Genomic DNA, 57,671 nt, shown 5'->3' with positions numbered 1-57,671 from the left:
CGTACCAGTCGCCGCCGACCTCCAGACCGGCCGTGGTGGGCAGGTAGCGGGCGACGGCGACCGCACCGGGCAGCCGGGGCAGCCTGCGGGGCAGCAGGGTGCGCTGGAGCATGCCGACGAGTTCGTGCTCGGCGTCGAAGGCGTGGGCGCGCAGCAGGGCCTGGCCGGTCAGGCCGGCGCAGGCGGTGAGCAGGGCGCGTTCGTCGGGAGCGAAGTCGTGCGGGCGGTCCCAGCCGACCAGGCAGGCGCCGGCCATGCGGCTGCCGGCGGGCAGCGGCAGCACGGCGAGGCCGCCCGGACCGACCTCGGCGAGGGCGGGCTCCAGCGCCGAGCCGGCGGGCCAGATCTTGGCGCGGCCCTCGCGCAGCGCGGCGGCCAGGGTGGGCATGGCGCGCACCGGCGCGTCGGGCCATTCGGTGCGCCACTCGCTGCGCCACACCTCGGGCCAGGCCTCGGGCTCGGGCGGGTCGAGGACGGTGACGACCAGCCGGTCGTTCTCCAGTTCGGCCAGGGCGATCCGGTCGGCCCGCAGCGGCTTGCGCAGGGCGGCCACGACCGCCTGCCCCACGTCCTTGACGGTGCCTGCGGTGGCGAGGGCGGCGGCCAGGCGCTGCACGCGGGCGACGTCGGTGACGTCGGTGCGCAGGCTGGAGGCGTCGGCGACGGTGCCGACGAGCCGGGCGGAGCGGCCCTCGCCGCCGGGCAGCAGCCGGCCGCGCAGCCGCAGCCACTGGGGCGGGCCGGCGGACTGGAGGATGCGGAACTCCAGCTCCCGGTCGCCGATGGACATGTGGTCGGCCTCGACCACCGACATCAGCGCGGGCAGATCCTCCGGCACCGCGCGGCCGAGCAGGGTCTCCACGCGACCGTCGAAACTCTCCCGGTCGATCCCGAACAGCCGCAGGATCGCCTCGCCGACCTCCACCCGGCCGGTCTCCATGGTCAGGCTGAAGGCGTCCTCGGGCAGCTCGCCGGTGTCCCCGGCGACGACCGGGGCGGGTACGGCCACGGCGCGGGCGATCAGCTCCAGACTGGTCCGGTCGTCGGTACCGAAACCGCCCGGGTGCTCGCCCACGGCCAGCAGACAGCCGCCGCCCGCGGGGCCGAGCGGCAGGACGGCCACGGAGAAGTCCGGGGACGGGGTGCGGCGGGAGTCCGGGCCGGCGGCCAGTTCGGCGGGGCCGAGCCAGCGCGGGCGTCCGGTGCGGTGCGTCTCGGCGACCGGGGAGGCGCCGGCGGCCGGATAGCAGTCCCGGAGGCCGTACAGGGTGCGGGGCAGACCGGCCGACTCGGCGAGGCAGAGCTCCGTGGCGTCGTGGCCGGGCGTGTACACCCCGGCGAAGGACGCACCGGCGAACACGAGCGCCTGTTCGAGCACCCGGCGGAGCCGGTCGGGGGTGGCCGGGGACACCATCAGCGACGCGAGGGCGGCTTCGGCACGCTCCGGCGCCGTTCTCGTCCCGCTGATCGCAGCGCCCTCACTCACCACGTCGCCATTACAGCGCGTATCAGCCGCCTGCGCAGCCCCTGTGAAGCGCGCTGAGCGGACGCCGTCCGGATGCCCTGGCCGAGGGTGACCACGGGTGAGCGGAGTTGAGCGGGAACGGCGACGCGCGGGTGAGGCAGGCGTCGCGAGGGGGCGGGGGGGGGCGGACGCGACGACAGGTGGGACGGGCGACGCGAGGGGCGGGGCAGACACCGGGACGCGCGCGGGGACACCGCGACGCGCCCGGGGGACACTCGCGACGGGCGGGCAGGCACGCGACGGGCGGGGCCGGCTGCGGCCGGCTCGCTGGGGGACACCGCCGGCCCCCACCGAACCTGCCGAACAGGCACCGGCTGCACCATGCCCCAGCGGGAACGCCCCGCCGGGCCCGCCGGACAGGGTGTCGGCTACGGCAGGCGGCCAGGCGGGGCCGCCTACCGCCGCCGGCCCTGTCGAACGGGCGCCGGCCGCGGTGGACGGCCGCGCGGGGCCGCCTCCCGGCTGCGGTCCGTTGGAAGCAGCGTCGGCCGTGTCAGGTGGCCCCGGGGATCACACGGGATCCCCGACCGCCGGCGCCGCGCCCGCGCCCTCGGGGACCGTCGGTTCCCCGGGCTTCCCGGGCTTCCCGGTGGAGATGACCACCAGCTTGGTCACCGAGCCGTCGTCCGCGACGACGTCCCGGACGTGGCGGAAGCCCAGGCGGCGGCACATGGCCAGGCTGGCGGTGTTGTCGGCGCCGACCATGCCGTACGCCTCGGTGAGTCCGAGATCGTCGGCGGCGTGGCGGAGGAGGCCGCGCACCGCCTCGCCGCCCAGTCCGCGCCCCCAGTGTCCGGGGGCGAGCGCGGTGACGAGTTCGTGGCCGTCGACGTTGCCGGTCGGCTTCACCTCCGCGTGGCCGACGTAGACGCCCTCGTGCCACAGGCCCCACACGTCGAAGCGGCGCTGGGGATAGACGTGGGTGAGGATGGCGCGGAACAGCTCGCGGATCTGCGGTTCGGGCACGCGTTCCTGGCCCATCCAGCGGCACACCTCCTCGTCGCGCAGCAGGGCGACGAAGGCGTCCTCGTGTTCGGGACGGTAGGGGAGGAACTCCAGGCGCTCGGTGCGCAGGACGGGGGTCGTGACGGACGTCAAGGCGGACTCCTCGGGAGTGATGCGGTGCGGCGGGTGCCGGGTGAACGGCGACGCGTGGGGGGGGAGGAGTGGGGGGAGGCGCCGGGCCGGCCCGGTACGGGCGGCCCGGCGTGTCGGTCGTGGTGGACGCGCGGGGCGTCAGGCGCCGGCGTTCTCCATGCGCTCGCGGAGGCTCTTGGGCCGCATGTCGGTCCAGACCTCGTCGACGTACGCGGAGCACTCGGCCTCGGTGCCCTCCTTGCCGACGGGCTGCCAGCCGGCGGGCACCTCGATGTCGACGGGCCAGAGGGAGTACTGCTCCTCGTCGTTGCGCAGCACCTGGTAGCGGGTGTTCTCGTCCATGCCGGTCTCCTCGGGGGTTCGGTTCGGGTGAGCTGGGGTGGGGCGGGAGCGGGCGGTCGGGGCGCGGGGTGCGCGCGGCCCGTACCGGGTGGCACGCCGGCACGGGGCCTCGCGGGGCCGGAAGTTCGTCACCGGCCTCCCCTGGCGTGCCGGGCCAGCTGGCGCAGGGCCTCGGCGAACTCCTCGGCCACCCGGCGCACGGTCGCGGTGTCGTGGACGCCGGGCCGGTGGTGCCAGGTGAAGGCGAGCCGGCCGTGCTGCACCGCGCCCACCACCTCCAGCAGGTGCGAGCCGGGGTCCCGGGGGTCGTGGTCCTGCCCGAGGGAGCCGTGTTCGGTCCGGACCAGGCCGCCCGACGCGGTCTCGGGGCGGGCGTCCCACTGGCCGAGGTAGTTGAACACCACCTGGCTGTGCGCGCTGCCGCCGAGGCGTTCGCGGACCTCGGACGGGCCGAAGGTGCGCAGCGCGCCGAAGCCGATGCCGTTGCCGGGTACGGCGCGCAGTTGGCGGCGCACCGACTTCACCAGGGACCGCCAGTCGCGGTCGGGACCGAGGTCGCCGGGGTCGGGCACCTGGACGGCGATCGGGTAGACGGTGGTGAACCAGCCGACGGTGCGGGACAGGTCGACCCCGTCGAGCAGGTCCTCGCGGCCGTGGCCCTCCAGGTCCAGGCGGACCCGGTCGTGTCCGGTCCAGCGGGCCAGCGCCAGGGTGAGGGCGGCGAGCAGCACGTCGTTGACCCGGGTGCGGTAGGCGGTGGGTGCCGAGCGCAGCAGGGCCGTGGTGTCCTCCTCACCGAGTTCCACGCTCACCGTGGCGGCCGGTCCGGCGGCGGTGGGCGCGGGTGGCGCGGGGTCGGTGTCCACCGCCTGTTCCCAGTACGGCAGTTCGTGATCGAGGCCGCCCTCGGCGACGTACCCGGCGAGTCCCCGCGACCACGCGCGGAAGCTGGTGCCGCGCTCCCCCAGCGTGACCGGTCGGCCCTCAAGGGCCTGCTGGTAGGCGGTTTCCAGGTCGTCTCGCAGGATGCGCCAGGAGACGGCGTCCACGACCAGGTGGTGGGCGACGAGGAGGAGGAACGCGGGCCGCTCCGGCTCCCCGGTGAACAGGGCCGCGCGCAGGTGCGGGCCCCGGGCCAGGTCGAAGCTCGCGTGCAGTTCGTCGGCGGCCTTGGCCATGGCCGCGTCGGCCTCCTCGGCGGACAGCCCGGTCAGGTCGTGCCGGACGAGGATGCCAGGGCCGGCGGCGGGCGGCGGGTTGAACTGGTGCCAGCCGTCCGCGTCCCGGGTGAACCGCATGCGCAGCGCGTCGTGGTGCTCCAGCAGCGCGTCCAGGGCGGCGCGCAGCGCCCGCGGGTCGGGGGTGCCGTGGAGTTCCAGCAGCGCCGACTGGTTGAAGTGGTGGTGGGCGGCGCGCGGGGTGGTCAGGAACCAGTCCTGGATCGGGGTGAGCGGCACGTCGCCGGTGACCGGGCCGTCCCCGGACCGCCGGGGCGCGGCGCGGACCACGGTGGCGAGTTCGGCCACGGTCTGGTGCGTGAACAGGTCGCGCGTGGCCATGTGCAGGCCGTCGCGGCGCAGCCGGGAGACGACCTGCATGCTCAGGATGGAGTCGCCGCCGAGTGCGAAGAAGTTGTCGTCGGCACCCACCTCCTCGATGCCCAGCACATCGGCCCAGATCCGGGCGATCCGGCGTTCGGTGTCGGTGCGCGGCGCCGTCTTCGGGCCGTCCGCGTACTGCGCGGGCCCGGGTGCGGGCAGGGCCCGCCGGTCCGTCTTGCCGTTCGGGGAGAGCGGCAGCCGGTCGAGCGGTACGAAGACGGACGGCACCATGTGCGGGGGCAGCAGCCCGGCCAGGTGCAGCCGCACCTCCCCGACGGGCAGCCGCACCTCACCACCGGTACGCCCGGCGCTGGAAGGAGCAGCGGCGGACGGACCGACAGCGGACCGATCGGCTGCCGACGAATCGGGGGCGGACGGATCAGCGGCCGGCGCGTCGGCAGCGGGCTGCCCCTCCGCCGGAACCACGTAGGCGACCAGCCGGGCCGGCGCGTCCGGCGTTTCCCCCGCGCGTACGACGACGACCGCGTCCCGCACCAGCGGGCTGCGCCGCAGCGCGCTCTCGATCTCGCCGGGCTCGATGCGGAAGCCGCGTAGCTTGACCTGGTCGTCGGCGCGTCCGGCGAACCGGAGCCGGCCGTCGGCGGTCCAGCGGACCAGGTCCCCGGTGCGGTACATCCGCTCCCCCGGCGCGCCGAACGGGTCGGCGACGAACCGCCGGGCGGTGAGTCCCGGCCGGCCCAGGTAGCCCCGGGCGAGTCCGGGCCCGGTGAGGTACAGCTCCCCGGTCACGCCGGGCGGTACGGGACGCAGGGCGGCGTCGAGCACGCGGACGCGGATGCCGCCGGCGGGGCGGCCGATGGGCGGGGCGCCGGTGCCGGGGGTGAGCGGGCCGGTCCAGGTGGCGACGACGGTGGCCTCGGTCGGCCCGTAGGAGTTGATCATCCGGCGGCCGGGGGCCCAGGTGTCGACCAGGTCGGCCGGGCATGCCTCGGCGCCCACGATGAGCGTGCGCAGGTGGGGCAGGGCGGCGGCGGTCTCCGACGGGACGGTGGCCAGCGCGGCCGGGGGGATCAGGGTGTGGCTGACGCGCCGTTCGGCGAGCACCTCCGCCAGTCGCTCGCCGACCAGCGGCCCCTCCTCGCCGGTGACCAGCGCGGCCCCGCTGAGCAGGGAGACGCACAGCTCCAGCACGGAGGCGTCGAAGCTGGGCGAGGCGAACTGGAGGACCCGGTCGCCGGGGCCCGCCGCGTACTGTTCGGTGGCCGCCGCGGCGAAGGAGGCGAGGCCGCGGTGGGTGACCACCACGCCCTTGGGGGTGCCGGTGGAGCCGGAGGTGTAGATGACGTAGGCGGGGTGGGCGGGGGTGAGCGGCGCGGTGCGGTCGGTGTCCGTGGGTGCCGTGTCCGGCCCGTCGGCGGCCCACACCTCGGCCGGGTCGCCGAGGACCAGGTGGGCGCCGGCGTCCCGGATCATGAACTCCCTGCGCTGCGGCGGGTAGTCGGGGTCCACGGGCAGGAAGGCGCCCCCGGCCTTGGTGACGGCGAGCTGGGCCACGACCGTCGCCGCCGAGCGGGGCAGCGCCAGGGCGACCACGCGCTCCGGTCCGACGCCGTCCCGCACGAGCCGGTGGGCCAGCCGGTTGGCCGCCCGGTCCACCTCCGCGTAGGTCAGCTCCCGCTCGCCGTCGACCAGCGCCACCGCGTCCGGGGTACGGGCCGCCTGTCGCTCGAACAGGGCGGGCAGGGTCGTCTCGGGTACCGGGCGGAAGCTGCCGAGGCCCTGGTCCAGCAGGGTCTTCAGCTCGTCGTCGGAGGTGAGCGGCAGGGTGCCGAGCGGACGGTCGGGGTCCTCGGCGACGGCGTGCAGCAGGGTGCCGAGCTGTCCGGCCATCCGGTCGGCGGTGGCCGGGTCGAACAGGTCGGTGTTGTAGGTGAGCAGGCCGTGCAGGGCTCCGTCGTCGGTCTCGGCGAACTCCAGGGTCAGGTCGAACGCGGCCTGCTCCGACTCCGGTTCGACGTCGGTGACGTCCAGGCCGGGCAGGTCGAGACCGGCGGCCGGGGTGTTCTGGAGGACGACCATGACCTGGAAGAGGGGGCTGCGGCTGGTGTCGCGGACCGGGTCCACCTCGTCCACGATCCGTTCGAACGGCACGTCCTGGTGGGCGAAGGCGTCGAGGACGGTCTGCCGTACGGCGGTGAGGAACCCGCTGAAGGGCTCCTCGGCCCCGGCCCGGGAGCGCAGCACGAGGGTGTTGACGAAGAACCCGACGAGTCCTTGCGTCTCGGGCCGGTCGCGGCCGGAGGTGACGGTGCCGACGGCGATGTCCTCGGCGCCGGAGAGCCGGGCTAGGTATGCCTGGGCGGCGGCGACGAGCGTGGTGAACAGGGTGGTGCCGTGGTCGCGGGCGAGCCGGGTCAGCCGCCGGACGGTCCGGGCGGGCACCATCAGCCGGGTGGTGGCGCCGGCGCTGGTCCGCACTGGCGGCCGGGGCCGGTCGGTGGGCAGTTCCAGCGGTGCCGTGTCGGCCAACTGCCGCTTCCAGTAGGCGAGGTGCTCGCCGGAGTCGGTGTCCCCGGTGCCGCGCTGCCAGCGCGCGTAGTCCGCGTACTGCACGGGCAGCGACGGCAACTCCGCTTGTACGCAGCCGAGTTCGGCGCGGTAGAGATGGGCGAGGTCGCCGAGCATGACGGAGGTGGACCAGCCGTCGGTGACGATGTGGTGCAGGGTGACCGTGAGGACGTGGTCGTCCCCGGCCAGCCGGATCAGGCCGGTGCGCAGCAGCGGGCCCTCACGCAGGTCGAAGGGGCGGGACCGCTCCTCGGCGAGCAGCCCGCGCAGGGCGGAGACGGGGTCGGCGGTCTGTGCCAGGTCGCGCACGGGCAGCGGCACGGCGTGGGGCGGGTGGACGCGCTGTACGCCGTGCCCGTCGACGCTGTCGAAGGTGGTGCGCAGCGACTCGTGCCGGGCCACCAGGGCGGTCAGGGCCGCGCGGAGAGCGCCGGTGTCCACGGTGCCGCGCAGCCGGAGGGCGAGCGCGGTCACGTACTCGGCACCGCCGGGCGCGAACTCCTCCAGGAACCAGAGGCGTTGCTGGGCGTACGACATCGGCGCGGCCCCGTCCCGGCCGGCCGGGGCGATCGCCGACCGGCCGGTGCCCCGCCGGGCGTCGAGCAGCCGGGCCAGTCCCGCCGGGGTGGGGTGGGTGAACACCGCGCGCGGGGTGACGTCGGTGTCGAAGGTCTCGGCGAGGCGGGAGGCGAGCCGGATGCTGAGGATCGAGTCGCCGCCGAGCTGGAAGAAGTCGTCCTCCGCACCGGGCGGTTCGCTGCCCAGCACCTCGCCGAAGACGGCCGCCGTGCGGCGCTCGGCCTCGGTGCGGGGCTCGACGCGGGCGCGCCCCGGCAGGGCTTCCGGCGCGGGCAGGGCCGCGCGGTCGACCTTGCCGTTGCGGCTGAGCGGGAGGGCGGTGAGCGGGACGACGGCACCGGGGACGAGGTAGTCGGGCAGGGTGCGGGCGGCGAAGTCGCGCAGCTCCTCGCCGTCCTGTCCGGCCGGTCCGACGACGTAGGCGACGAGCCGTTTGGCGCCGGGCCGGTCCTCGCGGGCCAGCACGGCCACGTCCACGACGCCCGGGTGGGCGGCGAGGGCGGCCTCGACCTCGCCGGGCTCCACCCGGAAGCCCCGGATCTTCACCTGGTCGTCGGCGCGGCCCAGGAACTCGACGGTGCCGTCCGGCCGCCGCCGGGCCAGGTCGCCGGTGCGGTACATCCTGGCGCCGGGCGGGCCGTAGGGGTCGGCGAGGAAGCGGGCCGCGGTGTCGCCGGGGCGGCCCAGATAGCCGCGGGCGACGCCCTCGCCGGCGACGTACAGCTCACCGGGGCAGCCCGGCGGTACGGGGCGCAGCCGGGCGTCGAGGACGTGCACCCGCATGTCGTCGAGCGGGCGGCCGATGGGGACGGTGCCGGGCACGGCCGCCGGGTCGGTGAGGGCGCAGGAGGTCGCGAAGGTGGTGGTCTCGGTGGGGCCGTAGCCGTCCACGACGGTCAGGCCGGGGCAGGCGGCCAGCACCCGGCGCACGGCCTGGGCGGGGACGACGTCACCGCCGGTCCACACCTGCGCGAGGCCCCGGAAGCAGTCGGGGGCGTCCTGGGCCAGCAGCCGGAACAGTCCGGCGGTCAGCCACAGCGCCGTCAGCTCGCCGTCGGCGGCCAGCCGGCGCACCAGGGCCGCGTCCACGCCGCCGGCCGGGGCCACGACCACGCAGCCGCCGTTCACCAGCGGTGCCCACACCTCGAAGGTGGACGCGTCGAACGCCACCGGGGAGTGCAGCAGCACCCGCGCGCACACCCCGTCGGCGAACCGGCTGTCGGTGGCGAGCGCCGCCACGTCCCGGTGCCGTACGGCGACCGCCTTGGGCAGGCCGGTGGAGCCGGAGGTGAACATCACGTACGCCAGCCGGTCGGGGTCGGCGGCCGGTGTGCGCCCGTGCTCGGCGCCGACGCCGGTGCGGGCGGCGGCCACCTCGGCCGGGGTGAGCCGGACGGTCGCACCCGCCTGGGCGAGGAGGGTGCGGCGGCGCTCCTCGGGCGCCCGGGTGTCGACGGGGACGTAGGCGCCGCCGGCCATGAGCACCGCGAGCTGGGCGACGACGAGTTCGGCGGAGCGGTCCACCAGCAGCGCCACCCGGTCCTCGGCCGCCAGCCCGCCGGCCACCAGCCGAGCCGCCAACCCCTCGGCCCAGCCGGCCAGTTGTCGGTACGTCAGCTGGCGCTCGCCGTCGCGGACCGCGATCGCGTCCGGGGTGCGGCGGGCCTGCTCGGCGAACAGGTCCACGGGGCTGCGCGGCGCGGCCGGGCGGGCGGGGGTGTTCCAGGCGGCCAGCAGGTCGCGGTCGGCCCGGGTGAGCAGGTCCAGGCCGGCCAGGTCGGTGTCGAACCCGTCGGCGAGGGAGGTGAGCAGGGCGGCCAGCCGGTCGGCGGCGCGCTCGGCGGTCGCGGGGTCGAACAAGGCGGGGTCGTAGGCCAGGTCGAAGGCGAGCCGTTCGGCCAGGTGGGCGCGGAGGCACCAGGGGAAGGTGGTGGCGTCGTCGGCGCGCACCTCCTCGACGCGGACGCCGGTGCGGGCCGTGGCCGACTCGTCCACGGGGTAGTTCTCGAACACCACCATGCTGTCGAACAGCGGCTCGCCGGAGGGGACTTCACCGGCTGCCTGGATGCGGGGCAGGGCGAGGAAGTCGAAACGGCGGGCGTCGCTCTGCCGTTCCTGGAGCGCGCGCAGCCACGGCAGGACCGGCCCGGCCGGGACGCGGACGCGGGTCGGCACGGTGTTGATGAACATGCCGATCATGCCTTCGACGCCGGGCAGTTCGGCCGGACGGCCGGACACCGTGGTGCCGAACACCACGTCGTCCCGTCCGCCGGAGCGGGCCAGCAGCAGCGCCCAGGCGCCCTCCACGACGGTGTTGACGGTGAGCCCGGCGCGGGCGGCGCCCTCCCGCAGCCGGTGCGAGACCCGCGCGTCCAGTTCGTGATGGACGGCGGCGGCGGAGCGGGCGCGGTGGGCCTCGGCGGGCGTGCGGTCGTACGGCAGCGGGGTGCGGGCGGTGAACCCGGCCAGGGCGTCGGCCCAGTACCGTTCGGCGGCCTGCTCGTCCTGCTCGCGCAGCCAGTGCAGGAAGTCCGCGAAGGGCCGCCGTACCGGGGGTGCCGGGTCCGGGCCGCCGGTGAGGGCGGCGTAGCGTTCGCACACCTCGGTGAGCAGCTGCCCGGTGCTCCAGCCGTCGAGGACGATGTGGTGGGTCGACCAGAGCAGCAGCACCTCGTCGCCGGGCAGGGCGGCCAGGGTGAGGCGGGTCAGTGGCGCGGTGGTGAGGTCCATGCCCGCCGCGCGGTCCTCGGCGAGCAGCCGCTCGGTGGCCCGCGCGCGCCGCTGCGGTGTCAGCGCGCGCCAGTCGAGGTGGGTGACCGGCAGCTCGGCGCGCCGGTGGACCACCTGGACCGGGTGGGGCAGCCCCTGCCAGTGCACGCTGCTGCGCAGTGCCGGGGTGCGGTCGGCGACCTGCTGCCAGGCGGCGGCGAACGCGTGCGGGTCCGCCACGCCGGACAGGCGTACGGCCGTACGGTCGAAGTAGGCGTGCTCGGTGTCCACCAGGCCGTGGAAGAGCATGCCGGACTGGAGCGGGGAGAGCGGCAGGACGTCCTCGACCTGTCGGCCGGTGCCGACGAGCCGGTCCAGCCGGTCCTGACGGAGACCGGCGAGCGGGAAGTCGGAGGGGGTACGGCCGCCCGCTCCGGGACGGGCGCAGTGCGCCACGATGTCCCGCAGGGCTCCGAGCGTCTCGTCGGCGAGCCGGCGGACGGTGGCCTCGTCGTAGACCGCCGGCGGGTAGGTCCAGCCGAGTTCGAGGCGGCCCCGCTGGACCACTCCGGTGACGTCCAGCAGGTAGGGGCGGGGTTCGTCCGGGTCGGTGTCCCGGCCGGCCGGGGGCAGGGAGCCGCGCAGCAGCCCGTCCGTGCCGTCCGCGTCCCACTGGCCGTGGTAGTTGAAGCCGATGCGCGGGGTGGGGGCGCCGGTGAGGGGGCTGTCGGGCAGGAGGTGGCGCAGGGCGCCGTGGCTCAGGCCGCGCAGCGGCACCGCGCGCAGCTGTTCCTTGACCGAGCGGAGGGTGTCGTGCCAGCCGGCGTCCGGGTCGACGCGCAGGGCGAGCGGGAACTCGGCGGTGAACCAGCCGACGGTCCGCGCCAGGTCGAGGTCCGCGAACAGGTCCTCCCGGCCGTGTCCCTCCACGCCGAGCAGGACGGTGTCGCGCCCGCACCAGCGGGCCAGGGTGCGGCCGAGGGCGCTGAGCAGGACGTCGTTGACCTGGGTGCGGTAGACCTCCGGGACCTGCCGCAGCAGGGCGTCGGTCGTCGCCGCGTCCAGCGTGACGGTGAGGGTGGCGGCGGTGCCGTGGGTGTGGGGGCCGGGCCGTCCGGCGGGCAGCCCGGCCGGGGCCGTGCCGGTGCGCGTCCAGTACGGCAGGTCCGCGTCCAGGGCGCCGGAGCGGGTGTGCCGGTCGAGCCGGGCGGCCCAGGTGCCGTAGGAGGTGCCCGTGGCGGGCAGCTCGACGGGCCGGCCGGCCGCCGCCGCCCCGTGGGCGGTCTCCAGGTCGGCGAGCAGGATGCGCCATGACACACCGTCGATCACCAAGTGGTGCGCGGTGATCACGAGTTGGCCGTCCCGCCGTGGGCCCCGGTCGAAGAACAGGACGCGGACGACCCGGCCCGCGACGGGGTCGAGCGCGGCCTGCGCCTCCTCCGTGATCCGCTGGACCTCGCCCTCCAGCGCGGCGTCGTCCAGCCCGGCGACGTCGTGCCGGGTGAAGACGGCGTCCGGGGCCTCGGGCAGCACCTCCTGGCGCCAGCCGTCGGCGGTGCGGCGGAAGCGGGTGCGCAGGGCGGCGTGGTGGTGGACGAGGGCGTCGACGGCGGCCCGCAGCGCCGGCCCGTCCGTGCCGGCGGCGAGTTCCAGCCGCTGGGTCATGGTGAACCGGAGCCGCTGTCCGGGGTCGCGGCCGTCCAGGTACCAGTGCTGGATCGGCGTCAGCGGCGCCTCGCCGGTCTCCTCCGTGGGGGCGGGGCTCGGAGCGGACTCCCTTACACGCAAGGCGAGTTCGGCGACCGTCTGGTGGCGGAAGACGTCCTTGGTGGTGAGGGCGAGTCCGGCCTGCCGGGCGCGGGAGACGATCTGGATGCTCAGGATGGAGTCGCCGCCGAGCGCGAAGAAGTTGTCGCGGGCGCCGACCCGTTCGACGCCGAGCACGTCCGCCCAGATCGCGGCCAGGCACTCCTCCGTGCCGGGCCGGGGGGTGACGTACGGGGTGGTGCTGTCGGGCTGCGCGGGCGGGGCGGGCAGTGCGCGCCGGTCGGTCTTGCCGCTGGTGGTGCGGGGGATGCGGGCCAGCGGGACGAACGCGGCGGGCACCATGTGGTCGGGCAGGGTACGGCGCAGGGCGAGCCGCAGGTCGTCGGCGGATGGCGTCCGGCCGGCGGTCGGCACCACATAGCCGACGAGCATGGGGCGGCCGGCGTGTTCGCGTGCGGCGACCGCGGCGTCGGCGACGTCCGGGTGGTCCAGGAGGGCGGCCTCCACCTCGCCGGGCTCTATGCGGAACCCGCGGATCTTGACCTGTTCGTCCACCCGGCCCAGGAACTCCAGCAGCCCGTCCCGGTCCCAGCGGACCCGGTCCCCGGTGCGGTACATCCGCTCCCCCGGCGCCCCGAACGGGTCGGCGAGGAAGCGGGCGGCGGTGAGGCCGGGCCGGTTCAGATACCCGCGGGCCACCTGGGCCCCGGCCAGGTACAGCTCGCCGGGCACGCCGGGCGGCACCGGGCGCAGGGCGCCGTCGAGGACGTAGGCGCGGAGGTTGCCGCCGGGGCGGCCGATGACCGGGCGGTCGGGCCGGTCGGCGAAACGGCCGTAGACGGCGTCGACGGTGCACTCGGTGGGGCCGTACATGTTGTACACGGTCACGCCCGACCGTCGTTCGGCCTGGACGAGTTCGCGCCAGTCCGCCGGGGTGACGCCCTCGCCGCCGACGAGCAGCAGGCGGGGGTGGTGGCGGCCGGGGGCGAGCAGCCCGGCGGCGGTCAGTTCGCGCAGGAAGGACGGGGTGACGTTCACCAGGTCGAGGCGGTGGCCGGCGACCTGGGCGCAGAAGGCCTGCGGGTCCAGGCGTACGTCCTCGTCGACGAGGTGCACCTCGTGGCCGAGGGCGAGGAGCAGCGGCCCTTCCCAGGAGGTGTCGAAGGAGAAGGAGGCGCTGAGCGCGGCCCGCAGCCGCCGGCCGCCGTCGGTGTGCGGGGCGAGCAGGCCCGCCCGGTGGTCGTGGCAGAGGTTGACGAGCTGCCGGTGCTCGACGGCGACGCCCTTGGGGCGGCCGGTGGAGCCGGAGGTGTAGACGATGTACGCGGTGTGCTCGGGCAGCAGGGGCCGGACCCGGTCGGCGTCGGTCGGGTCGTGGGCGGGGAGCCGTTCCCAGGGCACGTCGTCGAGGCCGGTCAGCAGGGTGTGCGGCCGGGCGTCGCGGAGGAGGAGGTCCGTTCGCTCCTTCGGGAGCCCGGGGTCCAGGCAGAGCAGGGTCGCGCCCGCCTTGAGGACCGCGAGCACCGCCACCACCAGGTCGGAGGTGCGCGGGAGCCGTACGGCGACCACGTCCTCGGGGCCGGCGCCCCGGGCGGTGAGGTGGTGGGCCAGCCGGTTGGCGCGCTCGTTCAGCGCGGCGAAGTCCAGGGTGGTGTCGCGGGCCACCAGCGCGGTGTGGTGCGGGGTGCGGGCGGCTTGGTCCTCGAACAGGGCGGGGAAGGTGGTGTCCGGCTCGGGCAGCCGGGCGCCCTGCCCGTACCGCAGCACCTGGCGCCGTTCGCCGTCGGTCATCAGCGGCAGGCGGCCCACGGCCCGCTCCGGGTCCTCGGCGGCGGCCTCCAGCAGGACGCGGAGCCGGGCGGCCAGGCGTTCGGCGGTGCCGGTGTCGAAGAGCCCGGTGTTGTACTCCAGGTAGCCGGTGAGCCCGCCGTCGGTCTCCGTGAAGTCGAAGGCGAGGTCGAAGGTGGCGTTGCGGACCGGCGGGGTCACCGGCTCCACCGCCAGGCCGGGGAGCCGGGGCGGTTCGGCGCCGAGGTTGTGCAGGGCGACCATGACCTGGAACAGCGGGGTGCGGCTGGTGTCCCGCTCGGGCTGGAGGGCGTCCACCACGCGCTCGAAGGGCACCTCCTGGTGGGCGAACGCCTCCAGGACGGTGTCGCGCACCTCGGCCAGCAGTTCCCGGAAGGGCAGTTCGGGGCGGACCCGGGCGCGCAGCACCAGTGTGTTGACGAACATGCCGACCAGGTCGTGCAGTTCGGGCCGTTCCCGGCCCGCGGTGACCGTGCCGACGGTGACGTCCTCCTGGCCGGCCCAGCGGGCGAGCAGGACCTGGCAGGCGGCCACGAGTGTCATGTAGAGGGTGGCGTCGGCCTCCCGGCCCCGCTCGCGCAGCCGCTCGGTCAGCGCGGCGGGCAGGGTGAAGGTCACCAGGGCGCCGTCGCGGGTGCGGACGGCCGGGCGCGGCCGGTCGGTGGGCAGCTCCAGCGGGGTCACCCCGTCCAGCGCGCCGCGCCAGAAGTCCAGTTCGGCTTCGGTCCGCTCGGCGCGGGCGCGCTGCCAGGAGGCGTAGTCGGCATAACGGACCGGCAGGGCGGGCAGGTCGGGACGGCGGTCCTCCAGGGCCGCCGCGTACAGCTCGCCCAGGTCCCGGGCCAGCACACCGGCGGACCAGCCGTCCGTGACGATGTGGTGCAGGGCGAGGACGAGGACGTGCTCGTGGGCGGCGCACCGGACCAGGCGGACCCGGAACAGCGGGCCGGTGGCCAGGTCGAAGGGGGTGGCGGCCTCGCCCTCCAGGAGGGCGTCCAGGGTGCTTTCGGTACCGGCGCCCATGGCGGTGGTGTCCGCGAGGTCGTCCACCCGCAGGTCCACGGGGCGCGCCGGGTGGACCGACTGCCGGGCCTGGCCGTCCTGTTCGGTGAAGGTGGTGCGCAGGGCGTCGTGCCGGGCGACCAGGCCGTCCAGGGCGGTGCGCAGGGCGGCGGTGTCGAGCGGGCCGCGCAGCCGTAGCACGGACAGGGTCGTGTACTCGGTGCTGCCCGGCTCGAACCGGTCGAGGAACCACAGGCGTTGCTGGGCGTACGACAGGGGCGCCGGGGTGTCCGGGTCGGTGGCCGGGATGCTGTCGGCGGTGCCGCCGTACCGGGGCTCGCCCAGCGCCGCCGCGAGGGCGGACAGCGTGGAGTGGGTGAACAGCAGCCGGGGTGAGACGTCCGTGCCGAAGGCGGCGCGCAGCCGGGAGGTGACGCGGACGGCGAGGATGGAGTCGCCGCCGAGGGCGAAGAAGTCGTCGTCGGCGCCGACTTCCCCGGTGTCCAGGACGTCCGCCCACGCGGCGGCGACCAGCCGCTCGGCCGGGGTGCGCGGCGGGGTCCGCGTGCCGTCGGCGGCGAAGCCGTCGGGGCCGGGCGCGGGCAGGGCGCGCCGGTCGAGCTTGCCGTTGACGGTGAGCGGCAGCGCGGCCATCGGCACATAGGCGGCCGGGACCATGTGCGCGGGCAGCACCCCCTCCAGGTACCGGCGGAGTTCGGCGGCGGGCGGCGGCACGGCGCGGTCGCCGCTGCCGGTGCCGACGACGTGGGCGACCAGTCTGCGGGTCCCGGCGGAGTCCTCGTACACGCCGACGGCGGCGGCGCCCACGCCCGGGTGGCGGTGCAGGGCGGCCTCGATCTCCCCCGGCTCGATGCGGTAGCCGCGGATCTTCACCTGCTGGTCGGCGCGGCCCAGGTACTCCAGGGTGCCGTCGGCCCGCCAGCGGGCCCGGTCGCCGGTGCGGTACATGCGCCTGCCGGGCCGGCCGAACGGGTCGGCGGGGAAGCGGGTCGCGGTGAGGCCGGGCCGGTCGAGGTAGCCGCGTGCCAGGCCCTCGCCGGCGACGAACAGCTCGCCGACGGCGCCCGGCGGAACCGGCTGGAGGGTGTCGTCGAGGACGTAGAGCCGCAGGTCGGGGATGCCGGTTCCGATGGGGCTCGCGGTGCCGGCGCGGGCCGCCCGGTGGTCCAGCGCGGCATAGGTGACGTGCACGGTGGTCTCGGTGATGCCGTACATGTTCACCAGGCGGGGCGCGGTGTCCGGGTGGCGGGCGTACCAGTCGCCGAGCCGGCTCACGTCCAGCGCCTCGCCGCCGAAGATCACCGTGCGCAGCGCCAGCCGGGCACCGACGTCGGGCAGTTCGGCGTCGGCGCGGATCAGCGGGTAGAAGGCGGAGGGGGTCTGGTTGAGGACGGTGACCTGTTCGTCGGCGAGCAGGCGCAGGAAGTCCTCCGGGGAGCGGGCGGTGTCCTCGGGGACGATGACGAGCCGGCCGCCGTGCAGCAGCGGGCCCCACAGCTCCCACACCGAGAAGTCGAAGGCGTAGGAGTGGAACAGGGTCCACACGTCGTCGGGGCCGAAGCCGAACCAGGGCCGGGTGCGGGTGAACAGCCGGACGACGTTGGCGTGCGGGACGACGACGCCCTTGGGCCGTCCGGTGGAGCCGGAGGTGTAGATGGCGTACGCGGGGCTCTCCGGCAGCGCGCGGCGGCCCTGGCCGGCGGCCGGGCGGCGGGCCAGGTCGGCCCGGACGCCGGGGTCGTCCAGCCGCAGGACCGGCACGGGCGTCTCGACGGCGGTTCCCGTGGTGGTCACCAGCGTCACGGGGGCGGCGTCGGCGAGCAGGTCCCGGACGCGTTCGGCGGGCAGCGCGGGGTCGATGGGCAGGTAGGCGGCGCCGGTTCTGAGGACGGCGAGGACGGCCACGACGAGGTCGGTGGAGCGGGGCAGCGCGAGCGCCACGAACGTCTCCGGTCCGGCGCCGAGTTCGGCGAGCCGGTGGGCGAGCCGGCCGGAGCGCTCGTCCAGGGTGGCGTAGTCGAGCCGGTCGGCGCCGCAGGTGACGGCCTCTGCGTGGGGGGTGCGGGCGGCCTGGGCGGCGAAGAGGGCGTCCAGGGTGTCGGCGGGCCGGCCCTCCTCGGTGCCGTTCCAGTCGGCCAGCATCCGGCGCCGCTCCTCGGCGGTCGTCCAGGCGAGCGCGCGCACGGGCCGGCCGGGGTCGTCGGCGAGTTCCGTGAGCAGCAGGCACAGCCGGCCGGCGAGGGCGCGCACGGTCGTGGCGTCGAACAGGTCGGGGTCGTAGGCGAGGTCGAAGCCGAACCGCTCGCCCTGGTAGGCGCGCAGCACGAGGGCGTAGTTGGTGGCGTCGCGGGCGGAGACGTCCGCCAGGCGTATCCCGGAGGCGGCCGAACGGGCCTGGTCGAAGGGGTAGTTCTCGAAGGCCACCATGCTGTCGAACAGGGGGCTGCCGGCGGGCACGTCGCTCAGCGAGGTCAGCTCGGCGAGGGACACCGCCGCGTACCGCCGTGCCTCGGCCTGTGCCTCCTGGAGTTCCCGGAGCCAGGCGGCGGCGCTGCGGGCGCCGTCCACGCGGACGCGGGTGGGCAGGGTGTTGATGAACATGCCGACCATCGACTCGACGCCGGGCAGGTCGTCGGGGCGTCCGGAGACGGTGGTCCCGAACAGCACGTCCCGCTCGGCGCTGTAACGGGACAGCAGCAGCGCCCAGGCGCCCTGCACCACCGTGCCGAGGGTGAGTCCGGCCGCGCGGGCGGTGCGCGCCAGCCGGGCCGAGACCTCGTCGGAGAGCCCGGCCGTGTGCACGCCCGCGGAGCGGATCTCGTGGCCCGGGCGGCGGACGCGGTCGACGGGCAGCGGGGTGGGGGTGGCGAACCCGGCGAGGACGGTCCGCCAGTGCGTGTGCGCGGCCTCGGTGTCCTGGCCGGCCAGCCAGCGCACATAGTCGGCGAACGGCCGCCGTACCGGGGGCCGGGGCCCGGCGCCGGTGGTGAGCGCCGTGTACTCCTCGAAGACGTCGGTGAGCACCTGGGCCAGGCTCCAGCCGTCCAGGATCAGGTGGTGGGAGGTCCACAGCAACTGGAGCCGGGCCTCGGGCAGCCGGACGAGGGTGAGCCGCATCAGGGGGGCCGTGCCGAGGTCCAGGCCGCGCGCGAGGTCGTCGGCGCGCAGCCGGTCCAGCCGCTCGGCCCGCTCCCCCGCGTCCACGTCCCGCCAGTCCACCTGCTCCACGGGCACGGTGACCTGGCGGTGCACGACCTGGAGCGGCACCGGCACGTCCTCCCACACCACCGAGGTGCGCAGGGCGGGGGTGCGGTCGCTCACGCGCTGCCAGGCCAGGGCGAGGGCGTCGGGGTCGGTCACCCCGTCGAGCAGCAGCGCGGCCTGGTCGACGTACACGTCGTCCGGTCCGCCGACCAGCCGGTGGAAGAGCATGCCCTCCTGGAGCGGGGTGAGCGGCAGCAGGTCCTCCACGTCCCGGCCGTCCCCGGCCAGGCGGTCCACGCCGGCCTGGTCCAGGCGGGCCAGCGGGAAGTCGGAGGGGGTACGGCCGCCCGCGCCGGGCCGGGCGCAGTGCTCGGCGACGGCGGCGAGCGCGCGCACCATGCCGTCGGCCAACCGCCGTACGGTGTCCGCCCGGTGCACCTGGTCGCTGTAGTGCCAGGTGATCTCCAGCTCGCCGTCGGCCACCAGGGCGGAGACGTCCAGGAGGTGGTCCAGCGGCGCGCCGGGGTCCATGTCCCGGCCGGGCACGTCGGCGACGGGCGCGAAGTCCCCTCCGGCGGGCGCCTCCCACTGGCCGTGGTAGGTGAAGCACACCTGGGGCAGCGGGAGTTCACCGAGGGTTCTCGCTTCGGGCCGGGGCGACCCGAGGTGGCCCAGGGCCTGGTAGCCCAGACCGCGGCGGGGCACGGCGCGCAGCCGCTCCTTGACGGCCTTGAGCGTGGCCCCCCAGTCGCCGGGTCCCGCCGGGGTGAGGGTGACCGGGTACTGGGTGGTGAACCAGCCGACCGTGCGGGACAGATCGGCGCCCTCGGCCAGCTCTTCCTCCCGGCCGTGGCCCTCCAGGGCGACGGTCACCCGGTCCTCGCCCGTCCAGTCGGCCAGCACCCGGGCCAGCGCGCTCAGCAGCACGTCGTTGACCTGGGTGCGGTAGGCGCCCGGCACCCGCCGCAGCAGTGCCTCGGTGGTGGCGCGGTCCACCCGGGTGCGCACGGTGCGCACGGACCCGGCGAGCGGGGTGCCGGGGAGGTCGACGGGGAGCGGGGTGCGCGGCGGCGCGGTCTCCCGCGTCCAGTGCGGCAGGTCGTCGTCGAGGTCGCCGGCCCGCACCCGCTCGGCCAGCTCACGTGCCCAGTCGGCGAACGGGGTGTGCTCGGGCTCCGGCCGGGGTTCCTCCCCGGCCGCGGCCTGCCGGTAGGCCTGTGCCAGGTCGGCGAGCAGCACCCGCCAGGAGACGCTGTCGACGGCCAGGTGGTGGGCGGTGAGGAACAGCCGCGGACGTTCCCCGCCGGTGAGCAGGGCCGCGCGCAGCAGGGTTCCGCCGGCCGGGTCCAGGGCGGCGCGGGCGGCGTCGGCGGCCTCCTCGGGCGGGGTGCCGGGGCCGTACCGGGTCAGCGGTCCGGTGGCCGGGCCGGTCCCGGGGTGCTGCCGCCAGGTGTCCTTGGTGCGGGTGAAGCGGGCGCGCAGGGAAGGGTGTGCGTCCACCACGGCGTCCAGGGCCCGTTCCAGTGCCCGCTCGTCGAGGTCCTGGGGCAGGTCGAGCAGCATCGACATGCTGAAGTGCCGCAGCGGGCCGTGGGTGGCGAAGAACCACTCCTGGACCGGGGTGAGCGGGGCGGGCCCGTCCTCGTGCGGGCGCCGGGGCGCGGGCAGGTCGACGGTGCGGCGGGCCGCCGCTGCGGCCAGGTCGGCGACCGTCTGGTGCCGGAAGACGTCCTGCGAGCCGATCCTGAGGCCCGCCGCGCGGGCCCGGGAGACGGCCTGGATGCTCAGGATCGAGTCGCCGCCCAGTTCGAAGAAGTTGTCCGTGACGCCGACCCGGTCCACGCCGAGCACCTCGGCCCAGATGGCGGACAGGGTCTCCTCGTCGGGGGTGCGGGGAGCGACGGACTCCCGCTCGCCGGTGGTGACGCCGGGCGCGGGCAGGGCGCGGCGGTCCAGTTTGCCGCTGGTGGTCAGCGGCAGCGCGTCCAGCGGGGTGAAGGAGGACGGCACCAGCGCGTCGGGCAGCACCCGGCGCAGGGCCGCGCGCAGGTCGGCGGGGGCGGGCCGGGGCGCGCCGGGCGCGGGGACGACGTAGGCGGCGAGGCGGGCGTGGCCGTGCGCGTCGGGTACGGCGACGACCGCGGCGGCGGCGAGGCCGGGCAGCGCGAGCAGGGCGGCCTCGATCTCGCCGGGCTCGATGCGGTGGCCGCGCACCTTGACCTGGTCGTCGGCGCGTCCGAGGTAGTCCAGGCGGCCGTCGGGGGTCCAGCGGGCCAGGTCGCCGGTGCGGTACATGCGGGTGCCGGGCGGCCCGTAGGGGTCGGCGAGGAAGCGGGCGGCGGTCAGTCCGGGGCGGCCGGTGTAACCCCGGGCCAGCTGGGCGCCCGCGAGGTACAGTTCGCCGCCGACACCGGGCGGCACCGGCTGGAGCCGGTCGTCCAGCACATAGGCCCGCACCCCGGGCAGGGGGCGGCCGACCAGGGGGCGGTCGCCGCCGTCGATGCGGCAGGACAGCGCGTCGACCGTGCACTCGGTGGGGCCGTAGAAGTTGTGGGCGGTCACGCCGGGGTGGGCGGCCAGCTCGCGCCAGAGCGCGGGCCCGGCCGCCTCACCGCCGAGCATGAGCACCCGGGGGCGGTGCCGGGGGTCGGTGAGCAGCCCGGCGGGCAGCAGCTGGCGCAGGTAGGACGGGGTGACGTCGAGGAAGTCGACGCGGTGCTCGACGACGTACGCGACCAGGGCGGCCGGGTCCATCCGGGTCGTCTCGTCGACCAGGTGCAGCGGGTGGCCGTCGGCCATCAGCAGCACGCCTTCGAGGGAGGTGTCGAAGGAGAAGGACGCGGTGAGCGCGACCCGCAGCGGGCCGCCGCCCGCCTCGGCGACGAACCCGGCGCGGTGCGCGGCCAGCAGGTGCGCCGCCGAGCGGTGCGACACGGCGACGCCCTTGGGGCGGCCGGTGGAGCCGGAGGTGTGGATGACGTACGCGAGGTGGCCGGGGTCCAGCGGGGCGCGCCGGTCGGCGTCGGTGGGGTCGGTGTCGGGGAGGCCCGCGGGTACGGCGCGCAGGGCGGCCTCGTCCAGGACCAGGGCCGGGCGGGTGTCGTCCAGCAGGTACCGGACGCGCTCCTCGGGCAGGGCCGGGTCCAGCGGCAGGTAGCCGGCGCCGGACTTCCAGACGGCGAGGATCGCGGTGATCATGTCGGCGGTGCGCGGCAGGCGCAGCGCGACCAGCCGTTCGGGGCCGGCGCCGAGCGCGATGAGGTGGTGGGCGAGCCGGTTGGCGCGGGCGTTGAGGGTGGCGTAGTCCAGCCGTTCGCCGCCCGCGACGAGGGCGAGGGCGTCGGGGGTGCGGGCCGCGCGGCGCTCGAAGATCTCCGGGTGGGTGAGGTCGTCCACGGGGTGGTGCGGGCCGGTGCTCCAGTCGTGGACGACACGCCGTATCTCGTCCCCGGACAGCAGGGGCAGGCTGCCCAGCGGGCGGTCCGGTGCCTCGGCCGCGCCCTCCAGCAGGCGCAGCAGTTGGCCGGCGAGCCGCTCGGCCGTGGCCGGGTCGAACAGGTCGGTGCGGTACTCCAGCAGACCGGTCAGGCCCGCGCCGTCCGGCACGAACTCGATGCTCAGGTCGAAGGTGGCCGCCTGCCGGGGCACGGTGACCGGGGTGGTGGCGAGGCCGTGCGGGGCGGTCGCGGCGGGCGGCTCGGGGTGCAGCAGGACCATCACGTCGAACAGCGGGTTGCGGCCCGCCTCGCGGGGTGCGCCGACCGCCTCCACGATCCGCTCGAACGGCGTGTCGCCGTGTGCGAAGGCGTCGTTGACCGTGCCGGCCGTCGTGGCGAGCAGGTCGCGGAAGGAGCCGGACGCGTCCACCGGGGTGCGCAGGACGACGGTGTTCACGAAGAAGCCGACGGTCCATTCGAGGTCGGTGCGGGACCGGCCGGGGGTGAGGGAGCCGACCGTGATGTCGTCCTGGCCGGACCAGCGGGCCAGCAGGGCCTGGGTGGCGGCGACCAGGGCGGTGTGCAGGGTGCTGTGCTGTTCTCTGGCGAGGTCGCGCAGCCGCGCGGTGAGGGGGGCGGGGACGGTGAACGTGTGGACGGCGCCCGCGCCCGCCTCCTCGCCGCGCCGGGGCCGGTCCAGGGGCAGCTCGGGTGCCACCGCACCCGCCAACCGCTGTTTCCAGTGGGCGAGATGGCGTTCGAGGCGGGGCCCGGAGAGCTGTTCGCGCTGCCACGCCGCGAAGTCCGGGTACTGCGTGGCCACCGGGGGCAGTTCCGGGCGGGCACCCCGCGCGAGGGCGTCGTAGGCGGTGCACAGTTCGTCCAGGACCACGCCCATCGACCAGCCGTCCGTGACGATGTGGTGGGCCGTCAGCAGCAGGACGTGCGAGGCCGCCGCCTCGCGCAGCAGCAGGGCGCGCAGCAGCGGCCCGTGCCGCAGGTCGAAGGGGCGGGAGTACTCCGCGAGCAGGTCCGCGTCCAGGTCGCCGGCGTCCTGGACCGGCAGCGGCACCGGGCCCGCCGGACGGACGCGCTGCACCGGCCGGCCGTCGGTCTCCTCGAACGTGGTGCGCAGGGCCTCGTGCCGGGCGACGACGGCGGCGAGCGCCTCGCCGAGCGCCGTGTGGTCCAGCGCGCCGGTGAGCCGGACGGCGACCGCGCTGTTGTAGCGGGCGTCGCCGGGGCGCAGCCGGTCCAGGAACCACAGCCGCTGCTGCGCGGACGACAGCGGCAGCGGGCGGTCCCGGTCGGCGCGCGGGATGCCCTGCCGGGCGGCCGGGGCCGCGCCGCCGGCCCGTCCGGCGAGCCGCCGCCGCAGCGCTTCCCGCAGTTCCTCGGGCAGCGCCTCGGCACGGTCCCGCCTGGAGGGCCGTGCGGAGCCGGAGGGGTTCGAAGGGGTCGAAGACGTCATGGTCGTCGGATCCTCACCGTTCGTGGTCGTGGCCGCCGGCAGCGGCGTCTTCGGCGTCGGCTTCGTAGGAGCGGTTCGCGGGGTCGTCGCCGTACGCGGCGCCCTCCAGCTCACTCAGCACCTGTTCCTCCACGAGGTCCGCCAGGGCGGCGACGGTGCGGGAGACCAGGACGTCGCGGGGCGTGAGCGTGACGCCGAACGTGTCGTTGGCGCGGGAGGCGACGAGCAGGGCGCGCAGGGAGTCGCCGCCGAGCAGGAACCAGTCGTCCTCGGCGCCCACGGTCGTCCCCAGGGTCTCCTCCCAGAGGGCCGCGAGCGCCTCCTCGGTGGGGGTGCGGGGTGCGGCGTACTCGGACCGTGCCCGCTCCTCGGCCGGTGCCGGGGCGGGCAGGGCGGCCCGGTCGGTCTTGCCGTTCTCGGTGAGCGGGAAGCGGTCCAGCACCACGAACGCCGAGGGGACCATGGGGGCGGGCAGGGAGCGGGCGGCCAGCTCACGCAGCGCGGTGGCGGTGGGCGGTTCGGCGCCCGGGGCCGTGAGCAGGTGGGCGACCAGCCGGGGCAGGCCCGGTTCGTCCTCGCGTACGGTCACCACGGCGTCCAGTACGCCCGGATGGCGCACCAGGGTCGCCTCGACCTCGCCCGCCTCGATGCGGTGGCCGCGCAGCTTCACTTGGTGGTCGGTGCGGCCCAGGTAGTGCAGTTCGCCCGCGCTGTCGCGGCGCACGAGGTCGCCGGTGCGGTACATACGGGTGCCGGGCGGCCCGAACGGGTCGGCGCGGAACCGGTCGGCGGTCAGCCCGGGGCGGCCGAGGTAGCCGCGGGCCAGCCCCGGGCCGGACAGCCAGAGTTCACCGGTGACGCCGTCGGGGACGGGCCGCAGCCGGGCGTCGAGGACGTGGGCGCGGGTGGCGGGCAGCGGGCGGCCGATGGGCGGTGCCGCTCCGTCCGCTTCCAGCGGCGCGGACCAGGTGGCGACGACGGTGGCCTCGGTGGGGCCGTAGGAGTTGACCATGCGGTGGTGGGGGGCCCAGCGGGCGACGAGTTCGGCCCCGCACGCGTCGGCGCCGACGATCAGCGTCTTCAGGTCGGGCAGGGTGCCGGGCGTCTCGGCGGGCAGGGTGGCGAGCGCGGCCGGCGGCAGCAGGGTGTGCGTGACGCGCCCGGCCCGCAGGACGTCGGCCAGCTGGGCGCCGAGCAGCGGTCCGGGCGGGGGTACGACGAGCCGGGCGCCGTGCGGCAGGGACATGCACAGCTCCAGCACGGAGGCGTCGAAGCTGGGCGTGGCGAAGGCCAGGACCCGGTCCCCCGCTGTGACCTGGTAGTGGGCGGCCTCGGCGGCGGAGAACGCGGCGAGCCCGCGGTGGGGGACGACGACGCCCTTGGGGGTGCCGGTGGAACCGGAGGTGTAGATGACGTAGGCCGGGTCGTCCAGGTCGAGCGGGCGGGTCCGGTCGGCGTCGCCGGGCCGGTGTCCGGGCACGTCGTCCGGCGGGGCGGCGAGCAGGTCCGCGACCTCCTTGGCGTCGAGGGTGAGGGCGGGTGCCGCGTCGCGCAGCATCAGGGCGATCCGCTCCTCGGGATAGGCGGGGTCGACGGGCAGGAACGCGGCGCCCGCCTTGGCCACCGCGAGCTGTGCCAGCACCATGTCCGCCGAGCGGGGCAGCAGCAGCGCGACGAGGTCGCCGGGGCCGGCGCCCCGGGCGATGAGCCGGTGGGCGAGCCGGTTGGCCCGCGTCTCGGCCTCCGCGAACGTCAGGAGCGTGCCCGGCGCGTCGAGCGCGGGCGCGGTGGGCCACCGGTCGACGGCGGCTTCCACGAGCGCGGGCAGGGTGGCGGCGGGCACCGGGGCGAGCGCCGGGCGGGCCGGGCCGCGCAGCAGCCGGTCGCGCTGCTCGGGCGGCAGTACGTCGATGTCGTCCAGGCGGGCGGCGCCGTCCGAGGCGGCCAGGGCGCGCAGGGTGTGCAGCAGCTGTCCGGCCAGGGACTCGGCGGTCGCGGTGTCGAAGTACCGGGAGTCGTAGCCGAGTTCGACGGCCAGCCGGTCGCCGGGCGAGACGACCACGGTGAGCGGGTAGTTGGTGGCCTCCCGGGCGTCCAGGTCCCGCAGGGCGAGCCCGTGGGCGCCGGCGGTCGCGTCGCCGACCGGGTAGTTCTCGAAGACCACCAGGCTGTCGAAGAGCGCGGTCCCGGGCGGCAGTTCGCTGAAGGAGTGCAGCGCGTTCAGGGGCAGGTGGTCGTGGCGGCGGTCCTCGGCCCGTGCCTCCTGCACCGCGCGCAGCCAGCCGGCGCAGGCGGCGGCGCCGTCGACGGCCGTCCGGGCGGGCAGCGTGGTGATGAACAGGCCGGTGATGCCGTCGGCGCCCGGCAGATCGGCGGGCCGTCCGGAGACGGTCGTGCCGAAGCACACCTCCCGTTCCCCGCTCCACCGGGCCAGCAGCAGCGCCCAGGCGCCCTGCACCACGGTGTTGAGGGTGAGCCGGTGCCGGCGGGCGAACTCCTGGAGCAGCCGCGTCCGTTCGCCGTCGAGCCGCCGCGACAGCCAGGTACCGGAGCGGGCCGTGGTGCCCGGCGCGGGCCTGCGGTCGCAGGGCAGCGGGGTCGGCGTGCCGAAGCCGGCCAGGACGGCGCGCCAGTGGTCCTCCGCCGCTGCGGTGTCGCGGGCGGCCAGCCAGCCGGCGTAGTCCGCGAACGGCCTGCGCTCGGGCAGCCGGGGCGGCTCGCCCCGGGTGAGGGCGGCGTGCGCGTTCATGACGTCGGACAGGACGTGGAAGACGCTCCAGCCGTCCAGCAGGACGTGGTGGAAGGTCCACACCACGCGCACCGCGTCGGGGCCGAGCCGGACCAGGGCGAGCCGCAGCAGCGGGGCCCGGTCCAGGGCGACGCCCCGGGCCCGCTCGTCGGCGAGCAGGCGCTCCAGCTCCGCGTCCCGCCGGTCCGCCGGCACCCCGCTCCAGTCGAGTTCGGTGACCGGCAGGTGCGCGCCGCGGTGGACGACCTGGAGCGGTACGGGGACGCCGTGCAGGGCGACGGACGTGCGCAGTACGGGGGTGCGGTCGACGACGTGCCGCCAGGCCGCGGCCAGGGTGCCCGGGTCGCGGGCGCCGTCCGCCACGAAGGTGATCTGCTCGACGTACAGGCCGTGTTCGGCGTCGTCGAGGCCGTGCATCACCATCCCGGCCTGGGTGGGCGTGAGCGGATACACGTCCGTGACGTCCGCTCCGCTGCCGACGAGCCGGTCGACCGCCGCCTGGTCCAGCGGTGCGAGCGGGAAGTCGGAGGGGGTACGGCCGCCGGCCCCGCCTTCGGCGCAGTGGCGGACGATCGCGCGGAGTTCGTCGGCCAGTTCGGCCGCCAGCCGGGCGACGGTCTCCCGGCGGTGCACCTCGCGGGAGTACGACCAGGTGAACTCCAGCCTGTCGTCGGCGACCCGGCCGAGGACGTCGAGGAGGTACGGCCGCTCCGCCGAGCGGTCCATGCCGCCGGTGAGGCCGCCGTGGGGCGCGTGCAGCAGACCGCCGGGGGCGGGCGTGCCGTCCTGCCGGCCCAGGTAGTTGAAGCAGACCGGCGGCAGGGCGGGCAGCCCGGGGCCGGCCGTGGGGTGGAGGAAGCGCAGGGCGCCGTAGCCGAGTCCGCCGTGCGGTACGGCCCGCAGGTTCTCCTTGACGGTCTTCAGCGCGGTGCCGGTGCCGGCGTCCCGGGGCACGTCCAGGGCGACCGGGTACATCGCGGTGAACCAGCCGACGGTGCGCGCGAGGTCGACGTCCTCGAACAGTTCCTCGCGGCCGTGGCCCTCCAGGGTCACCGCCACCCGGTCCCGGCCGGTCCAGCGGGCCAGGACCCGGCCCAGCGCGCACAGCAGGACGTCGTTGACGCGAGTGCGGTACACGTCCGGCACGTCCTGGAGCAGCCGGCGTGTCTCCTCGGCGTCCAGTCCGGCGGTCACGCTCTCCTCGTCGGCGACGGTGTTCGCGCCGCCGGGGTGGTCGGCGGGCAGCACGGCGGAGGTGTCCAGGCCCTGCCAGTGGGCGAGTTCGGCGTCGAAGCCGCCCGCCTCGGTGTGCGCGGCGAGCCGGCGGGACCAGTCCCGGAACGAGGTGCTCTTGGCTCCGAGCGCGGGCCGCTCGCCGTCCCGCAGGGCGCGGTGGGCGAGGTCCAGGTCCTCCAGGATCAGCCGCCAGGACACGGCGTCCACGACCAGGTGGTGGGCGGCCAGCAGCAGCACCGGCCGGCCGCCGCCGTCCGGCCGGCACAGCGCGGCCCGCAGCAGCGGCCCGCCGGCCAGGTCGAACCCGGCGCCGAGCACGTCGGCCACCTCGTGCGGCGGGGTCCCCCGGTGCACCTCCAGGTGCGGGGCCTGATCCCCCGGCGCGCTGCCGTGCTGCCGCCACCGGCCATCCCCGCCCGGCTCGAAGCGCAGCCGCAGCGCGTCGTGGTGGGCCAGTACGGCGGCCAGGGCGGCCCGCAGCAGATCCTCGTCCGGGTCCGTGGCCAGCTCGTAGGCGACCGTCTGGCCGAAGTGGGCGGGGTCGCCGGTGAGGGTGTCGAGGAGCCAGTGCTGTACGGGGGTGAGCGGGGCGTCGCCGGTCACCGGGCCCTGCTCGGCGACGGCGGTCGCGGCACCGGGTCCCTCGCCGTGCGGCGACCGCTCGGCGACGGCGGCCAGTTCGGCGAGGGTCTGGTGGCTGAACAGGTGCCGGGGGGTCAGGTCCAGTCCGGCCCGGCGGGCGGCCGAGACGATCTGGATACCGAGGACGGAATCGCCGCCGAGCGTGAAGTAGTTGTCGTCGGCGCCGACTTCGGGCACGCCGAGCACCTGCGACCAGATGCCCGCGAGGACGCGCTCGGCCTCGGTACGCGGGGGCCGGCCCGCTTCACCGGTGGCCGTGGCGGCCCACCGCGGCGCGGGCAACGCCCGCCGGTCGAGCTTCCCGGTGGCCCCGAGCGGCAGCCGCTCCAACGGGACGACGAGGGCGGGCACCAGGTGGTCGGGGAGGCTGTGGGCGAGGAAGGCGCGCAGCTCGGCGGGGTCCGGCAGGGCCGCCCCGCGGGGCACCGCGTAGCCGACCAGGCGGCGGTGGCCCGCGTCCTCGACCACCCGGGCCGCTGCCGCCGCCACGGCCGGGTGGCGGGCCAGCGCCGCCTCCACCTCGCCGAGTTCGATGCGGAAGCCGCGCACCTTGACCTGGTCGTCGCCGCGGCCGAGGTAGACGAGGTCGCCGTCGGCCGTCCAGCGGACCAGGTCGCCGGTGCGGTACATACGGCCGCCGGGCGGCCCGAACGGGTCGGGCAGGAAGCGGCTCGCGGTCAGGCCCGGCCGGCGCAGATATCCGCGGGCGACGCCGGTTCCGGCCAGGAACAGTTCGCCGGGCGCCCCGACGGGCACCGGGCGCATCCGCTCGTCCAGGACGTATGCGCGGGCGCCGCCGAGCGGCCGGCCGATCGGCGGGTCGCGGTCGGGGTCGGCCGGGTCGCAGGTGAAGGCGGTGGCGTAGACGGTGGCCTCGGTGGGTCCGTAGATGTTGCGCACCTGGCTGCCGGGGACGGCGTCGCGGACCCGGCGCACGGTCCGGGCCGGCAGCCCCTCCCCCGCCAGGACGACGGTGTCCGCGGTGATGCGCACCGCGTCCTCCGCGAGCAGCCGGTCCAGGGCCGACGGCACCGCGCTGAGCAGTCCGGCCCGCCAGGGTCCGGGACGCTCGGCGAGGGCCAGCAGGTCGCGGACGACCTCCACGCAGCCCCCGGACAGCAGGGGCGAGAAGATCTCGAACACCGACACGTCGAAGTTGAGCGAGGTCGAGGCCACCACGTGCGCCAGGCCCCGGCCGGTGAACTCGGCCGCCGCCCAGTCGGTCAGGGCCAGCACGGACCCGTGGCTGACGAGCACGCCCTTGGGGCGGCCGGTCGAGCCGGACGTGTGGATGACGTAGGCGGGGTGTCCGGGCAGCAGCGGGCCGCGCCGTTCGCCGTCAGCGACCGGCGTGTCCGGCACGCCGGCGTCCGGGCCCGCGTCCAGCAGGATCCGGGTGAACCGTCCCTCGGGCAGCCGTCCGGCGGTCTCCGTGGCCGTGATCACGGCGTCGGGGCGTACGTCCTCGAAGAGGAACGCGACGCGCTCGGCCGGGTACTGGGGGTCGACCGGGAGATAGGCCGCGCCGCTCTTCAGCACGGCGAGGAGTGCCACGACCAGGTCGGCGGTGCGGGGCAGGCACAGGGCGACGAAGCGCTCGGGTCCGGCACCGGCGGCGATGAGGAGCCGCGCCAACCGGTTGGAGCGCGCGTCGAGTTCGCGATAGGTGAGGCAGGTGTCGCCGTGACGGACGGCCGGGGCGTCCGGGGTGCGCTGGGCCTGGCGCCGGAACGCCTCGGGCAGCGTGTCGCGCGGTGCCTCGGCGACCCGTCCGCCGCACCGGTCGACCAGCGCCCGCCCCGCGACCGGGTCCAGCAGCGGCAGGTCGGCCAGGCGGCGGTCGGGGTCGGTGGCCATGCCGGTCAGCAGGGTGCGCAGGCTCTCGCCGAGCCCTTCCACCGTCGCGGCGTCGAACGCGGCCGGGTCGTAGTCCAGGTGCACGGCCAGGGTGTCCCCGGGCGCGACGACCACGCTGAGCGGGTAGTTGGTCGGCTCCAGGTCCCGCTCCTGCTCCATGGTCAGGCCGTGCCGGGCCAGGGCGCCCTCGTCGAAGGGGTAGTTCTCGAAGACGACGATGGAGTCGAACAGGTTGGTGCCGCCGGGAACTTCGCTCCACGACTGCACCTGGGCCAGCGAGACGAAGTCGTGGCGCCTGGCCTCGGACTGGGCGGCCTGGAGGTCGCGCAGCCAGTCCAGCAGCGGGCGCCGCCCGTCGACGCGGGCCCGGGTGGGCAGGGTGTTGATGAACAGGCCGACCATCGTGGTGACGCCCGGCAGGTCGGCGGGCCGCCCGGAGACGGTCGTACCGAACACCACGTCCTCGCCGCCGCCGTAGCGGGACAGCAGCAGCGCCCAGGCGCCCTGGAGGACCGTGTTGAGGGTCAGCCCGGCCCGCTGGGCGGTGTCCCGCAGGCGCGCCGACACGTCCGGGGCGAGGGTCGTCCGCACCGACCCGGAGGAGGAGGCGCGGTGTGCCTCGGCGGGCCGCCGGTCGCGGGGCAGTTCGGTGGGGGCCTGGAATCCGGCGAGGGCCTCGCGCCAGTACCGTTCGGCCCGGTCGGTGTCCCGTCCGGCCAGCCGGCGCAGGTGGTCGGCGAAGGGCCGGCGCTCGGGCACCCGCGGGCGGCGTCCGGAGGTGAGGGCCGCGTACCGCTCGCACACCTCGTCGAAGACCTGGGCCGCGCTCCAGCCGTCGAGCAGGACGTGGTGGAACGTCCACAGCAGGCGGACCCGGTCCGGTGCCAGCCGGATCAGCGTCAGCCGCATCAGGGGGGCGGTGCCCAGGTCGATGCCGGCCCGCCGGTCCTCGGCGAGCAGCCGGTCCAGCTCGCGCGCCTCGCGGTCGGCGGACCGTCCGGACCAGTCGAGGTGGGTGACGGGCACGGTGGCCCGGTGCCGGACGACCTGGAGCGGTTCCGGGGTCTCCTGCCACACCAGGCGGGTGCGCAGCACCGGGTTGGCGTCGGCGGTGTGCTGCCACGCCTCGGCGAGCGCGTACGGGTCGGTGACGCCGGACAGCACCAGCTGCACCTGGTTGACGTAGGTGCGGCCGGCGGGGTCCAGCAGGCTGTGGAAGAGCATGCCCGCCTGCATCGGCGTCAGCGGGTAGATGTCGGCGACGTCCCGGCCGTCCCCGGCGATCCGGTCCACGGCGGCCTGGTCGAGGCGGGCCAGCGGGAAGTCCGACGGGGTACGGCCGCCCGCGTCCGGGCGGGCGCAGTGGGCGACGATGCCGGTGAGGGCCCGCAGCATGCCCTCGGCGAGCGCGGTGACGGTCTCCTCGCGGTGCCGTCCGGCGCTGTAGTACCAGGTGATCTCCAGCCTGTCTTCCTCCACCCGGGCCACGACGTCCAGCAGGTGCGGGCGCTCGGTGCCGGGCGCCTCCGCGCCGCCGAGGCCGCCGGGCACGGCCCCGATCAGGGTGCCGCCCTCGGCGGACCAGTCGAAGCGGCCCAGGTAGTTGAAGCTGACGCCGGGCGCGGGCGCGCCGGTGAGCGATGCGTCGCGGGCCAGGTGGCGCAGGACGCCGTAGCCGAGTCCCCGGTCGGGTACGGCCCGCAGCTGCTCCTTCACCGACTTCAGGGCGGTGCCCCAGTCCCCGGCGGGGACGGTGAGGGCGACCGGGTGGAGCGAGGTGAACCAGCCGACCGTGCGGGACAGGTCGACGTCCTCGAAGAGCTGGTCCTCGCGGCCGTGCCCCTCCAGGCCGACGGCGACGGTGTCGCGTCCGGTCCAGTCGGCGAGGACCCGGCCCAGCGCGGTGAGCAGGACGTCGTCGACGCGGGTGCGGTAGACGCCGGGGACGCGGCGCAGGAGGCCGTCGGTGCTGTCGCGGTCCAGCCGTACGGTCACCTCCCGGGTGTCGGCCGTGGTGGTGCCCCCGTCGCCGTCCACGGGCAGGGGGTCGGCGCAGGTCCGGGCGGCCTTCGCCCAGTGGGCGCGGCCGGCGGCGAACATGTCGGCGTGGTCGCGCAGCCGGCGGGCCCACTCCCGCACGGAGGTGGTGCGGGCGGGCAGCCGTACGGGCTGTCCGGACACGGCCTGCCGGTAGGCGGTCTCCAGGTCCTCCAGCAGGATCCGCCAGGAGACTCCGTCGACCACCAGGTGGTGGGCGATCAGCAGCAGCCGGGCGGGCCGGGGGCCGTCGGCGGTGAAGAGGCGGGCGGTGAACAACGGGCCGGTGTCCAGGCGGAGTCCGGCGTGGGCCGCGGCCGTGACGAACTCCTCGGCGCGGGCGTCGTGGACCTGGAGCAGGTCGGGGACCGGGCCGTCGGCGGCGACGTCCTGGCGCCAGGCGTCACCGTCGCGGGCGGGCCCGGTGCCGCCGTCGGGGACGAACCGGGCGCGCAGGGCGTCGTGGTGGGTCCACAGGGCGGTCAGGGCGCGGCGCAGGGCGTCCTCGTCCACCGGGCCGGCCGTCTCGATGACGACGGACTGGTTGAAGAAGCCGGGGTGGGCGGGGCGCGGGTCCAGGAACCAGTGCTGGATCGGGGTGAGGTCCACCGGTCCGGCGACCGGTCCGGTGCCGGCGACGGCGGGCCCGGCACCGCAGCCCGCGGCGGCCAGTTCGGCCACCGTGGGGTGCCGGAAGAGATCGCGCGGGGTGAGCGTGAGCCCCGCGGCGCGGGCCCGGGAGACCACCTGGATGCTGAGGATGGAGTCGCCGCCCAGCATGAAGAAGTTGTCGTCGACGCCGACCTGTTCCAGGCCGAGCAGCTCGGCCCAGATCGCGGCGAGGACGCGCTCGGTCTCGGTGCGCGGGGCGCGGTGGGCCCGCTCGCCGCCCGCCGACCAGTCGGGGGCGGGCAGCCGCCGCCGGTCCACCTTGCCGTTCGCCGTCAGCGGCAGCTCCGCGACGGTGACGAACGCGGCGGGCAGCATGTAGTCGGGCAGCCCGCCCGCGAGGTGGGCGCGCAGCTCGGCGGCGGACGGCACCTCGGCGCCCTCGGCCGGCACGAGGTGGGCGGCCAGCCGCTTGCGCCCGGCGTCCTCGTACAGGGAGACGACGGCCTCGGCGACGCCGGGGTGGGTGGTGAGCCGGGCCTCGATCTCGGCGGGTTCGACACGGAAGCCGCGGATCTTGATCTGGTCGTCCGCGCGGCCGACGAAGTGCAGCTCGCCGTCGGTGCTCCAGCGCACGATGTCGCCGGTGCGGTACATCCGCGTGCCGGGCGGGCCGAAGGGGTCGGCGACATAGCGGGCGGCGGTCGCCCCGGGCCGGCCCGCGTAGCCCCGCGCCAGGCCGGCGCCCGCGACGTACAACTCACCGGGTACGCCCGGTGGTTGGGGCTGGAGAGCGGCGTCCAGGACGTACACGCGGGTGTTGTCCAGCGGGCGTCCGATGGGCAGGACGGCGGGCAGCGGGTCGCCGGAGCGGAAGACGCGGCGGGTGGCGAAGGTGGTGGTCTCGGTGGGGCCGTAGCCGTCCACGACGGTCAGTCCGGGGCAGGCGTCCAGCACCCGGCGCACGACCGCGCCCGGCACGGCCTCGCCGCCCGTCCAGACCTCACGGGCGCCGCGCAGGCAGCCGGGGTCCTCCTGGGCCAGCAGCCGGAACAGCCCCGCCGTCAGCCACAGGCAGGTGACGCCCTGCTCCGTGACGGCTCGGCGGACCAGGGCGGTGTCCAGGTCTGCGGGCGGGGCGAGCACGGCCGTACCACCGCGCAGCAGCGGCACCCACACCTCGTAGGTCGCGGCGTCGAAGGCGTGCGGGGAGTGCACGAGGACCCGGTCGTGCCCGGCGAACGCCCGGTCCAGGGCGAGCGCGACGACGTCCCGCTGACGCACCGCGACGCCCTTGGGGGTACCGGTGGAGCCCGAAGTGAACATCAGGTACTGGACGTTGTCGGGGTGGACGGCGGGGGCGGGGGTCGCGGGGCCGTCGGGGCCGGATCGGCCAGGGGCCGTGAAACCGTCCGTGCCGGAACGGGCCGGACCCGCGGGAGCGTCCCCGCCGGCGGCGTCGTCCACGCGCACGACGCCGTCGCCGGGCAGCACCTCCCGGGCCGTCTGCTCCCACCCGGCGTCGGTGAGCAGCAGGCCGGCCCCGGCCTCGGTGAGCGTCCGGCGCAGCCGCCCGACGGGTGCCCGGCCGTCCAGCGGCACGTGGACCCCGCCGGTGCGGACGAGCGCCAGCTGCGCGACGATCAGCTCCACGCAACGGTCCATGAGCACCCCGACCGGGCGTTCCGGCCGTACCCCGAGCCCGGCCAGCCGCGCCGCCAACCGCTCCGCCCACACGTCGAGTTCGCGGTACGTCACGCGCTCGGCACCGGCCTCCAGGGCGACCGCGTCGGGCGTACGGCGCACCTGCGCGGCGAAGAGGTCCGCGACGGTGGTGTCGGGCAGCTCGGTGGCGGTGTCGTTCCAGGCGCGCAGCACCTGTTCGCGGCGCTCGGGGGTGAGCAGCGGCAGCCGGGCGGGCGGGCGCGCGGCGTGGGCGGGCATCCCGGCGAGCAGGACGGTCAGGTACTCGGCCATCCGCTCGGCGGTTCCCGCGTCGAACAGCTCGGGGTCGTAGCCGAGGCGCAGGGTCAGCCCGGCGCCCGGGTAGGCGGTGAGGCTCAGCGGGTAGTTGGTGGTCTCGATGCCCTCCAGACCGCTCAGGCGCAGTCCGTGGGCGGCGGCGAGGCCGTCGTCCACCGGGTAGTTCTCGAAGACGACGATGCTGTCGAACAGGCCGACCCGCTCGGGGAGTCCGGTGAACGCCCGCATCCGGGTGAGCGGCAGGTGGTCGAAGCGCCGGTCCTCGCTCTGGTCGTGCTGGAGCGCGCGCAGCCAGTCGAGCAGGGTGCCGTGGTCCGGGACGGTGACGCGGGTGGGCAGGGTGGCGATGAACAGGCCGGTCATGGCCTCGGCGCCGGGCAGCTCGGGCGGCCGTCCGGACACGGTGGTGCCGAACACCACCTCGTCCCGGCCCGCCTGCCGGGCCAGCAGCAGCGCCCAGGCGCCCTGCACCAGGGTGTTCAGGGTCAGGCCGGAGGTCCGGGCCAGTTCCTCCAGCGCCCGGCCGGCGGCCGGGGGCAGCGTCGCCCGGACGGCGTGCGTGGACTCGGCGCGGTGGGCCTCGCGCGGCTCACGGTCGTACGGCAGCGGGGTCGGCTCGGTCAGCCCGGACAGGCGGCGCCGCCAGTGCTGTTCGGCGGCGTCCGGGTCGCGCCGGCGCAGCCAGCCGACGTAGTCGCGGTGGGGCGGGCGGTCCGGGAGGCTGCCGGGGTCGCCGCCGGCGTGGTGGGCGAAGACGTCCGAGAGCACCTGGAACAGGCTCCAGCCGTCCAGGAGCAGATGGTGGAAGGACCACACCACGCGCACCTCGGTGCCGGAGAGGCGGGCGAGGAGCAGCCGCTGGAGCGGGGCGCGGCCGAGGTCGATGCCGTCCGCGCGGTCGCGGGCCAGTACGTCGTCCAGCCGGGCGCGGCGCTCGCCGTCGGTCAGGTCGCGCCAGTCCAGGTGGGTGACCGGTACGGCCGCGTGGCGCCGCACCACCAGCAACGGCTCGGGCACGTCCTGCCAGACGACCCCGGCGCGCAGCACCTCGGTGCGGTCGGTGACGTGCTGCCAGGCGGCGGCGAGGGCCCGCGGGTCGGGCACGCCGTCCAGGACGAAGGTCAGCTGCTGGAAATAGACGCCGCGGTCGTCCTGGGACAGGCCGTGGAAGAGCATGCCCGCCTGGGTGGGCGTGAGCGGGTACACGTCCGTGACCGCGGCCGGGTCCGGGCCGGTGATCCGGTCCACCGTGGCCTGGTCGAGCCGGGCCAGCGGGAAGTCGGACGGGGTGCGCCCGGCGGCTCCCGGCCGGGCGGCGTGCCGGGCCAGGTCGGCGAGCGCGTCGGCGAAGCGGCCCGCCAGGTCGGCGACCGTGTCCTCGCGGTGCAGCCGGTCGGAGTAGAACCAGGTGAACTCCAAGCTGTCGCCGTCGAGTCGACCGACGACCTCCAGGGCGTGGGGGCGCTCGGCCGCCGGGTCGGCGTCCAGCTCCAGCGGCCGGACGGTGCCCTGGTAGAGGCCGTCGGGGTTCTCCGGCAGTCCCATCCGGCCCAGGTAGTTGAAGCTGACCTGCGCCTCGGGGGTGTCCGGCGTCGCTCCGGGGTCCGCCAGGTGGCGCAGCGCGTCATGGCCCAGGCCGTGCCGGGGTACGGCGCGAAGCTGCTCCTTGACCCGCTTGAGCACGGTGTCCCAGCCGGCGTCCTCGGGGACGGCTAGCGCGACGGGGTACCGGGTGGTGAACCAGCCGACCGTGCGGCTGATGTCCAGCTCGGGGAAGAGCTCCTCGCGGCCGTGCCCCTCGACGTCGACCACCACCCGGTCCCGGCCGCTCCAGGCGCACAGCGCCCGGCCGAGGGCGCTGAGCAGGACGTCGTTGGCCTGGGTGCGGTAGGTGTCGGGCAGGGTGCGCAGCAGGGCGGAGGTGTCCTGCGGGCTCAGGCGCACGGTGACGGCGCGCTGTGCGGCGTAGGTGTGCGCGCGCTGTGCGGCGTCCCCGTCGGGGTCTGTCGCCGGCACCACGGGGTCGGTGGCCGGAACGGCCCGGGTCCAGTACTCCCGTTCGTCGTCGAAGCCGCCGTCCGCCGCGTGTACGGCGAGCCGGCGGGCCCACTCCCGCAGGGCCGAGGACTTCGCGGGCAGCGCCGCCGCGCCGTCGAGGCCGGACCGGCGGGCCCGGTAGGCGCGGTCCAGGTCCTCCAGCAGCAGCCGCCAGGACACCCCGTCGACCACCAGGTGGTGGACGGCGAGGTGCAGGACGCGGGGGCGGCCGGTTCCGTCGGCGTGCAGTACGGCCCGCAGCAGCGGGCCCCGGGCGAGGTCGAAGGGGCCGAAGTGGGGGGTGTCCGTGTCGGGGCCGGTGTGGTGGGCCAGGCGGAGGCGGGGCGCCCGCTCGTCGATGTGCCAGCGGACGCCCGGGGCGCTGTCGTCGGTGACGAAGCGGGAGCGCAGGGCGTCGTGGTGGGCGACCAGGTCGTTCAGCGCCTCTTCCAGCGCGGCCGGGTCCAGGTCGTCCGGCACGCGGACGGAGAGTGCCTGGGCGTAGTGGCCGGCGCGCTCGGCGGCGGCGTTGAACAGCCAGTGCTGGATGGGTGTCAGGGGGGCCGGGCCGGCGGCCGCCTCCGGGGCGGGGGCGGCCTCGCGGGGGCCCCGGGCGGCGTCGGCGCAGCGGGCGAGGGCGGCGACCGTCTGGTGCCGGTAGACGTCCCGGGAGGTCAGCGACAACCCCTCCTGCCGGGCGCGGGCCACCACCTGGATGCTGAGGATCGAGTCGCCGCCGAGTTCGAAGAAGTTGTCGTCGACGCCGACGCGTTCCACGCGCAGCACGCCGGCCCAGATCGCGGCGAGCGCGCGCTCGGTGGGCGTGCGGGGGGCGACGTGCCGCACCGCGCGCACGGCGGGGCCCGGGTCGGGTAGCCGGGCACGGTCGAGTTTGCCGTTCGGGTTGAGCGGCAGGGCGTCGAGCACGACGACGGCCGACGGCACCATGGAGGCGGGCAGGGTACGGCCGAGTTCCCGGCGTACGGCCTCGGGTTCGACCCGCTGTCCGGCGGCCGGGACGACGTATCCGGCCAGCCGCCGGTGGCCGTCGGCGTCGGTGGTGACGGTGGCCGCCGCCTCGGCGACGCCCGCGCAGCGGCGCAGCGCCTCCTCCACCTCGCCCAGTTCGATCCGGAAGCCGCGCACCTTGACCTGCTGGTCGATCCGGCCGACGTACTCCAGGGCGCCGTCGGCACGGCGGCGCACCAGGTCGCCGGTGCGGTACATGCGCTCCCCCGGCGCGCCGAAGGGGTCGGCGACGAACCGGGCGGCGGTCAGTCCGGGCCGGTGCAGGTAGCCGCGGGCCAGGCCGCCGCCTCCGAGGTACAGCTCGCCGGTGACACCGACCGGTTGGGGCCGCAGGGAGCCGTCGAGGACGTAGGCCCGGGTGAGCGCCACGGGTCCGCCGATGGGCGGGGCCTGCTCGGGCAGCCGCTCGCCGGCGAACCAGGCGGTGGCGTACACGGTGGCCTCGGTGGGCCCGTAGACGTTGGCGACACGGCACCCGGGAAGGGCGGCGCGCAGGTCTCGCAGCGTCTGCTCGGGCAGGGCCTCACCGGCCAGGACGACGGTGCCGGCGGTGACGGGTGCCGTGCCGCCCGCGATCAGGCGGGAGACGACGGACGGCACTCCGCTGAGCAGCCCGGCGCGCCGGGGGCCGGTGCCGTCGGCCAGGGCCGGCAGGTCGGGGACCACCTCGACGGTGCCGCCGGCCGTCAGCGGGCACAGCAGTTCGAAGACGGAGACGTCGAAGTTGAGGGAGGTGGAGGCGATCACATGGTCCAGGCCGGCGGCACCGAACCGCTCCTTCGTCCAGGCGGCCAGCGCGGCGACCGTGCGGTGGGTGACCACGACCCCCTTGGGGCGCCCGGTGGAACCGGAGGTGTAGATGACGTACGCGGGATGGTCCGGCAGCAGTGGCCGGGGCCGGTCGGCGTCGGTGACGTCCGTGTCCGGCACGGCCGGGTCGGCGCAGTCCTCCAGGAGCAGGGGAGCGCGGTCGGCGGGCAGGGCGGCGGCGGTCTCGCGGGTGGCGAGGACGAGGGCGGGCCGGGCGTCGTCGAGCATGAGGCGGACGCGCTCGGCCGGATACCCGGGGTCGACGGGGAGGTAGCCCGCGCCCGAGGCGAGCACCGCCCACAGCACGGGCACGAGGTCGGCGGTGCGCGGCAGGCACAGCGCGACCAGGGTCTCCGGGCCCGCGCCGCGCGCGAGGAGCTGCCGGGCCAGCCGGTTGGCGCGCCGGGCGACCTCGGCGTAGTCCAGCCGGTCCGGGCCGCAGATCACGGCGGTACGGCCGGGGGTCCGGGCCGCCTGGGCGCGGAACAGGTCGGGCAGCGTGCCGTGGCGGGTGTCCCGGGAGCGGCGGGCGGGCGGGTTCCAGCTGTCGACCAGGGTGCGCTGTTCCCCGGCCGAGAGCATGGGCAGCTCGGCGAGCGTGCGGCCCGGTCCGTCCGCCATGCCTTCCAGCAGGCGGTGCAGATGGGTGGTCAGCCGGGCCACGGTGGCGGCGTCGAACAGGTCCGTGTTGAACTCGGCGGTCAGTACGCAGCCGCCGTCCTGGTCCGGTGAGAACTCCAGGACCAGGTCGAAGCGGGCGGCGGGGCGGGGCAGCGGGTGCTCGGTGAGCCGCAGCCCGCCGGACCGGGGCGGCACCGACAGGGCGCTCTGCTGCACGACGAGGGCCTGCACCAGCGGGGTGCGGCTCGGGTCGCGGGGCGGGGCCAGCTCCTCGACCACCCGGTCGAACGGCACCCCGTCGTGGGCGAAGGCGTCCAGTACGGTCGTCCGCACGCTCTCCACGAACCGGTCCACGGTGGCCCGTTCGTCGACCTCGCCCCGCAGCACCACCGTGTTGGCGAAGAAGCCCGGCACGTCCTCCAGGTCGCGTCGGCCGCGCCCGGTGGTGACGGTCCCGAACGCGACGTCCCGCTGCCCCGAGTAGCGGGAGAACAGCAGCGCGCAGGCCCCCGCGAAGAGTGTGAACAGCGTGGTGCCGCGTCCTGCGGCGAGCTGCCGCAGCCGGGTCACCAACTCCTCGGGGAGCGGGTGCCGGTGGGCCGCACCGGCGGTGGTGCGCACGGCGGGACGCGGCCGGTCCGTGGGCAGCTCCAGCTGCTGCGTGCCCGCCAGGTGCCGTCTCCAGTAGGCCAGATCCGCCGCGTCGGCCTCGGTGGCCCGCTGCCGCCGCTCCCACACGGCGAAGTCCGGGTACTGCACGGCGGGTCGGGCGAGACCGTCGGGTTCGCCGGTGGTCTCCGCGTGGTAGAGGGCGGCGAGTTCGCGGGTGAGGATGCCCACCGACCAGCCGTCGGTGACGATGTGGTGCTGGGCCAGGAGCAGCAGGTGGTCCTCGGCGCCGAGCCGGACGAGCAGCGCCCGGGTGAGCGGGCCGGCCGCCAGGTCGAAGGGGCGGCCCAGTTCCTCGGTGAGCAGCGCCTGGGCCGCGTCCGGGCGGCGCGCGTCGGGTACGCCGGTGAGGTCGGCCGTGCGCAGGGGCAGGTCCGGCTCCGGCGCGACCCGCTGGGCGCCCTGCCCGTCGGCCGTGGTGAACGTGGTGCGCAGGGAGGCGTGGCGGGCGGCGAGGCGGTGCAGGGAGCGGCGCAGCGCGGCCGGGTCCAGGGGGCCGCGCAGCCGCAGGGACACTCCGGTGTTGTACTCGGTGCCGCCCTCGGTGAGGTCGTCGAGGTACCAGAGCCGCCGCTGCGCGCTGGACAGCGGCAGGGCGCCGTCGCGGGGCGCCGGCGGTATCGGCTCCGGCGGTGCGGCGGCCGACGGATCGCCCAGCAGGGGGGCCAGGGCGGCGACCGTCCGCGCGGTGAACACGTCCCGGACGGTCAGCCGGACACCCAGCTCGGCCCGGATCCGGGCCAGCACACGGGCGGCGAGGATCGATTCACCGCCCAGGTCGAAGAAGTCGTCCGTCACACCCACCGCGTCGACGCCCAGCACCTCGGCCCAGATCCGGGCGAGGGCCCGCTCGCCCGCCGAACGCGGCGCGACCTGCCCCTGCGGGACGGTCCGCTCCGGCGCGGGCAGGGCCCGCCGGTCGATCTTGTGCTGCGGGGTGAGCGGCATCCGGTCGAGCACCACGACGGCGGACGGCACCATGTGGGCGGGCAGTACGGCAGCTACGGCCGAGCGGAGGGCCACCGGGTCGAGGGGGCGCGGGGGGTCGGAGGGGCTGGGGGTGGGGGTGGTGGGGTCGCCGGAACCTCCTCCGGCCGGGGTGACGTAGCCGACGAGGCGTTGGCGGCCCGGCTCGTCCTCCCGGACCACGACCACCGCCTCGCCGACGCTCCCGGCGCCGGCGCGGCGCAACGCCGCCTCGATCTCGCCCGGTTCGACGCGGAAGCCGCGGATCTTCACCTGCCGGTCCAGCCGGCCCAGGAACTCCAGTTCCCCGTCGGCGGTCCAGCGCGCCCGGTCCCCGGTGCGGTACAGACGGGCGCCGGGCGGGCCGAAGGGGTCGGCGACGAACCGGGCGGCGGTCAGTCCGGGCCGGCCCAGGTAGCCGCGGGCCACCGCGTCGCCGCCGATGAACAACTCGCCGTCCGCGCCGGCCGGTACGGGCCGCCGCGCGGCGTCGAGGACGTACACCCGCGTGTGCGGCAGGGCGCCGCCGATCGTCGGCGTGCCCTGACCGGCGGTGAGCGGTCCGGTCCAGGTGGCGACGATGGTGGCCTCGGTCGGACCATACGAGTTGATCATGCGGCGGCCGGGTGCCCAGAGGTCGACCAGGGAGGCGGGGCATGCCTCGGCACCGACGATCAGCGTGCGCAGCCGGCGGGCGGTGCCCTGCGCGGGGTCCGGCAGGGTGGCCAGCGCGGCCGGCGGGATGAGGGCATGGGTGACGCGGTGCTCGTCGAGGACCGCGGCGAGTTCGTCGCCGAGCCAGGGACCATGCGGCGGTACGACGAGGGTGGCGCCGGACAGGACGGAGGCGCACAGCTCCAGCACGGAGGCGTCGAAGCTCGGCGAGGAGAACTGGAGCACGCGGTCGCCGGGGCCCACCGCGTACCGTTCGGCGGCGGCTGCGGTGAAGCCGCCGATGCCGCGGTGGGTGACGGTCACGCCCTTGGGGGTACCGGTGGAACCGGAGGTGTAGATGACGTAGGCGGCGTGCTCGGCGTCGACGGGGGCGTCCGCGTCGGCCGCGTGTCCTGGACTGTCGTCGGTCTCCAGCAACGCGCGGACCCGGCGCGGATCGTCGAGGGTGACGGCGGGCGCGGCGTCGGCGAGCATCAGCGCACGGCGCTCGGCGGGATAGGCCGGGTCCACGGGCAGGAAGGCGGCACCTGCCCGGGTGACGGCCAGTTCCGCCGCGATCAGCTCCATGGAGCGCGGCAGGACCAGGGCGACGATCTGGTCGGGCCCGGCTCCTCGCCGGGTCAGGTGTACGGCCAACCGGTCGGCGCGGGCCGCGAGTTCGCGGTAGCTCCAGGTCCGCCGGCCGTCGGTGAGCGCCGGCGCGTCCGGGGTGCGGGCCACCCACGCGGTGAACAGCTCGCCGAGCGTCGGATGCGCCGGTACCGCCGCGCTCTGCGACGCGCCGGCGGCGGGGCCGGCCTGTGGCGGCAGGGAGGACGCCGGTGCGGGCTTGTCGTGCAGGTCCGTCATGGGTGAAGTCCTTTGGAGAGCGGGACGATGCGGCGCGGACGGTCCCGGGCCCACCGAGGGGACGGTGCGCGGGCTCGGGGTGACACACCGGGTGTGCGGTACGGGGTGCGGGGAGGCGACTGGGTGCCCGGTACGGGGGCGACCGGGGCGCGCTCAGGGGTGCCACCCGGCCGGTGACGACTGCCGGTCCCGGCGACCGGCGCCGAAGCCATGCGGGCCGACCCGAGCCGGCCACCGGATCAGCGGCTGGACCGGCACCGGCACCGGCGCATCACGGCCCGGGGCCCGAGTCGGCCAGGACACCGGCGCGATGCACCGGAGCCGGCACCACGGCCCCGGACCAACGGGCACCCGTGTTCAGTCAGGGTCGGTGCGGCGGGCCGTGCGGCCGGAGATCTGCACCCGGTCGAGCCGCCCGGTGGCCGGATCGCGGTGGAAGCGGCCCCCCGGTTCGAGGCGCCCGGTGCCCGGATCGAGCAGGTCGCAGGAGAGGTCGGCGTAGCAGACCAGCGGCAGGGGCAGGTCACCGTCCACCGACAGGGCCGGCGAGCCGTCCGGTCCGGGCGCGATGCGGTAGGCCGTGGTGCCGTTGCGGTAGGTGCCCACGCACTCGGGCAGGGCGACGGGTCGTCCCCGGTCCACGGCCGGCACTCCGGCGGGCACCCGTATGCCGGTCAGCCGGTCCAGTTCTTCCACGAGATCGCGCCACAGCGCGGTGGCACCCCCGGCGTTGCCCGTGAAGGCGACGACCACGCCGCTCTCCGGGTCGGCCCGCAGATGGCAGGACGTGCCCTGGGCGTTGCCGTCGTGCCCGCACCACACGCGTTCGTCCCGCTCGTAGAGGGCGAGCCCGGGGCCCCAGCCGTCGGCCAGGGTGCCCGGCCGGGCGGCGGTCTCGGGGCGGCGCATCTCCTTGGCGACGGCGGGCGGCAGCAGGTCCGCGCGGCCGATCAGCGCGTCGCCGAACGTGGCGAGGTCCCGGGCGCTCGCGAGCAGCGCTCCGGCCGGTGCCTCCAGCGGCGCCAGGTTCTGCCGGGCCGGACGGGCCTGCCCGGTCGCGGAGTTGACGGCGTGTCCGGTGGCCGTGGGACGAGCGGGCGCGGGGTCACCGATGAACGCGGGTGTGACATCGAGGGGTTCGAGGAGCAGCGCCCGCACCGCCTCGTGCCACGACATGCCGGTGACCGTCTCCACCAGCCGTCCGGCGGCGACGTAGCCGGCGTTGGAGTAGGAGAAGTCGGTGCCTGGTGGGAACAGCGCGTCGCGGGCGGTGCACACGGCGGCGAGGTAGCGGGGGGCGGTGGTCATGGCGGCGGTGTCCGAGTCCGGTCCGGTCGCCAACCCGCCGGTGTGGCTCAGCAGGTGACGGATGGTCACCTCGGGGACCGCGCCGAGTTCGGGGAGGTGGGCGGCGGCGGGTTCGTCCAGGTCCAGGTCGCCGTCGTCGGCCAGGAGCATGACGAGCGCGGCGGTGCAGGGCTTCGTGAGCGAGCCCAGCGGGACCGCCGTGTCCTCGGTGAAGGGGCTGCCGGCCGTGACGTCGGCCGTACCGGTGTGCACGGCGATGAGATCCGTGCCGGTGTCCAGGGCCAGTTGGGCGCCGGGCACCCGGTGGGTCCGGGCGAGGGCGTCGAGACGGTCCTGTATCTCCCGGCGTAACAGGGACGGCGTCCGGGAGGCGGCCGGAGCGGTGGGGATGGTGTACGGCATGAGAAGGGGACTCCCGTTGGGTGGGTCTCATGTGCGGGTGTTCCGGTCCGGCCCGTGGGTGAGCGGTGTCGGGGCCGGCCGGTGCGCTGGGCTCGCTCGGGCTACGGTCTGCGGACCTCGACGGGCAGGTGCCGTACGCCGATGATCACGGCCGGATTCTGGTAGGCGATGTCCTCGTAGGAGGGGATCGCCAGCATGCGGAATCGTTCATGCAACATCCGCAGGGCGATCCGCGCCTCCAGCCGGGCCAGGGGCGCGCCGAAACAGAAGTGGATGCCGTGCCCGAAGGTCAGGTGCGGGTTGGGATGCCGGGTCACATCGAACACGTCGGGCGCCGCGAAGCGGGCGGGGTCCCGGTTGGCGGCACCCAGATGTGCCATGAGCAGGGTGTCGGCCGCGATCTCATGCCCGCCGAGGACCACGGGCCGGGTGACGCGGCGGCCCAGTTCCGGGAACGGGGGCAGCCAGCGCAGCACCTCCTCGACGGCGGCCGGGATGCGCGCGGGCTCGGCGCGCAGCGCGGCGTTCGTGCCGGGGTGCCGGTCGAAGGTGACGGCGGCGTTGCCCAGCAGCGCGGTGGTGGTGATGTGCCCGGCGACCAGCAGCAGGGCCACGAATCCGACCATCTCCTGGTCCGCGAGGCGGACGCCGTCCACCTCGGCGGCGATGAGTCTGCTGGTGAGGTCGTCGCCGGGGTCGGCGCGGCGGGCGCGGATGTGGTCGAGCATGTAGCCGTTCATCTCGCGCACCGTGGGCGCGATGGCCTCCAGGGCGCGTTCCAGGTCGGCCATGTCGGGCGCCTCGCCGAGCTGGTCGCCGCCGAACAGGACGCTCGCCCACTCCTGGAAGAGGCGGTGTTCCTCCCCCGGGATGCCGAGCAGCTCGGCGATGACGATGATCGGCAGCGGATAGGCCAGCGCGTCGACCAGGTCGAACCGGTCATGGTCGGCGACGGCGTCCAGCAGCCGGGCGCAGACGGCCTCGATGCGGGGGCCGAGCCCCTGGACCACCCGGGGGGTGAACGCCTGGCTCACCAGGGTGCGGAGCTTGCGGTGCTCCGGCGGGTCCATGCCGACGAAGTTGCCCTGCCGGAAGGTCTCGAAGTCGGACTGGGTGGGCGCGAGGGCGGACATGTCGGAGGAGTACGTCGCCGGGTCGGCGAGCACGGCGGCGACGGTCTCGTGGTCCAGCACCTGCCAGACGCCCTGCGTCTCGTCGTACCGCACCGGCCCGGCCTCGCGTAAGCCGCGCCAGCGGTCGGGTAACTCCTCCAGGAGGAGCCGTTCGCCCGTCGGTTGCTTGCTGATCACCTTGTCTCCTTGCTGGCGCGTGCGGGCATGGAGGAGTCATGCGTGCGGGGGAAGGCCGCGGACCGGCGCCGGCCAGGGGCCGGGCGGGTTCCGGGCACGGCTGCACCCCCGCTGCCGGGACATCCGGACGGGAAGAACGTGGCCCCCGTGTCCTCCTCGGGCGCGGCGACGTCGGCCGCCATCGGACTGGTGTCCGGGTGGGCCGGAGACCCTCCGCACATGCGATGAGGTCTCAGCCCATGGGTGGGACTCGGCCCATGCGATGCGTGCGGGGGGAATCAGCCCCTGCGATGCGCGTGGCGGGACTCAGCCCCTGTGATGCAGGCCGTGGCCGCTGCGCGGCCGGCCACGGCCCCGTAGCGATCCCCGTCGTGCGGCGCGCCGATCCGACATAACCCATCCCCCTCGGCGATAGCTCCCGCGCACGGCTCACGCAGGACCCTCCCGGCTTGTGAGGTGTGAGAATACGCAGTCGCAGCGCGTGCCGCCCCACGATTGGCATGATGCGTACCCCGAGACACCTTCGTTTCGATGGAACTCGGCCACAGTCTTCACGGCGAGTCACACACAAGCAACCCCCTGAAGTTGAACGGAGAGTACTCTGCCGGTGATTTTGCGTCACTGTCCGGCCACTCGCCGGGCCTGCGCGCGCACGAGACCCCCGGCCGGATCGTCGCCCCCGCGTGTGCCCCGGCATCTGAGCCGCAAACCGAGCGCGCGGGGAAAACCTGTCGCCGTTTTCCGGACGGCAGTCGTCCGCGCCGCGACCGCACGCGGGCCGGTGCGCCGCGCCGCCGTGCGGCCCGGTGGCCGGACTGCCCCTGATCAGGGGTGATGATTCGGCCAGCCGAGAGCCCGGACCCGCTGCCGGGGCCGGTCGCGACACGCGCGGCGCGCCGCACCGGCCCACCGCCGACACGCCCGGCGGTCACGCGTACCCCGGCCCGCACTCGCCCGCTTCGGCATCACGCGGGGCCGAGAACGTCGGCCGATGCGCATGGATTCGGCCATCCGGGCGCGGCGGGGGCGCACACGAGAAGCCCGTACACCACCTGTGCTTCTCGCCCACCGCCGGGCGCCGCCCGGGACGGCGGCCGGCCCTCCGGGGGCGGGCGTTCTCGTCCGCAGCCCGCCCTCCCCTACCGCGCCGGCGCATGGAGACGGCCGTGCGGGGTAGGCGGAGCCATCCGGCACGCGCGGGCGCGAAGGGAGCCCCCTGAGCGTTCGCCGTGCGCGGGGCGCCGCCGCGAGGGAGTCTTGTGGCCGGGATGCGAAGCGCGGCCGTACGAGGAGGTGGTCGCCGTGTCCGACGGGCCGGAGCCGGTACGGGCACCGGCGGCCGGGAGGGAGCCGGCCGGACAGCCGGTGCTGTCGCTGGCGCTGGCCACCCTCATGGAGGAGGTACAGGCGCACTCCGGCGCGGTCTATCTGCTCAGGCCCGACGAGACGGTCCTGGAAATGGCGGTCATGGCGGGCATGCCCCGCGCCTTCGCGGCACCGTGGGAGCGGATCGGACTGAGCGCGCCGATCCCGGTCGCGGACGCGGCGCGCGAGAGGCGGCTCGTGTGGGTGGGCGGCGAGGCGGAGATGGCCCGCCACTATCCCAGGATCTCGGTGGTGCTGCCGTACCCGTTCGCGCTGGCCGCCGCGCCCGTGGCGACGGAGCGCGCGGTGTACGGCGCGGTGTTCGTGACCTGGCCGGGCACACACCCGCAGGAGCTGGCGGACCGGGAGCGGGAGCAGCTGACGGCGGCCTGCGCGCGGCTGGCGCGGCGGCTGGAGCGGGCCGCGCGGGAGGACCGCCCGCTCGGGCACGAGCCGGACGTGCTCGCGGCGCCGGTGTCGTTCGTGGCGGAAACGCTGGGCTCGGTCGAGGCGGTGCGGATGGTGTCCCGGCTGCCGTACGGACTGATGTCACTGGATCTGCACGGCCGTATCGGCTTCGTGAACGCGTCCGCCGCCGAACTGCTCGGCCGGCCCGCCGGGGAGCTGATGGGCACGGTGCCCTGGGTGTCGGTGCCCTGGCTGAACGACCCGATGTACGAGGACCGTTACCGGGCGGCGCTGATGAGCCAGCAGGTGACGTCGTTCGTGGCGCTGCGCCCGCCGGGCGAGTGGCTGTCGTTCCGGATGCATCCGAGCACGACCGGACTGAGCGTGCGCGTCACCCGGGCCCGGGCGGTGGCGGACATGGCCGGCGGGATCCCGCGGGCGGGCCCGGGTCCGTCCCGGCTCGTGACGATCTCCCAGCTGCTGAGCCTGGCGGGCGCGCTGACCGAGGCGGCCGGGGTGCGGGACGTGGTGCAGCTGGTGTGGGACGAGGTGGCCCCGGCCGTCGGCAGCCAGGCGCTGGCGCTGCTGCGGGCACAGGGCGGGCGGCTGCACGTGCTGGGGCACCGGGGCTACGCGGAGCCGCACATCGTGGAGCGGTTCGACGGGCTGCCGCTGTCCGAGCGCACGCCGGGCACGCACGTCCTGAGCAGCGGGGTGCCCGCCTTCTTCGACTCCCAGGAGCAGCTCGAACGGCTGTATCCGACCCGGCACGACAGCCCGGACGGCTTCGCCGCCTGGGCGTACCTGCCGCTGATCGCGTCCGGGCGGCCGGTCGGCACCTGTGTGCTGGCCTACACGGAGCCGCACGTCTTCCCCGCCGACGAGCGGGCGGTGCTGACCTCGCTCGGCGGGCTGATCGCACAGGCCCTGGAGCGGGCGCTGCTCTACGACGCCAAGCACCGCCTCGCGCACGGCCTGCAACAGGCGCTGCTGCCGCACTCGTTGACGCCCCCGCCCGGCATCGAGGCGGCGGCCCGCTACCTTCCCGCCACCCACGGCATGGAGATCGGCGGCGACTTCTACGACCTGGTGCCGAGCCGGCCGCTGGCGGCGGCGGTGATCGGGGACGTCCAGGGGCACAACGTGACCGCGGCCGGCCTGATGGGCCAGATCCGCACCGGGGTCCGCGCGTACACCACGGTGGGGCAGGCACCGCACGAGGTGATGAGCAGCACCAACCGGCTGCTGATCGATCTCGGCACCGAACTGTTCGCCAGCTGTCTCTACCTGCGGCTGGATCCGGCACGCGGGCGGGCCGTCATGGCGCGGGCGGGTCATCCGCCGCCGCTCTTGCGCCGGCCGGACGGGCGGGTGCGGGTGCTGGACCTGGCCGGGGGCCCGCTCCTCGGGATCGACGCCTCGGCCCGGTATCCGACGACCGAGGTCTGCCTGGTCCCCGGCTCGGTGCTCGTCCTGTACACCGACGGCCTGGTGGAGTCCCCGGGCATCGACATCGAGGACGCGCTGGTCGACCTCGGCGGGCTGCTCGCGGAGATCGGCGACCAGCCGCTGGAGAGCCTGGCGGACGAGGTGGTCCGGCACAGTGCGGGGGCCCGGGGGCGGGTGGACGACGTGGCGGTGCTGCTGCTGCGGGCACGCGACGACGGATGACGCGCGCGGCCGGGTCCGGCCCTCCCGCCGGAGGGCCGGACCGCTCCCCGTCGACCGGCACCGAGCGGGTGACCAGCGCCGGGGGCCCTGCGGCGCGGACCGGCCGGGTCGGTGCGGGGCCGGCCGGGTCAGTGCCGGTCGGCTCACCGCCCGCCGGTCCGGTCAGTGGGAGCCGGTGAGGGACGGCGACCCGTCGTCCGCCGCGCCGGCACCGGACGGATCGGCGCTGCCCCCGATCCCGTCACCGCCGGCACCGGCCGGGTCATCGGCACCCGCTTGGTCACCCGCGCTCGCCTGGTCACCGGCGCCGGCTTCGTCACCGGCACCCGCGCCGGCCTGGTCGCCCGCTCCGTTGTCACCGCCACCGCCACCGCCGCCGCCGTCGCCGAGCGTCGCGCCGGTGGCCTGGAGGGCGGTGGTGACCGGCTGGAAGAAGGTCTCGCCGCCGCCGGTGCAGTCGCCGCTGCCGCCGGAGGTGAGGCCGAGGGCGCTGCCGTCCTGGGTGAACAGCGAGCCACCGCTGTCGCCGGGCTCGGCGCAGACGTCGGTCTGGATGAGGCCGGTGACGGTGTCGACGCCGTTCGGGTCGGTCTCGCTCTGGAAGTTGACGGTGGCGTCGAGGCCGGTGACCTGGCCGTCGTGCAGCCCCGTGGTGGAGCCCATCCGGAACACGGTCTCGCCGACGGTGGCGTCGGCGGCCTGGCTGATCCGGACGGTCCGGCCGTTGCCGGCGTTGACCTCGCTGGGCGCCCGGGTGTTCGGGTCGTCGTACTTGACGAGGGAGAAGTCGCCCTCGCCGGGGAAGGTGGCCTGGTCGACGGTGGCGATGGGCTGCCCGGTCTCGGAGTCGGACCACTCCCTGGCCGCGACCCCGCAGTGACCGGCCGTCAGGAAGGCGGGGCTGCCGTCGGAGGCGGTGACGTTGAAGCCGAGGGAGCAGCGGACGCTGCCGCCCTGCACCTGGGAGAAGATGGCGTCGCCGCCGGAGACGAAGGTCTTGAAGGTGCCGGAGGACTTCTTCAGGGTCGCCATGCCGGAACCGAGGCCGCGCACGGTCGACCGCAGCCTGTTCCAGTCGGCGCCGGTCACGGTGGAGTCGGCGGTGACCAGGACCTTGTCGGTGCGCGGGTCGACGGCCCAGGAGGTGCCGGGGATGGTCGCCCTGGTCCTCAACGTCTGTGCGGCGGCCTTGAGTTCGTCGATGCTGTTGTCGACCTGGCGGACCACCGCGCCGGCCTTCCTCGCCTGCACGATGACGTTGCTGTCGCCGCTGACCACGTTCACGACGAGCCGCTGCTTGCCGCTGTCGTAGTAGGACCCGGCGAAGGCGTCGCCGAGGATCTCCTGGAGCCGGCCGGCGAGTCCGGAGGCGTCCGTGGCCTTCAGGGTCTTCGCGCCCGCCGTGCCGCCCGCGGTCGCGCTGTCCTGGTCCTGGGAGGCGTTGGCGTTGGGCAGCAGGAGGGCCGCCGCCCCGAGCGCCGCGACACCGCCCACCGCTATCGCGGCCTTGCGCTTGGGCATTCGCTTGTGACTCAAACTTCTCGACCTCCACGGGGTCTGCCGCTCACGGGCAGTGCGTATCGGGTTCGTACCGGGGCGCCTGGATGGCCGTACGTACGCACCGGCCGCGTGGTGTGTTCAATTCCGCTTCCGCACGGCCGTACCGGCACGGGGAACCGGCCATGCTCCGCGTGTCACGGCGGGCGGCCGGGAACAATCCCTCATATGACGATGACCACCGCCGAAGCCGACAAGATCCTCTCCGCCAACTTCGCCCCCTGGGTGCTCGATCTGGGCTTGACCGTCGAAGCGGTGGGCGAGGACCGGGCCGTGCTGCGTCTGCCCTGGTCCGGCCGGCTGGCCCGGGAGGGCGGCGGACTGTCGGGCCAGGCGCTGATGGCGGCGGCCGACACGGCGACGGTGATCGCCGTGTCGGCCACCAGGGGCGGGTTCGTGCCGATGACGACGGTGCAGCAGTCGACCTCGTTCCAGCGGGCGGTGACCGGCGCCGATGTCCTGGTCGACGCGGTGCTCACCAAGCTGGGCCGCCGGATGGCGTTCGCGGACGTCACGTTGAGCGACGCCTCCTCGGGCGCGCTCGCGGCCCGTGCGAGCACGGTCTACGCGCTTCTCGGCTGACGCGATGCCGGCTGGCGTGAAGTCGACTGTCGTGAGACCGGCTGACGCGATGTGGGCTGACGCCATGTCGACCGACACGATTCCACACTGACACGTTCAGCGACCGATCGGTAACGGTCAGTTGCGAACATGAAGCGGAATCCACCCTTCAGGGAATCTGCACATCGAATACCCAGGCGCGTCACGGCCGCCCGGAGTTCTGCACAAACGCGCGCCCCCCGGCATGTCTTTGGCGAGGAGTGCCGGATTCGCGATCCGCGGGGCAAGACGCCCGGTGCGACGATGCCGTGCGCCATGTGAAGGAGTCGCCGACACGCCGTGCGCGGACCTGCACGGTTGGACCCCCCTCACGCGCCAAGTTCCCAGGTGAGAGCCCTGGTTGATTGGAAGCGCGCCCCGCGTGCGTGCTTTGATCCATCGCACCGCGGGGGTCCGGCGGGCCTCCGGAAACGGGCGCCCGGCGCCTGCGGTCGCGGCCGTCCGTCTGTCCCCAGAGGGGGCCGCTCCCCCCTTGTGAGATATCCATATGAAGGGAAGTTCCACCATGAACTCCACCCCCCAGGTTGAGACCGTCGAGATCTCGGACGCCGAGCTGGACAACGTCTCCGGCGGTCTGTCCGTGAACACCCTCAACAGCACCCTGGGCACCGTCAACGCGGTGGCCCCGGGCGTGACCGGCCTGGTCAACACGGTCGTCGGCACCGTCGAGGGCGTCTCCGGCCTGAACGTCGCCCCGGTCAACGGCCTGGTCGCCAGCCTCTGATCGCACCTCGGTGTGACCGACGTCCCGGAGCCGTCCCACGGCTCCGGGACTCATCGGTGCCCTGAAACACCCGCGTCTCTCCCACAGGTGAGGGAAGTACCGTGCAGTTCCGCCAACAGGCCCTCGCCAAGCTCCAGTCAGCGGAGGAGCTGGACCTCCCGGTGCGTCTCGCGCGCCCGCAGGGCTGGCTCGCCCTCGGCGTCACCGTCGTCGTCATGGCCGCCGCCTCCGTCTGGGCGGTGACCGGCTCGGTCGCCTCCACCGTGAGCGCGCCCGCCATCCTCACCCACGGGCAGGGCAGTTATCTGCTCCAGAGCCCGGTGGCCGGACAGGTGACGGCCGTCCTGGCCCGGCAGGGCGAGCGGCTGCCCGCGAACGCTCCCGTCCTGAAGGTCCGTAACGACAAGGGCGAGACCGTGGTCCGGACGGTCGCCGCCGGACGCGTCACCACGCTCGCCGCCACCATCGGCCAGATCATCCAGACCGGCACCGACGTCGCCGCGGTCGAGAAGGTCGCCCACGCCTCCGACCCGCTGTACGCGACCGTGTACGTGCCGGCCGAGAACGCCGCCGCCATCCCGGCGCACGCCTCGGTCGACCTGACCGTGTCCTCCGTACCGACGCAGCGGTACGGCGTGCTGCGCGGCGAGGTGAAGTCGGTGGACCGCACCGCGCAGTCCGCCCAGTCCGTCGCCGCGTTCCTCGGCGACAGCCAGCTCGGCGAGCAGTTCACCCGCAAGAGCCGCCCGGTGGCCGTCCTGGTGGAACTCGCCACGTCCTCGTCGACCAAGAGCGGCTACCGCTGGTCCACCTCGGACGGACCGCCGTTCCGGCTCGACTCCATGACCCTCGCCACCGGCTCCGTCCGGCTCGCCGACCAGCATCCCGTCGATTGGCTGCTCCCGTGACCACCGCCCAGGAGACCCGCGGTCGCAGACGCGCCGCCCCCGCGAAGCGGCCGGTCCCCAAGTCCCGTACCGGCACGGTCCGTACACCCACCGTGCTCCAGATGGAGGCCGTCGAGTGCGGCGCCGCCTCCCTCGCCATGGTCCTCGGCCACTACGGCCGGCACGTCCCGCTGGAGGAGCTGCGCATCGCCTGCGGTGTCTCCCGCGACGGCTCCCGCGCCTCCAACCTGCTGAAGGCGGCCCGCGGTTACGGCCTGACGGCCAAGGGCATGCAGATGGACCTGGCCGCCCTCGCCGAGGTGCGGTCCCCGGCCATCCTCTTCTGGGAGTTCAACCACTACGTCGTCTACGACGGCATGGGCCGCCGCTTCGGCCGGCGCGGGGTGTACGTCAACGACCCCGCCAAGGGCCGCCGTTTCGTGCCCATGGAGGAGTTCGACGGCAGCTTCACCGGTGTGGTGCTGGTGCTGGAGCCCGGCGAGGGCTTCACCAAGGGCGGGCGCAGGCCCGGTGTGCTCGGCGCGATGCCGGCCCGGCTGCGCGGCACCGCGGGCACGCTGCCCGCCGCCGTCCTGGCCAGCCTGCTGCTGGTGGCGGTCGGCGCGGCCGTACCCGCGCTCAGCCGCACCTACATCGACATGTTCCTCATCGGCGGGCAGACCTCGCTGCTGGGCGTGCTGTTCGCCTCGATGGCCGCCTGTGTGCTGCTCACACTGGTGCTGACCTGGCTCCAGCAGGCCAACCTGCTGCACGGCCGGATCATCTCCTCCACCCTCTCCAGCGCCCGCTTCCTGCGCCATCTGCTGCGGCTGCCGGTGACGTTCTTCGCCCAGCGCTCCCCCGCCGACCTGGTGCAGCGCCTCCAGTCCAACGACCAGGTCGCCGAGACCCTGGCCCGCGACCTCGCGGCGGCCGGCGTCGACGCGATCGTGGTCGTCCTGTACGCGGTCCTGCTCTACACCTACGACCCGCAGCTGACGTGCGTCGGCATCGCCGTGGCCCTGCTGAACGTGGTGGCCATGCGGCTCGTCGTACGGCTGCGCGCGACGCGCACGGCGAAGCTGCGCGCCGACAGCGCACGGCTCACCAACACGTCGTACACCGGCCTCCAGCTGATCGAGACGCTGAAGGCGACCGGCGGCGAGGACGGCTACTTCCGCAAGTGGGCCGGGCAGCACGCCAGCACGCTGGAGGAGCAGCAGCGGCTCGGCGTGCCGAGCGCGTGGCTCGGCGTGGTCGCGCCGACGCTGGCCACCTTCAACAGCGCGCTCATCCTGTGGATCGGCGGGATGCGCGCGGTGGAGGGGCACATCTCGGTCGGTCTGCTGGTCGCCTTCCAGGCGCTGGTCACCCGCTTCACCGCGCCGCTGACCCGGCTCAACGGCGTGGCGGGCCGCATCCAGGACTTCGCCGCCGACGTGGCCCGGCTGAAGGACGTGGAGAACTTCCAGGCCGACCCGCTCTACGCCCGCCCCGGCGGCGGCGACTCGACCCGGCGGCTGCACGGGCACGTCGAACTGGAGAACATCACCTTCGGCTACAGCCCGCTGGACCAGCCGCTGCTGACCGGCTTCGACCTGACCGTCGGCCCCGGGCAGCAGGTGGCGCTGGTGGGCGGCTCGGGCAGCGGCAAGTCCACGGTCTCCCGGCTGATCTCGGGGCTCTACACGCCGTGGGACGGGGTGATCCGCATCGACGGCCGCCGGCTGGAGGACATCCCGCGCAGCGCGCTCGCCGCCTCCGTCTCCTTCGTCGACCAGGACGTCTTCCTCTTCGAGGGCTCGGTCCGCGACAACGTGGCCCTGTGGGACCCGTCGATCCCGGACGAGGCCGTGGTGGAGGCGCTGAAGGACGCGGCGCTGTACGACGTGGTGATGCGCCGGCCCGGCGGCATCCACAGCAGGGTCGAGCAGGACGGCCGCAACTTCTCCGGCGGGCAGCGCCAGCGCCTGGAGATCGCGCGGGCGCTGGTGCGCCGGCCGAGCATCCTGGTGCTGGACGAGGTGACCAGCGCGCTGGACGCGGAGACCGAGCTGGTCGTGATGGACAACCTGCGGCGGCGCGGCTGTGCCTGCGTGGTGATCGCGCACCGGCTGAGCACGGTCCGCGACAGCGACGAGATCGTCGTCCTCCAGCACGGCACGGTCGTGGAGCGCGGGCGGCACGAGGAGCTGGTGGCGCGCGGCGGCGCGTACGCGGCGCTGGTCAGGGAGCGGTGAGATGACCTCCGTACACGACGGGGACCTCGTCCTGGGCGCGCTCGGCTCGCTCGGCACGCGGTTCGACTGCGCCGGTCTGAGCCGCCTGGACCTGGAGGGTCCGCAGGTGCTGTGGCTGGTCGCGGCCGGCGCCCTGGACCTGTACGCGGTGGACGCCGCCCAGCAGGGCCACTGGCACCACCTCGGCCGGCTGGAGGCGGGCACGCTGCTGCTCGGCCCGGTCGCCGGCCCCCAGCACACCCTGGTGGCCCGGCCGGTCCGGGACTGCGTGGTGCACCGCGTCAACCTGCGCGAGCTGTACCAGCCGGCGCAGACCCAGACCTGGTCCTACGACGAGTACGGCAACCCGCAGTACGTGCCGCCGACGTCGAGCCCGCTGGAGTACGCGCTCGCCCTCGGTGTCGGCCGCGGCCTGTCCGTCCTGTTCCAGGCCCCGCTGGCCGAGGAGCGGGCGACGGCCCCGGCGGACGACGACGTGTTCTGGATGCAGGTGCCGCCGGGCAGCGTGCAGTACGGCTCGCTGTACGGCGCGGAGGCCGCCGCCGATCTGCTGGTGGACCCGGCGCTGTGGCAGAGCATGGTGGACCAGCAGTACCGGCTGCTGACCGCGCTGGACCGGTGGATCGAGCAGCTGGAGCGCACCCACGAGACCCGGACGGCCGCCGGGATCAAGGCCGGTGAGGCGGTCCGCGCCCAGGCCGACCGGACCCTGCTGGCCTCCATCGGCAAGCGCTCCTCGCGCCGTACGACGGGCGCCGACGCCGACGCCACGTACGCGGCCTGCAAGCTGGTCGCCGAGGCGGCCGGCATCCGGCTCGCCGAACCCGCGCAGAGCGGCACGGAGAGCGACCGGCTGGACCCGGTGGAGCGGGTGGCGCTGGCCTCCCGGGTGCGGACGCGGGCCGTCCGGCTGAACGGGCGCTGGTGGCGGGAGAACCTGGGCCCGCTCGTCGGCCACCGGGCGCTGTCCGGGGCGCCGGTCGCGCTGCTGTGGCGGCGCGGCGGCTATGTCGCCGTCCACCCGGGCACGGGGCGCGAGACACCCGTCGAGAAGGCGAACGCGGAGGAGTTCGAGCCGCGCGCGGTGATGTTCTACCGGCCGCTGCCCGACAAGCGGCTCGGGCCGCTCGGGCTGCTGCGGTTCAGCCTGCGCGGCACCCGCGCCGACCTGGTGAACCTGCTCCTCGCGGGGCTGGTGACGGTGGCGATCGGCGCGCTGGTGCCGATCGCGACCGGCAAGGTGCTCGGCGAGTACGTGCCGAGGGCGCAAGAGGACCTGATCGTCCAGGTGTGTCTGGCGGTCATGGTGAGCGGGGTGGTCGCGGCGGCGTTCACGCTGCTGGAGAACCTGTCCATCCTGCGCCTGGAGGGCCGGATCGAGGCGGCGCTGCAACCCGCCGTCTGGGACCGGCTGCTGCGGCTGCCCACCCGTTTCTTCACCCAGCGCTCCACGGGCGAGCTGGCCAGCGCCGCGATGGGCATCAGCACGATCCGGCGGCTGCTGGCGGGCGTCGGCCCGGTCGTCGCCCAGTCGGTGACCGTCGGCGCGATGAACCTCGCCCTGCTGTTCTGGTACAGCCCGGCGATGGCGACGGCCGCGATCGGGATGCTCGTCGTCATCGCGGCGGTGTTCGGCGGGCTCGGACTGTGGCAGGTGCGCTGGCAGCGGCGCCTGGTGGTGCTCGGCAACAAGCTGAACAACCAGGCGTTCCAGACCCTGCGCGGGCTGCCGAAGCTGCGGGTGGCGGCGGCGGAGAACTACGCCTACGCGGCCTGGGCGCGCCAGTTCGCGCACAGCCGGGAGCTCCAGCAGAAGGCCGGCCGGATCAAGAACCTCACCACGGTCCTCGGCGCGGTCTACCTGCCGGTGTGCACCCTGCTGGTGTTCATGCTGCTGGCGGGGCCGGCCAGGGGGGCGATGTCGGCGGCGGACTTCCTCGCCTTCAACACCTCGGTGACCATGGTGCTGACCTCGGTCACCCAGCTGACCGGCGCGTTCGTGTCGGCGGTGGCGGCGCTGCCGCTGTTCGAGGAGATCAAGCCGGTGCTGGAGGCCACGCCCGAGGTACGTACGGCGAGCACCCGCCCCGGCCCGCTGTCCGGCGCGGTGGAGGCCCGCCGGCTGTCCTTCCGGTACGCCGACGACGGCCCGCTCGTGCTGGACGACGTGTCCTTCGCCGTACGGCCGGGCGAGTTCGTTGCGGTCGTCGGCCCGAGCGGCTGCGGCAAGTCCACGCTGCTGCGCCTGCTCATCGGCTTCGACCGGCCGGTCTCCGGCAGCGTCCTGTACGACGGCCAGGACCTGGCGGCGCTCGACCAGTCGGCGGTGCGCCGCCAGTGCGGGGTCGTCCTCCAGCACGCCCAGCCGTTCACCGGCTCGATCATGGACGTCATCTGCGGCACCGAGCCGTACACGCCCGAGGAGGCGATGGCGGCGGCCGAGCTGGCGGGGCTCGCGGAGGACATCCAGCGGATGCCAATGGGACTGCACACGATCGTCGCGGCGGGCGGAGCGATCTCCGGTGGCCAGCGGCAGCGCCTGATGATCGCCCAGGCCCTCATCCGGCGCCCGCGCATCCTGTTCTTCGACGAGGCGACCAGCGCCCTGGACAACGACACCCAGCGCATCGTCATCGACAGCACCCGCAAGCTGAACGCCACCCGGATCGTCATCGCCCACCGGTTGTCGACCGTCATGGACGCCGACCGGGTGATCGTGATGGAGGACGGCAAGGTCGTCCAGCAGGGCACCCCGGCCGAGCTCCTCGCGGACACCGGGGGCCGGCTGCACGAGCTGGTGCGCCGGCAGCTGGCTTAGCCGGGCTCCTCCTCGTCACCCGGCCGGGCCGGCTCGTCGTGGTGGTGGGACGGCACCCAGTGGTGCTGGGTGAACCAGCGGCCGAACAGGGCACCGCCGTAGATGACGAAGCCGACGCCGATGAGCCAGGACTCGATGACGAGTACGGTTCCGACGGCGCCGTAGCTCAGGGCGTTGGTGACGATGAGCGGGGTGAAGACGAGGTAGGAGAAGGCGCGGAGGCCGGCCAGGCCGATGATCGTGGCCACCGCGCCGGGCAGCAGTGAGCGCCAGTGGACCTGCCCGCCGAGCAGGAAACGCTGCCCCCACCAGAAGAACAGCACTCCGCTCAGCGCGGAGAACACGATCCGCTGCGCCCCGTGCAGCGTCGACTTCGTCGCGACCTCCTCGTAGAGGTACGCCGTCAGCACCACCAGCCAGGTCGCCTGCCGCCACACCCGGTGCCAGGGGCCGGAGGCCAGGCCCCAGATCCGCTCGTAGGCGTTCTGCACGCTGCC

The 57,671-nt window shown here is 75.4% G+C and carries 15 protein-coding genes (2 of these 15 only partly in view); 6 read left to right on the top strand and 9 right to left on the bottom strand.

Features of this window, described 5'->3' with window-relative positions:
• From IE294_RS18495 to IE294_RS18465, 7 genes are all read right to left on the bottom strand, one after another.
• Nucleotides 1-1,486, bottom strand: the 5' portion of a protein-coding gene (locus tag IE294_RS18495) for a SpoIIE family protein phosphatase (RefSeq protein ID WP_189887409.1). 962 nt of this gene lie to the left of the window's left edge; 1,486 of the gene's 2,448 nt are visible here — the first part of the coding sequence; it begins with the start codon at nucleotides 1,484-1,486; its stop codon lies off the left edge, out of view.
• Between the two features lie 549 nt (nucleotides 1,487-2,035).
• Nucleotides 2,036-2,623, bottom strand: a complete 588-nt coding sequence (locus IE294_RS18490; protein WP_189887407.1) for a GNAT family N-acetyltransferase — start codon at nucleotides 2,621-2,623, stop codon at nucleotides 2,036-2,038.
• A 138-nt stretch (nucleotides 2,624-2,761) separates the two neighbouring features.
• Entirely contained in the window at nucleotides 2,762-2,965 is a 204-nt protein-coding gene (locus IE294_RS18485; protein WP_014676677.1) for an MbtH family protein, read from the bottom strand.
• A gap of 128 nt (nucleotides 2,966-3,093) precedes the next feature.
• Nucleotides 3,094-23,094 (bottom strand): non-ribosomal peptide synthase/polyketide synthase, encoded by a 20,001-nt coding sequence (locus IE294_RS18480; RefSeq protein WP_189887405.1) that lies wholly within the window; start codon nucleotides 23,092-23,094, stop codon nucleotides 3,094-3,096.
• A 13-nt stretch (nucleotides 23,095-23,107) separates the two neighbouring features.
• Entirely contained in the window at nucleotides 23,108-41,863 is an 18,756-nt protein-coding gene (locus IE294_RS18475; RefSeq protein WP_189887403.1) for a non-ribosomal peptide synthetase, read from the bottom strand.
• 357 nt (nucleotides 41,864-42,220) lie between these two features.
• Nucleotides 42,221-43,573 (bottom strand): serine hydrolase domain-containing protein, encoded by a 1,353-nt coding sequence (locus tag IE294_RS18470; RefSeq protein WP_189887401.1) that lies wholly within the window; start codon nucleotides 43,571-43,573, stop codon nucleotides 42,221-42,223.
• A gap of 101 nt (nucleotides 43,574-43,674) precedes the next feature.
• Nucleotides 43,675-44,883: a cytochrome P450 gene (locus IE294_RS18465; protein ID WP_189887399.1), complete on the bottom strand. Its 1,209-nt coding sequence runs from the start codon at nucleotides 44,881-44,883 to the stop codon at nucleotides 43,675-43,677.
• Nucleotides 44,884-46,185: 1,302 nt separating this feature from the next.
• Between IE294_RS18465 and IE294_RS18460 the strand changes: the two genes are divergently transcribed.
• The gene (locus tag IE294_RS18460; protein WP_189887397.1) at nucleotides 46,186-48,327 is read left to right on the top strand and encodes a SpoIIE family protein phosphatase; all 2,142 of its coding nucleotides are present in this window, start codon (nucleotides 46,186-46,188) and stop codon (nucleotides 48,325-48,327) included.
• Nucleotides 48,328-48,489: 162 nt separating this feature from the next.
• Here IE294_RS18460 and IE294_RS18455 read toward each other — a convergent pair whose 3' ends face one another.
• Nucleotides 48,490-49,863 carry a S1 family peptidase gene (locus tag IE294_RS18455; protein WP_229917208.1) on the bottom strand — a complete coding sequence of 458 codons (1,374 nt, stop codon included), beginning with the start codon at nucleotides 49,861-49,863 and terminating at the stop codon, nucleotides 48,490-48,492.
• A gap of 189 nt (nucleotides 49,864-50,052) precedes the next feature.
• Between IE294_RS18455 and IE294_RS18450 the strand changes: the two genes are divergently transcribed.
• From IE294_RS18450 to IE294_RS18430, 5 genes are all read left to right on the top strand, one after another.
• The gene (locus IE294_RS18450; RefSeq protein WP_189887395.1) at nucleotides 50,053-50,466 is read left to right on the top strand and encodes a PaaI family thioesterase; all 414 of its coding nucleotides are present in this window, start codon (nucleotides 50,053-50,055) and stop codon (nucleotides 50,464-50,466) included.
• A 544-nt stretch (nucleotides 50,467-51,010) separates the two neighbouring features.
• Nucleotides 51,011-51,229: a type A2 lantipeptide gene (locus IE294_RS18445; protein ID WP_189816729.1), complete on the top strand. Its 219-nt coding sequence runs from the start codon at nucleotides 51,011-51,013 to the stop codon at nucleotides 51,227-51,229.
• Nucleotides 51,230-51,330: 101 nt separating this feature from the next.
• Complete coding sequence (locus tag IE294_RS18440) at nucleotides 51,331-52,137, top strand: biotin/lipoyl-containing protein (protein WP_189887393.1); 807 nt, start codon at nucleotides 51,331-51,333, stop codon at nucleotides 52,135-52,137.
• The gene (locus tag IE294_RS18435) at nucleotides 52,134-54,356 is read left to right on the top strand and encodes an NHLP family bacteriocin export ABC transporter peptidase/permease/ATPase subunit (protein WP_189887390.1); all 2,223 of its coding nucleotides are present in this window, start codon (nucleotides 52,134-52,136) and stop codon (nucleotides 54,354-54,356) included. Before IE294_RS18440 ends, IE294_RS18435 begins: the two co-directional genes overlap by 4 nt.
• Nucleotide 54,357: 1 nt before the next feature.
• Nucleotides 54,358-57,174, top strand: coding sequence for an NHLP bacteriocin export ABC transporter permease/ATPase subunit (locus IE294_RS18430; RefSeq protein ID WP_189887387.1), 2,817 nt, complete (start codon nucleotides 54,358-54,360; stop codon nucleotides 57,172-57,174).
• Here the strand turns inward: IE294_RS18430 and IE294_RS18425 are convergent.
• A protein-coding gene (locus IE294_RS18425; RefSeq protein WP_189887386.1) for a YhjD/YihY/BrkB family envelope integrity protein crosses the window boundary here: on the bottom strand, nucleotides 57,171-57,671 show its 3' portion. The gene runs 330 nt beyond the window's last position; only the last 501 of its 831 coding nucleotides appear in the window; the start codon falls outside the window, past its right edge; it ends in the stop codon at nucleotides 57,171-57,173. The two genes, IE294_RS18430 and IE294_RS18425, sit on opposite strands and share 4 nt — an antisense overlap.

Origin of the sequence: Streptomyces canarius (assembly GCF_014650735.1) — a bacterium.
Lineage (GTDB): Bacteria > Actinomycetota > Actinomycetes > Streptomycetales > Streptomycetaceae > Streptomyces > Streptomyces olivaceoviridis.
The sequence above is the reverse complement of the archived record's forward strand: the minus strand, read 5'-3'. Positions and strand labels throughout refer to the sequence as shown.

Bases quoted from the DNA above. Each gene is read 5' to 3' on its own strand.
- IE294_RS18470 (WP_189887401.1), bottom strand. From the start codon at position 43,573: ATGCCGTACACCATCCCCACCGCTCCGGCCGCCTCCCGGACGCCGTCC.
- IE294_RS18480 (WP_189887405.1), bottom strand. From the start codon at position 23,094: ATGACGTCTTCGACCCCTTCGAACCCCTCCGGCTCCGCACGGCCCTCC.
- IE294_RS18450 (WP_189887395.1), top strand. From the start codon at position 50,053: ATGACGATGACCACCGCCGAAGCCGACAAGATCCTCTCCGCCAACTTC.
- IE294_RS18445 (WP_189816729.1), top strand. From the start codon at position 51,011: ATGAACTCCACCCCCCAGGTTGAGACCGTCGAGATCTCGGACGCCGAG.
- IE294_RS18485 (WP_014676677.1), bottom strand. From the start codon at position 2,965: ATGGACGAGAACACCCGCTACCAGGTGCTGCGCAACGACGAGGAGCAG.
- IE294_RS18430 (WP_189887387.1), top strand. From the start codon at position 54,358: ATGACCTCCGTACACGACGGGGACCTCGTCCTGGGCGCGCTCGGCTCG.
- IE294_RS18475 (WP_189887403.1), bottom strand. From the start codon at position 41,863: ATGACGGACCTGCACGACAAGCCCGCACCGGCGTCCTCCCTGCCGCCA.